Annotated in this window: 53 protein-coding genes (1 of these 53 running past the window's edge); 19 read left to right on the forward strand and 34 right to left on the reverse strand. The window is 44.3% G+C overall.

Annotated elements, in window-relative coordinates:
* Positions 1 to 277: 277 nt before the first annotated feature.
* From fusA to QO189_RS12425, 4 genes are all read right to left on the reverse strand, one after another.
* Positions 278 to 2,404, reverse strand: coding sequence for an elongation factor G (gene fusA, locus QO189_RS12410; RefSeq protein WP_201599905.1), 2,127 nt, complete (start codon positions 2,402 to 2,404; stop codon positions 278 to 280).
* Between the two features lie 351 nt (positions 2,405 to 2,755).
* Positions 2,756 to 3,229 (reverse strand): 30S ribosomal protein S7, encoded by a 474-nt coding sequence (rpsG, locus tag QO189_RS12415; RefSeq protein WP_057761735.1) that lies wholly within the window; start codon positions 3,227 to 3,229, stop codon positions 2,756 to 2,758.
* Between the two features lie 216 nt (positions 3,230 to 3,445).
* The gene (rpsL, locus tag QO189_RS12420; protein ID WP_011281154.1) at positions 3,446 to 3,820 is read right to left on the reverse strand and encodes a 30S ribosomal protein S12; all 375 of its coding nucleotides are present in this window, start codon (positions 3,818 to 3,820) and stop codon (positions 3,446 to 3,448) included.
* Positions 3,821 to 4,231: 411 nt separating this feature from the next.
* Entirely contained in the window at positions 4,232 to 5,320 is a 1,089-nt protein-coding gene (locus QO189_RS12425) for an EcsC family protein (RefSeq protein ID WP_371532952.1), read from the reverse strand.
* Positions 5,321 to 5,846: 526 nt separating this feature from the next.
* On the opposite strand from QO189_RS12425, the gene QO189_RS12430 reads away from it, so the two are divergent.
* Both QO189_RS12430 and QO189_RS12435 read left to right on the forward strand, forming a co-directional pair.
* Positions 5,847 to 7,082: a beta-ketoacyl-ACP synthase II gene (locus QO189_RS12430; protein WP_371532953.1), complete on the forward strand. Its 1,236-nt coding sequence runs from the start codon at positions 5,847 to 5,849 to the stop codon at positions 7,080 to 7,082.
* 3 nt (positions 7,083 to 7,085) lie between these two features.
* A complete protein-coding gene (locus tag QO189_RS12435; RefSeq protein ID WP_371532954.1) occupies positions 7,086 to 8,774 on the forward strand; it encodes an anthranilate synthase component I family protein in 1,689 nt (562 codons plus the stop codon).
* 114 nt (positions 8,775 to 8,888) lie between these two features.
* On the opposite strand, the gene hisC is transcribed toward QO189_RS12435, so the two are convergent.
* The 8 genes from hisC to QO189_RS12475 form a co-directional block, all read right to left on the reverse strand.
* A complete protein-coding gene (hisC, locus tag QO189_RS12440) occupies positions 8,889 to 10,022 on the reverse strand; it encodes a histidinol-phosphate transaminase (protein ID WP_371532955.1) in 1,134 nt (377 codons plus the stop codon).
* A 76-nt stretch (positions 10,023 to 10,098) separates the two neighbouring features.
* Positions 10,099 to 11,394: a histidinol dehydrogenase gene (gene hisD / locus QO189_RS12445; RefSeq protein ID WP_371532956.1), complete on the reverse strand. Its 1,296-nt coding sequence runs from the start codon at positions 11,392 to 11,394 to the stop codon at positions 10,099 to 10,101.
* Positions 11,395 to 11,645: 251 nt separating this feature from the next.
* Positions 11,646 to 12,338 (reverse strand): ATP phosphoribosyltransferase, encoded by a 693-nt coding sequence (gene hisG, locus QO189_RS12450; RefSeq protein WP_071002912.1) that lies wholly within the window; start codon positions 12,336 to 12,338, stop codon positions 11,646 to 11,648.
* A 96-nt stretch (positions 12,339 to 12,434) separates the two neighbouring features.
* Positions 12,435 to 13,703, reverse strand: a complete 1,269-nt coding sequence (gene murA / locus QO189_RS12455; protein WP_371532957.1) for a UDP-N-acetylglucosamine 1-carboxyvinyltransferase — start codon at positions 13,701 to 13,703, stop codon at positions 12,435 to 12,437.
* Between the two features lie 111 nt (positions 13,704 to 13,814).
* Positions 13,815 to 14,066: a BolA family protein gene (locus QO189_RS12460; protein ID WP_371532958.1), complete on the reverse strand. Its 252-nt coding sequence runs from the start codon at positions 14,064 to 14,066 to the stop codon at positions 13,815 to 13,817.
* A gap of 164 nt (positions 14,067 to 14,230) precedes the next feature.
* Positions 14,231 to 15,223, reverse strand: a complete 993-nt coding sequence (locus tag QO189_RS12465) for an alpha/beta hydrolase (RefSeq protein WP_371532959.1) — start codon at positions 15,221 to 15,223, stop codon at positions 14,231 to 14,233.
* A 335-nt stretch (positions 15,224 to 15,558) separates the two neighbouring features.
* Entirely contained in the window at positions 15,559 to 16,359 is an 801-nt protein-coding gene (locus QO189_RS12470) for a BON domain-containing protein (protein WP_371532960.1), read from the reverse strand.
* Positions 16,360 to 16,561: 202 nt separating this feature from the next.
* Positions 16,562 to 17,023, reverse strand: a complete 462-nt coding sequence (locus QO189_RS12475) for a YraN family protein (RefSeq protein ID WP_371532961.1) — start codon at positions 17,021 to 17,023, stop codon at positions 16,562 to 16,564.
* Between the two features lie 155 nt (positions 17,024 to 17,178).
* Between QO189_RS12475 and rsmI the strand changes: the two genes are divergently transcribed.
* Both rsmI and QO189_RS12485 read left to right on the forward strand, forming a co-directional pair.
* Positions 17,179 to 18,135, forward strand: a complete 957-nt coding sequence (rsmI, locus tag QO189_RS12480) for a 16S rRNA (cytidine(1402)-2'-O)-methyltransferase (protein WP_371532962.1) — start codon at positions 17,179 to 17,181, stop codon at positions 18,133 to 18,135.
* A gap of 54 nt (positions 18,136 to 18,189) precedes the next feature.
* Positions 18,190 to 19,209: an adenosine kinase gene (locus tag QO189_RS12485; protein ID WP_371532963.1), complete on the forward strand. Its 1,020-nt coding sequence runs from the start codon at positions 18,190 to 18,192 to the stop codon at positions 19,207 to 19,209.
* 115 nt (positions 19,210 to 19,324) lie between these two features.
* On the opposite strand, the gene QO189_RS12490 is transcribed toward QO189_RS12485, so the two are convergent.
* Both QO189_RS12490 and nfuA read right to left on the reverse strand, forming a co-directional pair.
* Positions 19,325 to 20,635 (reverse strand): O-acetylhomoserine aminocarboxypropyltransferase/cysteine synthase family protein, encoded by a 1,311-nt coding sequence (locus QO189_RS12490; protein WP_371532964.1) that lies wholly within the window; start codon positions 20,633 to 20,635, stop codon positions 19,325 to 19,327.
* 200 nt (positions 20,636 to 20,835) lie between these two features.
* Positions 20,836 to 21,498, reverse strand: coding sequence for a Fe-S biogenesis protein NfuA (gene nfuA / locus QO189_RS12495; protein WP_201599931.1), 663 nt, complete (start codon positions 21,496 to 21,498; stop codon positions 20,836 to 20,838).
* 488 nt (positions 21,499 to 21,986) lie between these two features.
* Between nfuA and QO189_RS12500 the strand changes: the two genes are divergently transcribed.
* The 3 genes from QO189_RS12500 (at position 21,987) to QO189_RS12510 (ending at position 25,453) form a co-directional block, all read left to right on the forward strand.
* Positions 21,987 to 23,054 (forward strand): bifunctional nicotinamide-nucleotide adenylyltransferase/Nudix hydroxylase, encoded by a 1,068-nt coding sequence (locus QO189_RS12500; protein WP_371532965.1) that lies wholly within the window; start codon positions 21,987 to 21,989, stop codon positions 23,052 to 23,054.
* Between the two features lie 165 nt (positions 23,055 to 23,219).
* A complete protein-coding gene (locus QO189_RS12505; protein ID WP_371532966.1) occupies positions 23,220 to 24,617 on the forward strand; it encodes a nicotinate phosphoribosyltransferase in 1,398 nt (465 codons plus the stop codon).
* The gene (locus tag QO189_RS12510) at positions 24,611 to 25,453 is read left to right on the forward strand and encodes an SGNH/GDSL hydrolase family protein (RefSeq protein ID WP_371532967.1); all 843 of its coding nucleotides are present in this window, start codon (positions 24,611 to 24,613) and stop codon (positions 25,451 to 25,453) included. Before QO189_RS12505 ends, QO189_RS12510 begins: the two co-directional genes overlap by 7 nt.
* 96 nt (positions 25,454 to 25,549) lie before the next feature.
* Here the strand turns inward: QO189_RS12510 and QO189_RS12515 are convergent, their stop codons facing one another.
* Positions 25,550 to 25,828 carry a type B 50S ribosomal protein L31 gene (locus QO189_RS12515; protein ID WP_114701843.1) on the reverse strand — a complete coding sequence of 93 codons (279 nt, stop codon included), beginning with the start codon at positions 25,826 to 25,828 and terminating at the stop codon, positions 25,550 to 25,552.
* 492 nt (positions 25,829 to 26,320) lie between these two features.
* Here QO189_RS12515 and QO189_RS12520 point away from each other — a divergent pair, with 492 nt between their 5' ends.
* Positions 26,321 to 26,926, forward strand: coding sequence for a YceI family protein (locus QO189_RS12520; protein ID WP_371532968.1), 606 nt, complete (start codon positions 26,321 to 26,323; stop codon positions 26,924 to 26,926).
* A gap of 96 nt (positions 26,927 to 27,022) precedes the next feature.
* Here QO189_RS12520 and QO189_RS12525 read toward each other — a convergent pair whose 3' ends face one another.
* Positions 27,023 to 27,457: a hypothetical protein gene (locus tag QO189_RS12525; RefSeq protein WP_201599949.1), complete on the reverse strand. Its 435-nt coding sequence runs from the start codon at positions 27,455 to 27,457 to the stop codon at positions 27,023 to 27,025.
* A 510-nt stretch (positions 27,458 to 27,967) separates the two neighbouring features.
* Between QO189_RS12525 and QO189_RS12530 the strand changes: the two genes are divergently transcribed.
* On the forward strand, positions 27,968 to 29,596 hold the full coding sequence (locus QO189_RS12530) for an FAD-dependent oxidoreductase (RefSeq protein ID WP_371532969.1): 1,629 nt from the start codon (positions 27,968 to 27,970) through the stop codon (positions 29,594 to 29,596).
* 137 nt (positions 29,597 to 29,733) lie between these two features.
* Here the strand turns inward: QO189_RS12530 and QO189_RS12535 are convergent, their stop codons facing one another.
* Positions 29,734 to 30,417 (reverse strand): TIGR00730 family Rossman fold protein, encoded by a 684-nt coding sequence (locus QO189_RS12535; RefSeq protein ID WP_371532970.1) that lies wholly within the window; start codon positions 30,415 to 30,417, stop codon positions 29,734 to 29,736.
* A gap of 304 nt (positions 30,418 to 30,721) precedes the next feature.
* On the opposite strand from QO189_RS12535, the gene QO189_RS12540 reads away from it, so the two are divergent.
* Positions 30,722 to 31,687 carry an alpha/beta fold hydrolase gene (locus QO189_RS12540; protein WP_371532971.1) on the forward strand — a complete coding sequence of 322 codons (966 nt, stop codon included), beginning with the start codon at positions 30,722 to 30,724 and terminating at the stop codon, positions 31,685 to 31,687.
* Between the two features lie 85 nt (positions 31,688 to 31,772).
* On the opposite strand, the gene QO189_RS12545 is transcribed toward QO189_RS12540, so the two are convergent.
* Positions 31,773 to 32,501, reverse strand: coding sequence for a putative quorum-sensing-regulated virulence factor (locus QO189_RS12545; RefSeq protein WP_371532972.1), 729 nt, complete (start codon positions 32,499 to 32,501; stop codon positions 31,773 to 31,775).
* 196 nt (positions 32,502 to 32,697) lie between these two features.
* Between QO189_RS12545 and QO189_RS12550 the strand changes: the two genes are divergently transcribed.
* On the forward strand, positions 32,698 to 33,288 hold the full coding sequence (locus tag QO189_RS12550; protein ID WP_371532973.1) for a M23 family metallopeptidase: 591 nt from the start codon (positions 32,698 to 32,700) through the stop codon (positions 33,286 to 33,288).
* Positions 33,289 to 33,356: 68 nt separating this feature from the next.
* On the opposite strand, the gene phoR is transcribed toward QO189_RS12550, so the two are convergent.
* From phoR to dtd, 3 genes are all read right to left on the reverse strand, one after another.
* Positions 33,357 to 34,472 carry a phosphate regulon sensor histidine kinase PhoR gene (gene phoR, locus QO189_RS12555; RefSeq protein WP_371532974.1) on the reverse strand — a complete coding sequence of 372 codons (1,116 nt, stop codon included), beginning with the start codon at positions 34,470 to 34,472 and terminating at the stop codon, positions 33,357 to 33,359.
* 91 nt (positions 34,473 to 34,563) lie between these two features.
* Positions 34,564 to 35,268, reverse strand: coding sequence for a phosphate regulon transcriptional regulator PhoB (phoB, locus tag QO189_RS12560; protein WP_058025125.1), 705 nt, complete (start codon positions 35,266 to 35,268; stop codon positions 34,564 to 34,566).
* 112 nt (positions 35,269 to 35,380) lie between these two features.
* On the reverse strand, positions 35,381 to 35,833 hold the full coding sequence (dtd, locus tag QO189_RS12565) for a D-aminoacyl-tRNA deacylase (RefSeq protein WP_371532975.1): 453 nt from the start codon (positions 35,831 to 35,833) through the stop codon (positions 35,381 to 35,383).
* A 129-nt stretch (positions 35,834 to 35,962) separates the two neighbouring features.
* Between dtd and asd the strand changes: the two genes are divergently transcribed.
* Complete coding sequence (gene asd / locus QO189_RS12570) at positions 35,963 to 36,799, forward strand: archaetidylserine decarboxylase (RefSeq protein ID WP_371532976.1); 837 nt, start codon at positions 35,963 to 35,965, stop codon at positions 36,797 to 36,799.
* Between the two features lie 94 nt (positions 36,800 to 36,893).
* Here asd and QO189_RS12575 read toward each other — a convergent pair whose 3' ends face one another.
* From QO189_RS12575 to fadB, 4 genes are all read right to left on the reverse strand, one after another.
* Positions 36,894 to 37,523: an HD family hydrolase gene (locus QO189_RS12575; RefSeq protein ID WP_371532977.1), complete on the reverse strand. Its 630-nt coding sequence runs from the start codon at positions 37,521 to 37,523 to the stop codon at positions 36,894 to 36,896.
* 130 nt (positions 37,524 to 37,653) lie between these two features.
* Positions 37,654 to 38,229, reverse strand: coding sequence for an isochorismatase family protein (locus tag QO189_RS12580; RefSeq protein ID WP_371532978.1), 576 nt, complete (start codon positions 38,227 to 38,229; stop codon positions 37,654 to 37,656).
* A 285-nt stretch (positions 38,230 to 38,514) separates the two neighbouring features.
* Positions 38,515 to 39,687 (reverse strand): acetyl-CoA C-acyltransferase FadA, encoded by a 1,173-nt coding sequence (gene fadA, locus QO189_RS12585; RefSeq protein ID WP_371532979.1) that lies wholly within the window; start codon positions 39,685 to 39,687, stop codon positions 38,515 to 38,517.
* A 231-nt stretch (positions 39,688 to 39,918) separates the two neighbouring features.
* The gene (gene fadB, locus QO189_RS12590) at positions 39,919 to 42,078 is read right to left on the reverse strand and encodes a fatty acid oxidation complex subunit alpha FadB (RefSeq protein ID WP_371532980.1); all 2,160 of its coding nucleotides are present in this window, start codon (positions 42,076 to 42,078) and stop codon (positions 39,919 to 39,921) included.
* Positions 42,079 to 42,872: 794 nt separating this feature from the next.
* On the opposite strand from fadB, the gene QO189_RS12595 reads away from it, so the two are divergent.
* Both QO189_RS12595 and QO189_RS12600 read left to right on the forward strand, forming a co-directional pair.
* Positions 42,873 to 43,934, forward strand: coding sequence for a polyprenyl synthetase family protein (locus tag QO189_RS12595; protein ID WP_371532981.1), 1,062 nt, complete (start codon positions 42,873 to 42,875; stop codon positions 43,932 to 43,934).
* Between the two features lie 42 nt (positions 43,935 to 43,976).
* Complete coding sequence (locus QO189_RS12600) at positions 43,977 to 44,795, forward strand: DUF72 domain-containing protein (protein WP_371532982.1); 819 nt, start codon at positions 43,977 to 43,979, stop codon at positions 44,793 to 44,795.
* 144 nt (positions 44,796 to 44,939) lie between these two features.
* Here the strand turns inward: QO189_RS12600 and QO189_RS12605 are convergent, their stop codons facing one another.
* Complete coding sequence (locus tag QO189_RS12605) at positions 44,940 to 45,344, reverse strand: Imm7 family immunity protein (protein ID WP_371532983.1); 405 nt, start codon at positions 45,342 to 45,344, stop codon at positions 44,940 to 44,942.
* Between the two features lie 51 nt (positions 45,345 to 45,395).
* On the opposite strand from QO189_RS12605, the gene QO189_RS12610 reads away from it, so the two are divergent.
* From QO189_RS12610 to QO189_RS12620, 3 genes are all read left to right on the forward strand, one after another.
* The gene (locus QO189_RS12610; protein ID WP_371532984.1) at positions 45,396 to 46,217 is read left to right on the forward strand and encodes a hypothetical protein; all 822 of its coding nucleotides are present in this window, start codon (positions 45,396 to 45,398) and stop codon (positions 46,215 to 46,217) included.
* A 124-nt stretch (positions 46,218 to 46,341) separates the two neighbouring features.
* Positions 46,342 to 47,496, forward strand: a complete 1,155-nt coding sequence (locus tag QO189_RS12615) for a metal-dependent hydrolase (protein WP_371532985.1) — start codon at positions 46,342 to 46,344, stop codon at positions 47,494 to 47,496.
* Positions 47,497 to 47,682: 186 nt separating this feature from the next.
* Positions 47,683 to 48,492 carry an HNH endonuclease gene (locus QO189_RS12620; RefSeq protein WP_371532986.1) on the forward strand — a complete coding sequence of 270 codons (810 nt, stop codon included), beginning with the start codon at positions 47,683 to 47,685 and terminating at the stop codon, positions 48,490 to 48,492.
* An 89-nt stretch (positions 48,493 to 48,581) separates the two neighbouring features.
* On the opposite strand, the gene QO189_RS12625 is transcribed toward QO189_RS12620, so the two are convergent.
* From QO189_RS12625 to QO189_RS12635, 3 genes are all read right to left on the reverse strand, one after another.
* Positions 48,582 to 48,980, reverse strand: coding sequence for a hypothetical protein (locus tag QO189_RS12625; protein ID WP_371532987.1), 399 nt, complete (start codon positions 48,978 to 48,980; stop codon positions 48,582 to 48,584).
* Between the two features lie 37 nt (positions 48,981 to 49,017).
* Positions 49,018 to 49,605, reverse strand: coding sequence for a GNAT family N-acetyltransferase (locus tag QO189_RS12630; protein ID WP_371532988.1), 588 nt, complete (start codon positions 49,603 to 49,605; stop codon positions 49,018 to 49,020).
* Between the two features lie 189 nt (positions 49,606 to 49,794).
* A complete protein-coding gene (locus tag QO189_RS12635) occupies positions 49,795 to 50,424 on the reverse strand; it encodes a superoxide dismutase (RefSeq protein WP_371532989.1) in 630 nt (209 codons plus the stop codon).
* Positions 50,425 to 50,953: 529 nt separating this feature from the next.
* On the opposite strand from QO189_RS12635, the gene rdgB reads away from it, so the two are divergent.
* Both rdgB and tig read left to right on the forward strand, forming a co-directional pair.
* Positions 50,954 to 51,607, forward strand: coding sequence for an RdgB/HAM1 family non-canonical purine NTP pyrophosphatase (rdgB, locus tag QO189_RS12640; protein ID WP_371532990.1), 654 nt, complete (start codon positions 50,954 to 50,956; stop codon positions 51,605 to 51,607).
* Between the two features lie 412 nt (positions 51,608 to 52,019).
* Entirely contained in the window at positions 52,020 to 53,363 is a 1,344-nt protein-coding gene (gene tig / locus QO189_RS12645; protein ID WP_371532991.1) for a trigger factor, read from the forward strand.
* A gap of 155 nt (positions 53,364 to 53,518) precedes the next feature.
* Here tig and QO189_RS12650 read toward each other — a convergent pair whose 3' ends face one another.
* From QO189_RS12650 to ureC, 5 genes are all read right to left on the reverse strand, one after another.
* Positions 53,519 to 54,256: a HupE/UreJ family protein gene (locus QO189_RS12650; RefSeq protein WP_371532992.1), complete on the reverse strand. Its 738-nt coding sequence runs from the start codon at positions 54,254 to 54,256 to the stop codon at positions 53,519 to 53,521.
* 49 nt (positions 54,257 to 54,305) lie between these two features.
* Positions 54,306 to 54,995 (reverse strand): urease accessory protein UreG, encoded by a 690-nt coding sequence (ureG, locus tag QO189_RS12655; protein ID WP_371532993.1) that lies wholly within the window; start codon positions 54,993 to 54,995, stop codon positions 54,306 to 54,308.
* Between the two features lie 57 nt (positions 54,996 to 55,052).
* Positions 55,053 to 55,847, reverse strand: coding sequence for an urease accessory protein UreF (locus tag QO189_RS12660; RefSeq protein WP_371532994.1), 795 nt, complete (start codon positions 55,845 to 55,847; stop codon positions 55,053 to 55,055).
* Entirely contained in the window at positions 55,837 to 56,472 is a 636-nt protein-coding gene (gene ureE / locus QO189_RS12665) for an urease accessory protein UreE (RefSeq protein WP_371532995.1), read from the reverse strand. The genes QO189_RS12660 and ureE overlap by 11 nt, the downstream gene beginning before the upstream one ends.
* 184 nt (positions 56,473 to 56,656) lie before the next feature.
* Positions 56,657 to 57,671: the 3' portion of an urease subunit alpha gene (gene ureC / locus QO189_RS12670; RefSeq protein ID WP_371532996.1), read on the reverse strand. It continues 1,169 nt past the right edge of the window; only the last 1,015 of its 2,184 coding nucleotides appear in the window; its start codon lies beyond the right edge, outside the window; it ends in the stop codon at positions 56,657 to 56,659.

A 57,671-nucleotide genomic window follows, 5' to 3' on the forward strand; every position in this document is an offset into this window, starting at 1 on the left:
GATTGTACCGACGTTGACGTGTGGCTTGCTACGTTCAAACTTGGCCTTTGCCATGGGTATTTCCTCTTTTTTTTGGTTCCAAGGCTTAATTCATATAAATATGACAATTAAGACAATCTTGGTCACCTTAAGATAATTGTTAAAAGGTCGCACATACTAATGTGCAGATATTATAAGAAAATTGCGACCAATAACAAGTCTTTTAACAAGTTATTGGCCTATTCTTTAGTGACAATACACAGAGATACTCTATATTGTCACCTTCAGTAAGTTTTATTTACTCGTCATCATCTTTAGAGTTGAACTTAGAGATGATTTCAGCAGCAACTGATTTTGGAATTTCAGCGTACTTTTGGAATTCCATTGAGTAAGTTGCACGGCCTTGTGACATAGAGCGCATTTGAGTGGCATAACCAAACATTTCCGCTAATGGTACTTCAGCACGAATCTGTTTAGTACCGCCAGGTAGATCTTCCATACCCTGTACCAAACCACGACGACGGTTAAGATCGCCCATGATATCGCCCATGTAGTCTTCAGGTGTTTCAACTTCTACTTTCATTACTGGCTCAAGTAGTGCTGGGTCAGCGGCTAAGAAACCTTTTCTGAAGGCCATAGAACCTGCCATTTTGAACGACAATTCATCAGAATCGACGTCATGGTAAGAACCATCATACAAGGTGGCTTTTACGCCAACGACTGGGTAGCCAGCAAGTACGCCGTTTTTCATGCGCTCTTGGATACCTTTATCAACAGCACCGTGGAATTCTTTTGGTACCGTACCACCAACAACTTCTTCAGCGAATTCGTATTCAGTGTCGCCAGCTGGATCAAGTGGCTCAAGACGTAGCCAAACGTGACCAAACTTACCACGACCACCAGTCTGACGTACAAATTTGCCTTCTTGTTCAACCGTGTTACGAATCGTCTCACGATAAGCAACCTGCGGCGCACCGATGTTTGCTTCAACGTTGAATTCACGCTTCATACGATCAACAAGAATCTCTAGATGTAGCTCACCCATACCACTGATGATTGTCTGACCAGATTCTTCGTCAGTGTGTACACGGAACGATGGATCTTCTTTTGCCAAACGGCCAAGAGCGATCGACATTTTTTCTTGGTCAGCTTTAGTCTTTGGCTCAACTGCTAGAGAGATAACTGGATCTGGGAACTCCATACGCTCAAGAGTGATCACGTTGTCTTCGTCACATAGTGTATCACCAGTAGTAACATCTTTCATGCCAACTAAAGCTGCGATATCACCAGTACGAATTTCTGCAAGCTCTTCTTGAGAGTTTGCCATCATCTGTACGATACGGCCAACACGCTCACGCTTCATTTTAACTGGGTTATAAACGCTGCTACCCTGCTTCATGACACCAGAATAAACACGTACGAAGGTTAGGTTACCAACGAACTTGTCGTTCATGATTTTGAACGCTAGTGCTGAGAAAGGTGCTTCATCTGATGCTTCACGGCTGCCTTCGCTTTCGTCTTTGTCATCAAGAATACCTTTAATAGCAGGTACGTCGATTGGTGCTGGTAGATACTGGATAACCGCATCTAGCATCTTTTGTACACCTTTGTTTTTAAAGGCAGTACCACAAAGAAGTGGGATGATTTCATTATCGATAGTCAACTGACGAATAGCACTGTGTATCTGGTCTACAGTCAATTCACCGTTTTCTAGATATTCGTTCATCAACTCTTCGTTGGCTTCAGCAGCGCTTTCTACAAGATATTCGCGGTATTCTGCTGCTTTGTCTTGTAGTTCAGTTGGGATATCACGCTCATCATACTGCATACCTTGAGACGCTTCGTCCCAATAGATAGCTTTCATGGTCACTAGATCAACAACGCCTTCGAAGTCATCTTCTTTCCCAATTGGAATAACCAATGGTACTGGCTTGCCGCCAAGACGGGTTTTGATCTGTTCGATAACACGATAGAAATCAGCACCAACACGGTCCATTTTATTTACAAATGCAAGACGTGGTACTTTGTATTTGTTCGCCTGACGCCATACGGTCTCAGACTGTGGCTGAACGCCGCCTACTGCACAGTAAACCATGCAAGCGCCATCAAGTACACGCATAGAACGTTCAACTTCGATCGTGAAGTCAACGTGACCTGGGGTATCGATGATGTTAATACGGTGTTCGTCAAACTGTTTAGCCATACCTGACCAAAAACAAGTTGTTGCTGCTGAGGTAATAGTAATACCACGCTCTTGTTCTTGCTCCATCCAGTCCATAGTGGCTGCGCCATCATGTACTTCGCCAATTTTGTGGCTAACACCGGTATAGAATAAAACACGCTCAGTAGTGGTCGTTTTACCAGCATCGATGTGCGCTGAAATACCAATATTGCGATAGCGTTTTAGGGGAGTTTTACGAGCCATAGTGTTTTCCTAGGAAAAGTCGTGTATATAATAATGTATTGTGTCTCTACCTCATACTCTATGACAAAGCGTTCAGCTTCGTAATATTACTTACTGATTATTGAGCCTAATACGGACAAAAAAAGAGCAAATACTAAGAATAGTGTGGCATCAAATTTGGGATGTTCTCTAATGAAAGGATGAAAGTCATACTTGTTAAGAGAAACATCTGGATAGATGTCCGCCACCCCAGTCATTAATAAATAACATTTATATATGACCGAATGATGATGGCGGCAATCAATAGAATAAACAACAATGTAAGATTAATGAGTATGAGCCACTAATCTCAAGCTACTGTTAAAAAGTAGCTTAGAAACGGTAATGAGAGAATGCTTTGTTAGCATCTGCCATGCGGTGAACTTCGTCACGCTTTTTCATAGCAGCGCCTTTGCCATCAGCAGCATCATTCAATTCGCCAGCTAAACGCAAAGCCATTGATTTTTCAGAACGCTTAGCAGCAGCTTCAGCTAACCAACGCATAGCCAAGGCAGTACGACGGGAGGGGCGTACTTCCATTGGTACTTGATAGGTTGCACCGCCAACGCGGCGAGCTTTTACTTCTACCATTGGGCGTACGTTTTCAAGCACTTCTTCGAAGAAAGATACTGGATCTTCAACTTTACGCTTCTCACTTACTGTCTCAAGTGCACCGTAAACGATACGCTCAGCAGTAGATTTTTTACCATCACTCATTACATGGTTGATGAATTTTGCAACAGTTTGGCTACCAAATTTAGGATCCGGTAGGATCTCACGGGCAGCAACGACGCGACGTCTTGGCATAATAAATTTCCTTATCTTCAGGAGTGTCTAACATTCACAACATCGACTACTTATCATTAGGATATAGCAGTGAGTTATCAGTTAGCCTTACTGCATGGTGGTATGTTTTAAGAGCAAATCACAGATATATTTATATAAAAGTGATATTACTACTGACACCGAACCCATGCACAGTTATTGGGTAGTGCAAAAAGCTTTGTTAATAACGTTTAGTTATTAAACTTTAGGCTTCTTAGCACCGTACTTAGAGCGACCTTGCTTACGGTCTTTAACGCCTGCGCAATCTAATGCACCGCGAACAGTGTGATAACGTACACCTGGTAAATCTTTTACACGACCACCACGGATTAGAACAACACTGTGCTCTTGTAGGTTATGACCTTCACCGCCGATGTAGCTTGATACTTCATAGCCTGAAGTCAAACGTACACGACATACTTTACGCATGGCAGAGTTAGGTTTTTTTGGCGTGGTAGTATATACACGAGTACATACACCGCGACGCTGTGGGCACGCTTCCAACGCAGGAACTTTTGACTTTTCCTTGATGGTTTTGCGACCTTTACGAATCAATTGGTTAGTTGTTGCCATAAGGCATCCTTCTCCCGTTTGGTATAAAACAAAAAAATGGGCCAATGCACCATCTATCTGGCAATAATTGCAGATTTCTGGGCACCCATTTTTAGGACAGTGTATTATAAAGAGTTGTTGCTGCTATTTCAACCACTTATGAATGGTTTCGCTTTACAACATTTGATAGATATGCATTCAGCCTCACATTATATCACTTTATCGTTTTTTCGCCGAAAAATAGCGTCATAAATAAAGTAAACAAGGCAAGCTCAAGCACCATTAAGAAAAGATATTCGAATAGAAATGCTGCTTGATAGTAACTAAGTGGTGGTATTTATCCTGATTTCAAGTCACTCTACTCAATCAGACCAAGATAAATACCATTGTGCTTATTAATATACGTAGCCAAGCGAATAAGTAGTATGTCTATTACTTGGCTTTTTTATCAGACGTTTGCTTGTCTAAGTCTTTTTTGCTGCTGGTGTCTTCTGTATCGCTATTTTCTTCTGTCTTTTCTGTGTCTTTCTGCGCATCGTTATTGCTGGATTTTTTTACTTCAGCCTCGCTACTACTGTCATCAGTAATGGCACGATTGGCAAGTTTTGCCTCTGGCGCGAAAGTCGCTTGAGCAACGCCAATCACTTCATCAATCAACTGACTGTTGTAATGTACGCCGATGGCTACTGCTGTAACGGGAATGAAACGGCGAACCCATAATAGGTTGATTTTGTCCAAATCAATTCCTACTTGGCTAGCAATACTGTCTATTTGCTCAGCATAGTAGTTTACGTTTTGATTTTTTAGACCTAAGTTCTTGAGCTCACTATGCAACCCACGGCTCTGAGCATTATCAAGCAAACCTTTACCGATACCCATACCTGCTAGCAATGCTTGTTTTTCTTGCATTTTGCTTAGGTCTGCATTCGAGAGCAATTCGTATGCCATTTTCACACCTTGTTTACCCGTTAGCGGCTTATTGTATATAGCTGCAATTTGGTAGACAGTACGTAGAGATACCAATAATAACCATAAAGTATCAGCCAGTAGACCTGGTAGACCTGCTAGACCTGTCAGGCCACCCATTGCTGCAAGTGCACGGTTTTGGTTAGCAATATCGGTTGCAAGTGCATAACGCTCTTCATCATCTAAAGTAGCAATATTGGCAAAGCGATGCTCGTTCGGTAAGTCTAATTGACTCCAGTTTGATGCAAGTTTTGCAACTTGAGCAAACGCGCTATCAACGGTGGATTGAAAAAAGCTATTTGGCACGACTTTTTTGGCATATTTACCATAAGTAGCAAAACGTGGACCCAATAATTGCTGCGTAGCCTTTAAGGTTTGCTCACGAAATAAGTCTTGTTGATAGTCCTCATCGCCTAGATCTACCGCTTTATATTGACGCGGCTTGCCTGTTTTGGCGTTCATGCTATCAATCATGGAGCCTACGCGCTCTAGGTTATTACGTGTGAAAGAGCCAATAGTATTGATACTTTTTGAAAGAGTACTACGCTTTGCCATCGTGATGTCCTTAGTATGATGATTGGTTTTATTCTAGTATTAGTAATCTTAAGCAATTATTTTAGTCAATCGCTATAGTCTTTGTCAGTGCGAACAATGTTATCACTGTCACAAATTTTGTATCTAAAAGTATAACTTAATTTTTGTCCGACTTAACCATAGCCTTTAGGTTACCCACATTGTCTTTCATAAATAGACAAGCGATTGCTTGAACAAAAGAGCTTCATAGCCACTTACTTTCTCATTACCTTGTAGCGATAGAGGCTATTTCGCCATTATTTTACACTTGTCCAAAGATTTTCAACGCTTGATACGTTATCATGTGCCGTAAGTTAGAGCATAATTGTACACTGAATTGATATCGTCTTTAATAGGCTGTAGTTACCTTAATTCATGCTATCGTTATCTACATAGACTATTTTTTCACTATAATGCTCAAATTCATTCATCGTTAAACCTCATATATAGATTTACAACGATTATTGCCTGTCAATAGCGGCAAATCGTTACTTACAAGGAATAGAATATGCGTCGCGTCGTTATCACTGGAGCAGGGATTGTCTCTTGTATCGGACATGATTTAGCCACGGTCACTACTGCTCTTAAAGAAGGAAAGTCTGGTATTACGTTTAATGATTCTTATGCTGAGCACGAGTTTAAATCACACGTGAGCGGTAGTATTAATCAATCAGAACTGGATACTAGTGGTATCGATCGTAAGCTCAAACGCTTTTTTAGTGATGCCAGTCTGTACGCTTATGTCAGTGCACTAAACGCCATTGAGCATTCAGGACTGTCACTTGACACCATCAATAACAATCCACGCGTGGGCGTCGTCGCAAGCTCGGGCGGTGCGTCAACAGAAAACATCGTGAACGCTGTAGATGCTATGCGTGAAAAAGGTCTACGCGGTGTCGGTGCGATGGCTGTACCTAAAACCATGGGCAGCTCAGTATCAGCAGCCCTAGCCACTGGTCTAAAAATCCAAGGTGTCTCCTACTCGCTTGCCTCTGCTTGCGCGACCTCGACTCATTGTATCGGTCATGCCGCTGAGCTTATCCAACTGGGGAAAGCCGATGTGATATTGGCTGGTGGTAGTGAAGCTGAGCATTGGACACAGTCTTGTATGTTTGATGCGATGGGTGCAGTGAGTACTCAATATAACGACACGCCAACACTCGCTTCAAGAGCTTATGACAAAGATCGCGATGGTTTTGTGATTGCTGCTGGTGGCGCAATGGTTGTGGTTGAAAGCTTAGAGCACGCACAAGCACGTGGCGCCAATATCTTGGCTGAAATCGTGGGTTATGGTGCTACCTCTGATGGTGCTGAGATGGTTGCGCCAAGTGGTGAAGGCGCTGTACGCTGTATGCAACAGGCCTTAGCTGAAGCTGGCCTAGAAAGCGTTGATTATATCAATAGCCATGGTACCAGCACACCATTGGGTGATATCACAGAACTCAAAGCGATTGCCAAAGTTTTTGATAACGATGTCAGCAAAGTACCGGCTATCAGCTCAACCAAATCAATGACAGGTCATAGCTTAGGCGCTGTTGGTGCGCAAGAGCTGATTTACTGCTTACTTATGCTACAAGATGGCTTTATTGCCCCAAGCATCAACGTTGACAACCTAGATCCTGCAGCTGAAGGTTTCGATATCGTCACCCAAATGCGCGAATCCAATCTTGAAACTTTGATGAGCAATAGCTTTGGCTTTGGTGGTACTAATGCCACGTTAATCATCAAAAAATTCGACGCTTAAACCATGGTCGCACCAAATCAAATGATAACTGAGCAGACAGATTCTGACCCATCGCCAGCTAGTAAATCTAGCTGGCGTTTTGGTGATGTGTCAGCTGCTGAATTAATGCCACAGCTAAGACGCCATTTACTCAATCAAGATGATGCAGCAAATTGGCAATTGGCTTGGTTAAATAATGATGGACGACCAGTGATTGGCTTACTGCCTAAAGTCAGCTGGTCGGTTTATGCTACTGATCAAAAACCTTCTAAAGATTCAGTCAATAATTATAGAGTGGTTAAAAACTGCCGTGATAACTGCTCTACTCATAGCAAACCTATCACGACAGCCTATATGAGTTATCTAGAATGGCAAAATGAGCTTATTGCTTACAGCAAAGCTTATGATACCGATAGTAATAGCTCAAACAACATAGATTCGAAAAGCACAAAACCCAATTATCATCATGGTCTAGTTGGTTTTATCGGTTACGATATCGCTGCTTATGAGTTAAGTCCTGCAGACAGAATCAAATTGGCGAATCAACCTTGTGCCTCGTTAGGGCATTACGATATCTATCTAACACCTGCTGCAGATACTGATACCGGTTGGGAGCTAAAAAGCATTCAAACCAATAGTAGCTCTGATGAAGCTGTCGGCAATAAGGCAAAAAATGAGTTGGTAACTGATCTGACATCCTACCTAGATGAACTGGATAAAAAGCTATCTAACAAATATCTTAATCAAGCACAATCTAAGAGCACATCACATACTAGACCTATCGTCCTAACGGCACGATGGAGCAAGCGTGATTATCAGCAAGCATTTGATCGTACCCAAGACTATCTACAGCAAGGCGATTGCTATCAAATTAACCTGACGCAAAAGTGGTCTGGCTATCTGCCATATAAAAACGATGCGACTCAACCAACTTCAGCACTTATCGACTATCTCCCTTCACTGAATCACAATACGCAAGCACCTTTCGCAGGCTATTTGAGTGTTAATGGCGCGAGCGTTGAGCACGTTGATGCCCTTAACCACAGTTTTGAGTTATTAAGCTGCTCCCCTGAGCTGTTTTTTACTTTTACCAAAGATAATGCTACTAATAAACACCATATCCTGACCAAGCCAATCAAAGGCACTATGCCTCGTGGCTCCACTGATAAGCAAGATGAATCGTATAAGCAACAACTGGTCGATAGCGAAAAAGACCGTGCCGAAAATGTCATGATTGTGGATTTACTACGCAATGATTTGGGTAAATATGCCAAAATCGGTAGCGTAAAAGTACCGCAACTGTTTGCGATTGAAAGCTTTAGTAACGTTCATCATATGGTCAGCACTATTACTGCTGAGCTAAAATCTGATACTCACCCATTGGCTGTACTGTTTGGTAGTTTGCCTGCTGGCTCTATCACTGGCACACCAAAAAAACGAGCCGTCGAAATCATTGCCGAACTCGAATCCACACCGCGCGGTGCTTATTGTGGCACTATGGGTTATATGAACTTTGATGGCAGTGGTCAATGGAATGTGTTGATTCGCACGCTACAAGCGAATGCGTTATCACATGATGAATTCGTCAAGGAAAGACAGATCAATCTATGGGCGGGTGGCGGTATTACGGTCGCGTCTGATTGTAATGCTGAATATCAAGAGTGCTTAGATAAGGTAGGTAATCTACTGGCAGTGTTGGCGAAAAAAGTATAAACGACTGAAATACTATTTTGCGCTGGCCTCTAAAAAGAAAAGCCTGCTTAACATTGCGTTAGCAGGCTTTTTTAGTACTTATCGATAGCATCTACTACACAAGCAGGTAAACCATTAATCAGCCGTCATGCTAGTCTCTGTATGCAGCTCTTTTAGCGCATTAATCAAACGCTCATGCTGATCTGAGGTACCAACAGTAATACGCAAATACTCATTAATACGCGGCTTATCAAAATGGCGAACGATAATCCCTTGATCGCGCAATATACTCGCCACAGCACTTGCATTACCATCTTTTGGACGCGCAAAGATAAAGTTGGCATGCGAGGGCAATACTTTATAGCCTAGCGCCGTCAACTCTGAGGTCAATGACGTACGCAAATCGATGACCTGTTGACGAGTTTGCTCAAAATAATCCACATCTAGCACACTTGCCGTTGCACCAGCTTGCGCTAACTTATCCAGTGGGTAGCTATTAAAGCTATTTTTCATACGCGTCAATGCTTCAATCAACGAAGCACTACCAAAGGCCATCCCAACACGTAAACCAGCAAGTGACCGTGATTTTGAAAAGGTCTGCGTCACGATAACGTTGTCACATTCATTGATCAAGCTGACCGCTGAGACTTGCGCGTCTGTACTGTCTGCATCAGTCTGAGCAAAATCAATGTATGCCTCGTCAATTACAATCACGGCATTAGAATGCTCGCTTGCTAGCTTACGGATATCAGCAAGTGATAAGAGCAAACCTGTTGGCGCATTCGGATTGGCAATAATGATACCGCTACAAGGCTGGCGATAAGCATCAGGATCGATACTAAAATCGTCTTCTAGCGGAATCTTGACGAGATGCACACCAAAAGTCTGCGCGTAGACAGGATAAAAGCTGTAGCCAATATCGGGGGATAAAAGCGGACGCTCTTTTAGGAAAAAACTGGCAAATATAAGCGCCAATACTTCATCTGAGCCATTACCGACAAACACTTGGCTGACATCAAGGTCATATGCTTGTGCCAGTGCAGCACGTAGGTCGTTGGATTCAGGTGCCGGATATAAACGCAGCTCTTGCGCTTGCTGAGTGAGTACCTTAGCGATTGCCTCCCCTACTTTTGGTGAGGGCGGAAATGGGTTTTCATTGGTGTTCAGTTTGCATAAATTGTCGTGCTGTGGCTGTTCACCCGGCACATAAGGTGACAAATTGCGTGCTTTAGATGACCAAAGTCTGGTATCTATCTTTGACTCACTCATAAATTATCCTACTAATTAGCCATACAGACTATTAAAAATATCTATCAAAAGTAACACCGAAGACGCTCAAAATATTTTACTGATAACGATAACGGGCTGAGCGCGCATGGGCCTCTAGGTCCTCACGTTGCGCTAAAATATCCGCCGTCTCAGCCAATGGCTTGCTACCGGATTCACTGCAATAAATAATTGATGATTTCTTCTGAAAGTCATAAACACCTAACGGTGAAGAAAAGCGCGCAGTACCGGATGTTGGTAGCACATGGTTTGGACCTGCACAGTAATCCCCAATGGCCTCAGGCGTGTGGCGACCCATAAAGATAGCACCCGCATGACGAATATCATTTAATAGTGCGTCAGGATTATCAACGGACAACTCCAAATGCTCAGGAGCAATACGATTGATAAGCGCCATACCTTCGCTACGATCTTTTACCAGTATCAGTGCACCACGGTTTTGTAGCGAATCGCGTGCGATATCTGCTTTTGGTAGCTCAGCGAGTGCTCTTTCTATCTCTAACGCAACTTCTTTTAGCTGCTCTTCACTGGTCGTCACAAAGATAGCTTGAGCGATACGGTCGTGCTCTGCTTGCGACAACAAATCCATCGCGAGCCAATCAGCTCGATCTTGCGCTTCACCCTCTGCATATACCAACACTTCTGAGGGGCCTGCAATCATATCAATGCCGACTTGTCCAAATACTGCGCGTTTGGCTGCCGCGACATACTTATTACCCGGCCCTGTGATTTTGTCCACGGCTGGAATAGTCTCAGTGCCATAGGCTAAAGCTGCTACCGCCTGCGCGCCGCCAATGGTAAAGACACGGTCAACTTGAGCCAAATGTGCTGCTGCTAATACCAAAGGATTGAGCACCCCTTTTGGCGCTGGTACGACCATGATTACTTCAGCGACGCCAGCCACTTTGGCAGGAATAGCATTCATCAGTACTGATGATGGATAAGATGCCAAGCCACCCGGCACATAAATGCCAACGCGATCAAGTGGTGTGACTTTTTGACCTAAGCGATTGCCTAGCTCATCTTCATATTGCCACGTTTCTTGTACTTGGCGCTCATGAAAGGTCTGTACCCGAGTAGCTGCTGTGGTCAACGCCGTCTTTACATTCTGATCCAGATTGGCAAATGCATCGGCAAGTGCTTCTTTAGACAGCTCTAACTCTTGCATCGTTGTCGCTGGATGCTGATCGAATTGCTGAGTCAATGTCAATACGACGCTATCGCCATCCGCACGTACTTGTGCGATTATATCGTCAACGGTATGTAATAATTCAGCATCATTGACGGTTTCAAAGGCAAGCAGTTGTGTCAATTGATTATCAAAATCGGCATCTTGGGTACTTAACTGGCGCATGACCTAATCCTATATCTGAGCATAAAATACTGCTGAAAATAAACGGCGTGAATATAGCTGAAGTATGCTTATTATTCACAAATATGGCGACTTAGTCGCTGTCTTCTTGTCTAAATTTTACGGTGATTTTATTTTTTCGTAAGCTAAGACAATAAAACCAGTTTAGCACGCTATATCACTCATAGCCTGCTAAACTGGTTTAAAAATTCGCATCATCATGCTTTATATTACCAATGATTGACACCGGTTTACTAGGCATTGGCAATACTGTTTTTAAAGCTGTCTAAAATGGGTTCTAGTAACGCAAATTTGCGCTTATAGCTGACTTGATTGACGATAAGACGTGATGACACATCACAAATATGATCGCGCGCTTCAAGCCCATTCGCGCGTAGAGTATTACCCGTATCAACCACATCGACAATCAAATCGCCCAAGCCGACCAATGGCGCAAGCTCCATTGAACCATAAAGCTTGATAACATCAACTTGCTGACCTTGGCTCGCAAAATAAGCGCGCGCTACATTGACATATTTGGTCGCGATACGCAGACGACGATTGGGCAGTGGTGCATCTTTTACGCCAGCAGTCATCAATTTGCATTGAGCAATTTTTAAATCAAGCAATTCATACACGTGGTTCGCGCCATGCTCAAGCAGAACATCTTTCCCCGCTACACCAAAGTCAGCCGCACCGTGTTCGACATAGGTCGGTACGTCGCTCGCACGCAAGATTAATACACGTACATTTGGGTTTGATGTTGGAAAAATAAGTTTGCGCGAGGCTTCAGGGTCTTCTAAAAGATCAACACCCGCTGCACGTAGCAGTGGCATCGTCTCTTCTAAAATACGGCCTTTTGATAACGCCAAGGTTAGACCTGAAAACGCATCGTTTACTTCGTTTAGTAGACCGTCGGCTGGTGCAGGTTTGCTTGTCTCAGTCATAATGACATCATGTCCATGTGCAGTTAGTTTCCCCATTTAAGGGAAGTTTTAATGTATAACGTAATTCATATATAAACTACGGTTGACCTATCAATACTAATTGTTGGTATTGACACGTTGGATATTAACACCAAGGCTACGCAGCTTTTCTTCGACATGCTCATAACCACGGTCAATATGATAAATGCGGTCAATCAAGCTCTCGCCTTCTGCCGTTGCAGCAGCCATTACGAGTGACATAGAGGCGCGTAAATCTGTTGCCATAACAGGTGCCGCCGTAAAGTTCTCGACGCCTCTGATTACCGCAGTATGACCATCCACTTGGATAGACGCACCCAAGCGATTAAGCTCAGGCACATGCATATAGCGGTTTTCAAAAATATTTTCGATAATGGTGCTCGTTCCATCAGCCAGACAGCAAATCGCCATCAACTGAGCTTGCATGTCCGTTGGAAAACCTGGATGTGGCTGAGTGCGAATATCTACTGGCTTTGGACGCCCTTTCATTTGCGCGCGAATCCAGTCATCACCTGTCGTAATTACCGCACCCATCGCTTCAAACTTCTCAAGTACTGGATACAATAAAGATGCCGTGGTGTTTTTGGTCAGCACATCACCTTGAGTCATCAAGGCACCAGCGAGATACGAGCCTGTCTCAATACGATCCGGTACCACTGAATACTCACAACCGTGTAGACGTTCTACCCCTTCAATGGTCATGGTAGAAGTACCGATACCGCTGATTTTGGCACCCATCGCAACTAACATATTGGCTAAATCGACTACTTCTGGCTCTAATGCACAGTTAGCCAAAACTGTCGTGCCTTTAGCCAATGCTGCTGCCATGATGACGTTTTCCGTACCACCAACTGTCACCATATCAAATGAGAAGTGGCAGCCAATCAGCTTACCGCCTTTAGGCGCTTGCGCTTTCACGTAACCATTCTCTACGCTGATTACCGCACCCATCGCTTCAAACGCTTTTAGATGCTGATCAACAGGACGTGAACCAATCGCACAGCCACCAGGTAGTGACACTTCAGCTTCGCCAAAACGTGCCAATAACGGACCTAATACCAAAATTGATGCGCGCATGGTTTTTACCAAATCGTACGGCGCATAAAAATTATCGATACTTTTTGTATCGCAAGTGACCGTATCGCCCTGCTTTTGGATATCAATCCCCATGCCACCGATCAATTCAATCAATGTACGCACGTCTTTTAGCGACGGTACATTGTGCAATGTCGTTGGGGTCTCGGCCAGTATCATAGCGGCAAGTAATGGCAAAGCGGCATTTTTGGCGCCTGAAATAGTAACTTCCCCTGCGATACGACTACTACCAGTGATTAAAAATTGATCCATAAGGGTGACAACCTAGCGATGAGTATAAAAAATGATGAAAACCAGGTAGATAGAATTCATCTATTGATATGACGAATTCCATATTATCTGGTCGTGTAGAAAGCTATTTAATTAGCCTTTTGATTGAGCGTCCCATTCAGCAGGCGTTAGCGCTTGAATATTGAGGGCATGAATATCGCCACTCGCAATCTTATCATTGACTAGCGCATAAATGGCTTGCTGACGTTGAACGGCTCGTTTACCTTCAAAGCTTGCATCAACCACGCGCACATCAAACTTATTACCTTGATTGGCAGCTTGGATAAAAGCGTCTGGGAAGTGAGTCTGTAAAATTGCGATCAAATCGTCAGCGTTCATGCTCATAGAATAGTCTGCCTTAAAGTTTAGAATAGGGTATAGATTTAAAGTGATGACATTATAACAAGAGTTTGCATATCTTACAGTACTGTCTTACCCAAGTGTATTTGAGGACTGAGACAATATGAAACATCAAGCCATTCTCAGCCACTCATACGGAGAGGGATAAGCTATTTAAGCGTTTTATCCAAGTACGTTAACACTTGCGCGCGTACGTCATTGACCCAGCGTAGCGGCGGTGCCATTGCTCCAATGCTGGTTGCGTGACTCGCGCCTTCAATCTCACCAGTTTCAACGGTGACGCCTGCTTTTTTGAATGCTTCTGTCATTTTGATTGCGTTTGTCGGATGTACGACTTTGTCTTTCTCTGCTGTTAATAACAAGTACGGTGGCTGTGCACCCTTAATCTGACGATCGGGCATCACTTGATCAGGCGTCGCATCTGGAGCAAAGGCTGTCGCACTATCGAATTTACGGAAGTCGTAGCTATAAGGCCCTGCAATACCAATGACGGTTGCAACGTCTGTTGGCTTAATGCCATAAGGCGCCAAAAAGTCTTCATTTGATACTGCGGCAACGGCATTGAACGCGCCAGCAGAGTGGCCCATGACAGCGACACGCGATGGATCAGCATGTAAGCTGGTCGCATTCTCAATACTCCAAGCAATCGCTTGCGCGGCATCTTCGACATAATCGGGATAGACGTGCTCAGGTGCTTTGCGATAATTAATCACTGCGGTGACATAGCCTGCCTGCGCTAAGCTTTGACCGACAAAAGCATACTGCTCTTTATTGCCGCTCTCCCATGAGCCGCCATGAACAAATACCACCATTGGGTAACTGCTATTGATAGCGCTTTGGGCTTTCATTGCTTGCGCCAAGGGCTTTGGATAGTAAATATCCAAATCTTGCAAAGGCTCATCACCGTATAAGATGTCTTTACTCACCCCTACACCGCCACTAGAAGTAATACCATTGACGATAGCGAGTGGTGATAATGCCTGTGCACTTTGCGTCGCGAGTGCAATACTACCTAACGCCAGCACCGCAGCGCCTGTGAATCTCAGCGTGCGTACTTTTTTACCAGTGTAAGAGCCGATGCTATTCATAGCATCTCTATTAATGTCTTCACTCTGTTGTATACGGTTTTTTGAATCCTTCATTGCCAGTATCCTATTATATTTATTAATCAATAATGAGTAGCGTTATAGCAGCTATGCTGTTTCGTTAATTGGTCAACGATATACTTTCACTTGAAAACATAAGTGACCAATATGCTGCTTGTGCTACTTTTCACTATTGATATAGTACTCACTGGCTGAGGATTTCTCGTGCTTTTACTGTTATATCTATTTAGGCTTATTGTGATTAATATCAAAAAAAGCTACTAGCATCCTATGATGTGACTGGTATCACATATAGCTAAGTAGCCATTATATAGGCTCTTATTTATCGTCAGTCATCGCTTAGTAGACTCAGCTTGGTAGACTCAGTAATTTTACTGATTTTGATAAAGGTCGATATATGGGCTTGATGATGGTTGCGCCGTAGTAGCCTCTTCTTCCGTTATTACTATCGGCGTTGCCGTACTGACAGCGGTATCTTGGACAGTGGGTGCGACCGCCGGATTGGCTAGATTGTTCTCGTACATAATATCATCATCGTTTATCTTTACACCTCTATCGTCGACAACTGTCGTCAGCAGTACCAGCTCGGTCACCCCAACAGTGCTGTTCGCCACATCAATCAGGTTGCTTTGTTGGGTGGGTGTCATGCGACCCATTATATAGACCACGCCATTGTTGGTGACTGCTTTGATCTGCGAGGTTTTGACGCCATCGCTGGCGGCTATTTTTGCCAATAGTTTTGAGGTGATATAACCATCATGAACGGTTGAGCTATAGCCTTTTGAGGCACTCACTTCCATCTCGTTGTAGACGCGGCGCACATCTGGCATAGAGCTGACGACCTTTTCTACTTCTGCTTTGAGCGCTTCAGACGGTACTTCCCCTGTGAGCAACACTTCGCTATTGAAGCTATCGATACCCATACGACTGGTCTGCTGCAAGTCTTCTTTTAACCCATACACGTTGATTTTGGCAGTATGCTCGATACTACGATCCAGTAGACGCTGCGGAATGGTGCGCTCAGTCATTGGCACACCGTAAGTTCCTTCTGTACTGTTGGTCAGATAGTTGGTGGCACAGCCTGTACTGACCACACAAGCAGCAAGCATAATGCCCGTCGTAATAGAGCGTGATGAACCAAAAATAGCAGTGCGCAAATGCATCCGTGTCATTATTTACCTCTTAGAGCATGGTGGTGACGGTGTTATAAATTCAATGAATTGAGTCAATTTTCATCTAGCAGTGATAAGACAAATTTCGTTAACAGCTACTTTACTTAATTTTGGCCAGCAGCGGTTAGGTTTTTGGTAACGAGTATTGCGCGCTAGATTCAGTCAGGCGCGCGAGTCATCCAGTATTGACGTTATATATTTACTACCATGCACTGGCTACAAAGGCGCCTTTAAGCCATTCCGGCTCATCGTTCAACGGATTCTCTTTTGAGCTGAGCTTACCTGCCGTATTATAAGCAATGACATCAAAGCGGCAGTCATGACGAGCGTACTCAGGATGCTGATGCAAAAAATACTGCGCTGCTTTAATCACTTTGCGTTGCTTGCTTGTCGTCACGCTGAGTGCTGCATCGCCATAAACCGACCGCTTGCGTTGACGAACTTCGATAAATACTAGCGTTGACCATGCAGGTCCTGCTTCCATCATGACCAGATCTAGCTCGCCTATTTTTGGCTGTTGCCAGTTTTGCGCCACCAACCGCAACCCTTGTACTTGTAAATACTCACATGCCTGCTGTTCAAACTGACTACCTTGGCGTTGTTTCGGTGAGGTTAAGCTCAAGGGTTTGTGATTCGCCATAAGGTTAATTCGTCTGCTTAACATTTAAGAATTATCATAGCACAACATGCTAAACTAGCCACTTCTGCGCGTTATGCTCTCCAAATTTATCGATTTCTTCACTCACTATTTGACTGAAAAATCATAGATAACGACTGAATATAATAGCGCACTATTATTGTTAATAACCCGAGGTTTTCATGTCTACCCCTACTGCAATGCCAGCTTGTCTCTATATCGTTGCCACGCCGATTGGCAACTTGACCGACATGACACCACACGCGATTGATGTCTTAAAACAGGTCGCGATCATTGCCTGTGAAGACACTCGCACTTCAGGTAAGCTGTTGTCGCATTTTGGTATTGATACCAAAGGCAGCAAAACGGATGAAGCAAAAAGCTCAGAGACCCGTCATGCCACAAGTAGTGTAGAAGATGATGAGACCAAAACGAAGCAAAAAGGCCATAATAAGCTATGGGCTTATCACGAACACAATAGCGCTATTCAAACGCCTAAAATCATTGAAATGATTGAGCAAGGTCATTCGGTTGCCTTGATTAGTGACGCTGGTACGCCCCTGGTCAGTGACCCAGGTTATCAATTGGTACAGGCCGCGCATGAGGCAGGCGTGCCCGTATCACCTATCGTTGGGGCTTCTGCTGCTATTGGCGCATTGTCAGTGGCAGGGTTGCCATCAGATCGATTTAGCTTTATTGGTTTTTTACCAGCCAAAACTCACGGCCGTCAGAAACAACTGAACGATTTGATCGCACGTACCGAAACTCTGATATTTTATGAAGCGCCGCATCGCATCGTATCTAGCCTAGAAGATATGGCGACGATATTTGGTGCAGACCGTGCAGTGACTTTTTGCCGGGAATTGACCAAAACGTTTGAAACGGTACATAAGAGCACCCTTGGCGAGTTGGTCGAGTTTGTGAAAGCAGACGACAATCAGCAACGCGGTGAGATCGTCGTGGTCGTCGCTGGTGTCGGTGTAGCAAAGGATACTGACGACATCAGTACTCATGATAAATTGCTACAGCGTTTGTTAGAAGATTTATCGGTCAAAAAAGCAGCCGCACTGGCCTCTGATATCACTGGTGTAAAAAAGAATGCACTTTATCAGCGTCTACTAGAGTTACAAGCTGACTAGTTTTTAACTATAAAAAAGATAACTGTTTATAAATTAATTGAAGAGAGGTAAGCAATGTACGATGTAATGGCGATAGGTAATGCGTTGGTTGATCACGAATATGTGCTGTCAGATGCTGCGCTAGAAGAGACCGAGCTGACCAAAGGTAATATGACACTAGCAGAGTTTGAGGAGCAGCAGCAACTACTGGCTTACTTTAAGTTGGCTGAGATTGAGCCATCAAAACAAGCCGGCGGTGGCTCAGCAGCCAATACGATGTTTGCCTTTGCCAGCCTCGGCGGCAAGCCGTTTTATGCTTGCCGCGTCGGTGATGACGATCAAGGGGCGTTTTACCTCAGAGACTTGCACGAAGCAGGCGTCGCAACCTCAGACAAATCTATCCATGAAGGCGGTGTGACCGGCTCCTGCGTGGTCGCTATCACCGAAGATGGCGAGCGTACCATGCAGACCTATCTTGGCACCTCAAGCGAAATCGCAGCTGACAATGTTGATTTTGATGCGTTGACGCAAGCAGACTGGCTATATTTAGAAGGCTATTTGGCTATGTCTGAAAGCATCCAACCAGCAATGACGCAACTGCGCCAACAAGCCGGGATTCATAATGCAAAAATCGCCGTGAGTTTTGCGGATCCTGCTGTAGTGAAATTTGCCAAAGATGGCCTACTTAATATGCTCGGCAATAAAGTCGCCGTGATATTCTGTAATAGCGAAGAAGCCAAGCTATTCACCGATAAAAAACAAGTCAAAGCCGCTGCCCGTGCCCTGCTTGAGCATTGCCAAACAGCGGTCGTCACTGATGGTGCCAACGGCGCGGTCATTGCCCACAAACCTGATGACGAGTCGGAGATTGAAGTTTATGACGTGGCAACGCCAGCAGTAACCAGTGTCATCGATACCAACGGCGCAGGTGATAACTACGCGGGCGCCTTCTTATATGCGCTATCGCAGCATTATAGCTTGCCAGAGTGTGGACGTCTTGCCAGCGAAATATCGTCACAAGTCATCCAGCAGTTTGGACCACGTCTTGCCTCGCAGGATTACCGAGATATCGCTCAGCGTGTCCTATCTGCTTAGATGCTGAATATGTATATTTAACGCAAACAAAAAGCCCATATCAGGTCGACATGGGCTTTTTTGTTTATGGATTATAATCACTCAAATAATTTTGCCAAATGAGCATTCTTTTATATTAAGCAGTAGCTAATGCTTGCGCAAGATCGGCTTTGATATCTTCAATATGCTCGATACCAATCGATAAACGCACCATATCTTCACTAACGCCTGCCTGCTCAAGCTCTTGCCCGTTTAACTGACGATGAGTGGTCGAGGCAGGATGACAGGCCAGTGACTTGGCATCGCCGATATTCACCAAGCGCGTAATCAGCTGTAGCGCATCGATAAAGCGCGACCCTGCCTCCAAGCCGCCTTTTACCCCAAAGGTCAAAATAGCAGAAGGCGTGCCTTTCATATATTTTTTGGCAAGCTCATGCTCAGGATGGTCAGACAGGCCTGCATATTTTACCCAAGCGACCTTGTCATGGTCACGTAAGTATTCTGCAACCGCTTGTGCGTTCTGTACATGACGCTCCATCCGTAGGCTCAGCGTCTGCATCCCCTGTAAAATACTAAAAGCATTGAGCGGACTAAGAGCAGCACCCGTATTGCGTAATGGTGCAACACGAGCACGCGCGATAAAGGCAGGCGCGCCCACGTCTTTGACAAAATTCACCCCATGATAACTGGCATCTGGCGTGTTCAGTAATGGAAAACGCTCAGGATAATCGCCCCACGCAAACGTACCGCTATCGACAATCGCACCACCAATCGACGTCCCTGTACCGCTCATATACTTGGTCAATGAATGAACCACAATGTCCGCACCAAACTCAAACGGACGGCATAACGCAGGCGTGGCAACGGTATTGTCAATCACGACAGGCACACCATACTCATGAACAATATCACTGAGCGCCTGAATATCTACGATATTACCTAGTGGGTTACCGATACTTTCGGCAAAGACCATCTTAGTCTTGTCATCGATTAGATCACGAATGGCTTCTGGGTTTTTATGATCAAAAAAGCGCACCTCGATGCCTTGACGCGGCAATGCATGGGCAAACAAATTGTAAGTACCACCATATAGCGTTGATACGGCGACGATATTGTCACCTGCTTCACAAATGGTCTGAATCGCATAAGTGATGGCAGCCATACCAGAGGCGACCGCAAGCGCACCGATACCGCCTTCAAGCGCAGCAACGCGCTCTTCTAGTACCGCATTGGTCGGATTCATAATACGCGTATAGATATTGCCCGCGACCTTTAGATCAAACAGATCAGCACCATGCTGAGTATTATCAAACGCATAGGAGCTGGTATGGTAGATAGGCACAGCGACGGATTTGGTGGTCGGCTCCACGCTATAGCCAGCATGAATTGCCAAGGTCTCAAGACGCTGGTTGTTCTTTAATTCTTGGGCTGCTTGTTCATCACTCATCGTACATTCCTTTGTATGGATTAAATGTATTGATCAAAAATTACCGATTAGAGTTAGCGTTTAAAAACTATCTCAAAAACCTGTCTGCTAAATCATAGCAATAAAAAAAGCTGAGTTCATCATAACTCAGCTTTTTTATGAATAAAACCATCTATTGTTGACAGCTTAATGCTTGATTGTCATAATCGGTCAATAATGGCTTATTTGTAGTACGCATTTTCTGTGCGCGTATGGTCGGTATCATCAACCACTTGCGTCAGCTCTGGTATTTGCTGCTTAAGCTGTACTTCAACGCCTTGACGTAGCGTCATATCAACGGCTGAACAGCCTTGGCAACCACCGCCGAATTTTAAGACCGCAGTCAGACCGATGCCTTCTTCATCAATCAATTCAAGCAACTGTACGTCACCGCCATGCGCGGCCAATCCAGGATTAATTTCTGACTGTAAGACGTAGTTAATACGCTCTTCGACACTGGCGTCAGCGCCCACTTTCGGTACTTTAGAGTTTGGCGCGCGAAACGTTAGCTGACCACCAAAACGATCTTTATTGTAATCGATGACCGCATCTTCTAGATAAGGTACCGATGCTGCTTCGATAAAGGCCGAAAAGTCATCATAAGTAAAACGCAAATCAGCGCTGTCTTCTTCGCCCGGCTGGTTATAAGCCATGCAGCACTCTGCGCGCGGCGTGCCTGGATGCTCAACGAAGATACGCACACCAATACCATCAGTGTCTTGCTTGGCTAACAAATCTGCCAAATAGCCCTGTGCCGACTCAGTGATGGTGATATTGCTTTTTGCTTCAACTTGCTCAGTATCTAATGCTGACTCATAGTCAGCGGCTTGATTTTGCTCAGTCATAATATTTCCTATGCATTGTGACACAAGCGCAATATCTATTACGGCTACTGTGTCGTGAATTTGAATTTTTTAAAATTTTTACGGCTTATATCAGTTTGCAAGCCATCAGTGCTTGAGGTTTATTATTGTAATGCACCGGCAGCAATAGTCATAAAATTTAATCCGTCTATAATGGCCATTATACCTGAATCAAGGAGTAATTCCGACCGCGCTACTGTGAATTGAACCGTAACCGCTGCAAATGGTTGTCATTGGTTTTTTTAATGACATCCCTCAGCGGTGAATTAAATAAGGTTGGCATAATTATCGATAAACTAACCTCTATATAAAGACATCTGCATTATTTATCAAGCAGACTAAATGCAAATAATGCCTACTAAGGATACACCCCTAAATATCTTTCCACTTGTCAGAAAGTCACAGGCTGTGTCAGTATTAGCGTCATTAATTTTTTATCAATAAAAATAAGTTGTAGGAAATTGGCGTCTATGAGTGAATTATCAGAGCAAGCTTCAGATAAGCAAAACCCCGATCAGAAAAACAGTACACACTACCGTTATTTGGTTTTTATCGGGCGTTTCCAGCCATTTCATTGTGGGCACAAGGCAGTCATTGACGAAGCGCTCAAACGCTCTGATGAAGTGATTATGCTGATCGGCTCCGCCAATCTACCGCGCAGCTTACGTAATCCGTTTAGCGTCGCTGAACGCGCTGCGATGATTAAGGGCGCTTACTCAGCAGAAGACGCCGCTCGTATCCATTGCGTCGGTCTAGACGATGCACTATACAACGATACGCGCTGGCTACAATACGTCCAAGCAGGCGTCAAATCGGTCACCGGTGACTTGCAAACAGATATTGGTCTGATTGGTCATTCGAAAGACAGCTCATCATATTACTTATCGCTGTTCCCTAACTGGGCATCGGTGTCAGTACCTAATTATCATAATCTATCAGCCACGCCTATTCGCGACAGCTATCTGATGGGGGCGACGCCAACGCCTGAGCGTACGCCTGAGTCAACACGCAACGTCCTCGATGAATTCAAAAAAACGGACGATTATCATCAATTGCACGAAGAAGCAGACTTTATTGATAAATACAAAAGACAGTGGCAATCTGCCCCCTATCCGCCGACCTTTATGACGGCTGATGCGTTGATTGTACAGTCGGGGCACATCTTGCTAGTCGAGCGACGCAGTATGCCAGGACGCGGACTGTGGGCTTTGCCGGGTGGATTTTTAAATCCAAAAGAGACGCTATTTGATGCTTGTATTCGCGAGCTACGTGAAGAGACGCGCCTCAAAGTCCCTGAACCCGTACTGCGCGGCTCCTGCCACAGTCAGCATACCTTTGACGATCCGTATCGCTCAGCACGCGGACGCACTATTACCCAAGCGTTTTATTTTCAGCTAAAAAACGACCCAAAAGGGCTGCCAAAAGTAAAAGGCGGCGATGATGCGACCAAAGCATTTTGGTTACCATTGGCAGAGCTTGATGCCAAAATGATGTTTGAAGATCACTATGCAATTATTACCAAAATGGTTGGGTTGTAGTTTTTCGTTATTAGACGGATGAGCAGGTCATGGTCAAATCAACCCTCACTGATATCTACACAATGTATTTTTTAACTTTTTATACCAGTGCCGATAGACGGCACTCAACCGCCGCCACTGTTCTTTCAACGCAGCTGCGGCATCTCAAAGCAGAGGAGTTCTGTGATGTACACCAGTAATCTAAACAATTTAATCTTAAATAGTGACAGCTATAAAACCTCACATTGGGTGCAATATCCAAGTGGTAGTGAGTATCTGTCCAGCTACATTGAAGCGCGCAAAGGCGACTACGATGTGGTGTTCTTCGGCTTACAAGCCTTTATTAAAGAATACCTAAGCACCCCTATCACGCATCAAGATATCGACGAAGCCGAAAAAGTGGTTAAAGCGCATGGCTTGACCTTTAATCGTGCTGGCTGGAAGCACTTGATTGAAAAACACAACGGCTACCTGCCACTGCGTATCCAAGCAGTACCCGAAGGTAGGATCGTTCCGGTATCAAATGTGGTCTGCCAAGTTATCAACACTGATCCTGAGTTTTATTGGCTACCAAGTTATATCGAAACAGCGCTATTACGCGCAATTTGGTATCCATCGACGGTCGCTAGTGTCTCTCGCTATTGCAAAGAAATTATCCGTCAAGCGCTAGAAAAGTCAGCAGACAATACAGAGTCGCTGCCTTTTCGCTTACATGACTTTGGCGCGCGCGGTGCTTCGAGTCAGGAGACTGTTGCCCTTGGCAGCTTGGCGCATTTGGTCAACTTTGCTGGTACTGATTCAATGACAGCAATCATTGCGGCCAGTCGCTGGTATCAAATGGGTGATGACATGCCTGCGTTTTCTATCCCAGCGGCTGAACACAGTACGATGACGGCATGGGGACGTGATGGCGAAACCGCTGCTTTTCGCAATATGATTGAGCAGTTCGGCGGCGAAGATAAAGCTTTTTCAGTTGTGTCTGACAGTTACGACCTATGGAATGCGATCGACAATATCTGGGGCGATGCCCTAAAAGATGACGTCAAAAACATGGGCGGCACCTTGGTCATTCGACCAGACAGCGGCGAGCCGACTAAAGTCGTCCGTGAAGCGCTAGAGCGCTTGGCAGTGAAGTTTGGCACTACGGTAAACAGCAAAGGCTATAAAGTTCTACCTGACTACGTGCGAATCATCCAAGGCGATGGCATCAGCTCACAAAGCTTAAACAAAATTATTGAAGTGATTATCAAAGCAGGCTTTAGCATAGAAAACGTGACATTTGGTATGGGCGGTGGTTTATTGCAACAAGTCAACCGTGACACCATGAGCTGGGCGATGAAATCGAGCGCTATCTGTATCGATGGTATCTGGAAAGACATTTACAAAGACCCTATCACCAGCCGCTCAAAACGCTCGAAAAAAGGACGACTGGCACTGGTACAAGACGGCAGTGGTCAGATCAAAACCATAAAAGAGCAAGCATTGGGTGCACCATCAGACAACCTATTACGCGATGTCTATGTTGATGGTCAATTATTAATTGAGGACAGCCTCACGATTATTAGGGAACGTGCGGGATGGTAGATACCAATAAACTAACATCTATCGCGAAAGATGTATTATTTGCGCCTGTTTACCTTTATCAAGGACGCAAAATCAAGCGTGAAACCGTGCGTTTGCCGGAACCAAACGGCGAAAGACATGGTATGGTTGAGCTATCAAAAGCAGATGATAGACTCTCATCTAAAAGCCAAGAGACGCTCAATTTGATGGTTGTGGGTGACTCAGCAGCAGCTGGTGTCGGTAGCCAGACTCAGCAAGAAGCACTGGTTGGTAAGCTGATTCCGATATTGGAACAGAATGCCGTTATCCAATCGAATTTTGCACAGCTCAATTGGTCATTACAAGCGACGACTGGTCATACTAGCTTTGATATTTTGCGCAGATTATATGTCCTCCCTACTCCTGACCAACCTATCGATGTGATGCTGCTGAGCGTTGGGGTCAACGATACGACGTCCAACGTCTCTGTGCATCAATGGCAGCAGCAAATTGAAGATATCATTGATATTGCACAGCGTAAATTTGGCGTACGCGAATTAATCTTTTTAAGCTTACCACCGATGGCGCAAATGCCTGCGATTCCCTCCCCGCTCAATAATTTTGTTGGGGCAAAAGCCTCAATACTTGATGAGATATTGCAAAAAGTCTGCGCTGCTCATGATGGTGTCAACTATATGGCAACTGACTTTGCGCGCATGATATCAGAGCATGGCAATGGTCAGCCTATTGACATTGCCGTTATGTTCGCCAGTGATGGCTTTCATCCTAGCAGCCTCATGTACGGTTATTGGGCACAGCAGATCGTAGAGAACATGACCCAACTGTTAGACTCATCCGCCGCTCAGACGGATTGCTAAAAACACGCAAGTATTGATTTATCGACACAAAAAAACCGCTGAATAATCAGCGGTTTTTTATTGCTTAGCAAAATATATTTACACCATAAGTGTAAATTATTCAGCAGCGTCAGCAGCTTTTTTGCTACGGCCACCAAATGCACCAAAGCGTTTGTTGAAGCTTGCAACACGGCCTTCAGTAGAGGTTTTACGTTGCTCACCAGTATAGAATGGATGCGACGCACTTGAGATATCAAGTGGGTAGTATGGGTATTCTGTACCTTCGTATTCGCGAGTTGCTTTAGTCTTAACCGTTGAACGAGTCAAAAAGAACACGTCAGCGTTAGTGTCATGGAATAAAACTTCTTGGTAATTAGGATGGATATCTTTACGCATAATAAACTCTCTAGGTCCGATGTATGTATGGCAATTTGCATCAACATCATGAGCGATGTCTCAAACAAACGAAAACATACGTAACTGAGGCACTAAGGACATTATAAGTATGGCAACTGCGTCACTGGCTTATTCCAGCACAAAGCACCACTCTTCTGCTCACTTAGCCTTTCCCCAGCGGGAAAATTAAACCGCGATTTTAACGGTTTTTGTCACCCAACGCAAGCCACAGTTATGATAGATATATGTGATAAGTTGTCACTAAGAGGGAAATAGTGTTGAGATATACGAGTTAACCCAGTACAATATTTTGGTTAGTTAAATTAATCAATTATACAGATATCTGTAGTTAATCTAACGAGATTTAGCTTTTCTCTGTCATTTATCTATCGTACTTTTAGGCGATATGGCTAGTCAGTTTTCTACAAAAAAGATCGCACTATTTATTCATCGGTAAGCACAACTTCCCTAACACTAAATAAGGACTATTCAATGATAAACACTGCCATCAAAACCACTACTAAAGCACTATTAATCAGCTCAGCACTTGCTATCACGACTATGGCAAGCGCTGCCCTACCAACTCAGTGGCAACTAGACAATTCACATACTCGTGTCGGTTTCTCTGTTGAGCATATGGGGTTTTCTACGGTTATGGGACACTTTAGTGATGTCGACGGTACCGTTCAGTTTGACCTAAAAAACCCAAACCAAACCCAGCTTAACTTTGTCATTGATACAGACAGTATCGATACTGCTTGGGCAGCTCGTGACAAGCATCTAAAAACCGACGAGTTTTTCAATGTTGAGAAGTACCCTACCATGAGCTTTAAATCCACTCAGGTTAACTTTATCAATCCACAACAAGCAAAAGTAACTGGCTACTTTACGTTACTCGGTCAAACCAAACCATTAACACTCAACCTAACGCTAAAGAAAATCGATAACAGCCCTCTTACGAAAGAGCCTGTGATTGGTTTCCGCGCCACAGGTAATATCGATCGTACTGCTTATGGCATGGATGCGTACTCGCAAGGCGTTACCACCAATGTGCCTATTCAGATAGACGGCGAACTGGTAGAGAAAAAGTCAAAATAGACGTCATTCGCTATTAATCATTTTTACTAATAACAATAAAAAAGCAGCCTCCATAATAGGGCTGCTTTTTTTGTCTAACAATAGTGTTATAAGATACTATTTGGTTGGGATAACATGCCAAACGTCAAATTTGTCATCGCCATCTTTATCGCCCATTTTTGTATCATTAGCATAGAAGTATAATGGCTTACCGTTCATAGCCCATTGATACTTACCATCTTCACGCTTAAACGCCGCAAACTGACCAGAAGCTTTAGCATTGCTTGGTGCTTGGAAGATTGGCCATACAACTTGACACGCTGCGCCGCAATCTGACTTATTCATTGAATCTTTGTCATAAGTATAAAGCGTCATGTAATTGGTTGCATCAACCAACACACCATTTTTGCTAGCGACAGGGGCAGTGTTTTTATTGGTCGCTTGGACTTCGTGCGTGCCTGACATGTCATTTCCAACGACACTTTTTAGGGTCGTACAGCCCGTCAACGCTAATACGCCAGTTAGTGCAGATAACATCATGATATTTTTCATAGCCACTTCCTTGTCATTTTGATAATTGTAATAGTAAATTTTATAAGCCGTTTTTATTTTTTGGTGTGAAAACGATAAAAACAGAGCTTTAACCTCACTTGAGCGAAATAAATATAACACACAGTTTTTAGCGATGATGACCATCAATATACAAACTTACAAAAGTGGCTGAATTTTACAAAACGATTAAACACAAGCCTTTTTGGCTACAGAAAACTGACCTTATTTCCATTCTCCAGATGTTGCACTCGACCTCGCCTATTAGAAACTGCCTAAGACCATCTCGTTGACAAAACTCATGCATCTACTTACGTATTTGCCATCATATTGTCTGTAGTTCTTCGTAAAATGAACTTATAGAAATGAAGTATTACTACACAATGGAAAATACCTCTATTGTGGCTTATAAATAAATATTGAACTTAGCGGCCTTCGCACGCATATCAATAGTTACAAGATATTTAACGATTACACCGAGCATGGCCTGATGCAAATGCTACTAAGGATATAATGACGACAATGACTCAGTCTTCTAATAAAAATCACGCTCATTCTGTCAAACAAGATGATTCTTTTAAGGTGCTGTCTTATGGAGATTATCAAAACTCGCCCACCAAACGTCCTACTAAACGCGTCGGTATTTTGGGCGGCGGTACTGCAGGGTCAACGATTGCTATTCGCCTTGCGGCATTAGGGCTTGAGACTTACTTGTTTGAGAAGAAAAAATCACTCATTGATGGTCCACCAATGTGTCACTTGCATGCTGGCGGCAACTTGTACCGCGAGATACCTGATGAAGATTGTGTGGCGCTCCTCAAGCAATGTATTGATATATTACGCCTCTATCCTTATACCATCGATGTTCGTCCTACTGTATTTGCGGTGCCGACACGCGATGAAGGACTGCCTGAAGACTTGCTACCGCGTTTGGATATTTTGACAGAAGCTTATCAAGAGCTCATCGAGCAGGATGCCAACAATAAAGTACTTGGCGAGCCTGAAGATTACTATCAGCTCTATAGCCATGAGCAGTTGCTTGAGCTGTCTAAGCGTGAGCAAGTTGCGGTGCCAAGTACGGTTGATGAGTGGGTGATACCAGTAGCCAAATACTTAGACTTAAATAAAGTAAAATTTCCACTGATTGTCGTACAAGAATACGGCTGGAATATCTTTCGCTTGGCGGCTTCTGCGCAGTTAGCGCTTGAAGAATATGACCATGCCCATGTCTTTACTGACACCGCAGTGCAAAAAGTAGTCCCTGTGGATTGTGAAAACTGTACCAATGCTGATCACCATGTCACCAAATGGCGCATCGACTATCAGCAAGCAAACGACTCTCAAGCTGAATCTATCGAAGTTGATTATTTGGTTAATGCTTGCGGTTTTCGCACTGGTGTCATCGATGACATGGTCGGTGTTGAAGTCACACGCATGGTCGAGTTTAAATCATCTTATGTCACCCATTGGGGCGATGCAGGCGGGCAGATTCCAGAGATTATCGTCTACGGTCAGCGAGGTACGCCCGAAGGCATGGCACAGCTGACCCCCTATCCAGGCGGGTATTTTCAGATACATGGCATGAGTAAAGCCATTACTTTATTTGATGACGGTCTGGTCGCATCTAGCACAGACAGCGCTCAGCCCAAACTACCACAGCAGTACGTACACTATATCGAGGATGGCTGGGACAAAGCGCCGCTACAAGCGCGCAGCCAGCAAGCGATTGAATATGTGGCTGAGTTTGTACCGACATTCAATAGTGCGCGTACTGTCGGCAATGCTTTATATGGTGGGCAGCAAATTCCTGGAGAAGACGATACGTTGCGCGTGGCTGACGTAAGCTTGTATTCTAATATACGCTACGCTCGTGCAGAAAACGTCAAAGCATCTTCAACCTTGATCGCCGCTGATCAGATAGTGACTGAGCTGACGACGCTGGGATTGATACAAAACGATACACCAATGAATCGTAGCCGCTATGCACACGAATGGTCGTACCTGACACACAACGATGGTCTGGCTGTTGATAAGGTTGCACGTGTGCTCGCTGAGCAGCGTGGATTCCCAATAGCGATGGCAGATGTCAATCATAGTATTCGTGAAGCAGCACTGGATGATCTCTCACCCGCTGGTGTATAGCCGATATTAGTCATTTCTAGAGTTTACATTCAGTGTTATAAATATAAAACTGAATGTAAAAAAGGAGCGGACAACCGATATTTGGTTACCTGCTCCTTTTTTACGTGATTGCTTTTAATTACTTGACTTTATAAAGCTTAGCTGTTGCTACCAGCCATTTTTTCTGTATCTACATTATCATTGATGGTCACGACGGTCTGTAGCATCTCGATTGCCTCGTTGATGGTATTGCACACCACCAAACGATCTAAATCTTGCTGCTTCATAAACCCTTGCTCGGTGGTATATTTTAGATGCTCAATCATACGGTCATAAAAACCATTGATGTTTAGAATAATCATTGGCTTTTCGTGTTGATACAGCTGACGCCATGTGGCGATTTCCATAATTTCTTCTAGTGTGCCCAGTCCGCCCGGCAAGGTAATAAAGGCATCGGCGTACTCTGCCATAACGGTCTTACGCGTGTGCATAGTATCGGTCAAATGCAAGCGAGTCAGCTGCTCATGAGCGATTTCGTGCTTGAGCATAAAGGTTGGAATGACGCCGACCGCCTCAGCGCCGCCTTTGATGACCTCATCTGCGACCGCGCCCATGAGACCAATGCTAGCACCGCCATATACCAGTCCCATGCCATTATCTGCCAACGCACTGCCAAGCTCGCGTGCTGCCTGCTCATACACATTATTGTTGCCCAAGCGCGAACCGCAATATACGGCCACTAGCGGCATCGTTAGTGTTGATTTATCCACAGCTTTTTCTATATTGGTGATGTCTTTGCTCGTGATTACATCATAAGTATCATCGTTAATGTTCATTTGCATATAGTTTCCTTAATTTATCTATCATTTTTTATTGAGTGTTTGTTATTAGTAAAGGTCAAATACCACACGTTTCATTTATAGTGTTATGCACATCATTTATAGAATGAGTTCAACCAAGTTATACAAAACTTGAAAGTCATATTTGAGTACCTGTCTCGCTAGTATTTATCTTAACATAAGCAATGCTACCACATAGTCACAACGATTTATCACTACGCAACAACTACATTTTAAAGATGGGAATTGGTGACTCATCGCAGTTTAATAGTCACTGTCTACTCATAAAAAACATGAAGGTATCACGATGGATAATCACAACGCTGCTTCTGCCGTAGAGCATGCAGAAAGTATTATTAACAATCCTTTGATTAGTCCTAATATTGCTGATGGCGCAACTAATATCGACACATACTCGTTGAGTATCATGACCGATCGCAATCAGGCATTGGCAGCCACTGTCTATCGCCCTAAAGAGGGAACGACAACAGCGATCATGATCGCGCCCGCCACCGGTATCAAACGCCATTTTTACCATAGCTTTGCCCTATATTTAGCAGAGAGCGGCTTTGGCGTACTGACTTTTGATAATGAAGGGATTGGTGAGTCGCTTTCGACCAATCTGGCAAAGTGTGATGCTTCGCTGATAAGCTGGGGTCGCCATGATATGCCTGCCGTACTTGATACGCTGCAAGATGAGTTTCCCGAGGCGTCTTATCACCTTATCGGTCATAGCGCAGGCGGGCAGCTTATCGGTTTGATGCCAAACTATCAGGCGATTACGTCCGTATTCAATGTCGCGTGCTCTTCAGGCCGTATCAAAAACATGGGTATGCCTTATAAGCTCAAAGCCATGGGATTTATGGATGCGTTTATCCCATTCACCAATTTAACACTAGGCTATACGCCTTCAGACAAGATTGGCATGGGCGAGCCGCTACCGCGCGGTGTGGCTCGTCAATGGCGTGAATGGTGTAATGGCGCAGGCTATATCAAAACTGCTTTTGGTAAAAGTATACACACCCATTTTTACGATGCGCTCAGCATGCCAGCATTGTGGCTTGGCTTTAGCGATGATGATATTGCCAATAGCGAAAACATGGATGACATGATACGCGTATTTACGAACATGCCAGTCGAAAAGCGGTTTTTAAATCCTGAAGATTTGGGGTTAAATCATATCGGTCACATGCGCTACTTTAGCAGTAAAACCAATGCTAAAGCACCCGAGCTTTGGCAAATGGCAGTAGATTGGTTTAGTAAAGGTGAATAGCGTTGTTCATCCATTAGTATAAGAGGCCATAGCGACTGATATCATTTATTCGTATCAATACACAAAGTCGGTAAATGCGCTTTTATTACTCAGCATTGTTTGTTTTTTCTGCTTCTATACGCTTCTTTAGGGCAGAATACAGTGACGGCTGCATATTATGAATATTGCCTATCATCCATTTGACATAGTTGATAGGCACTTCTTTGATTGGCTTACCTTTATGCTTGCCAAATGGCATCTTGCTCACAGGCATCGCTTTATTTGAGATAGCATGTGCCGCTGCAAAATCGGTCGGCGCAATCTCTAAACGCTCGCAGCAGGCTTGATAAAGCAGATAACACATCCGTGCATCGCCAAGCGCGTCATGAGCGGCAATCGTCATTATGCTCGCCTCACCCTTACCCAATAATTGCTCGATGCACTTGGACTGTCCATAAGCATGCCACTCTGGAAAGGCAGCACGCGCGAGTCTCACAGTACAAATCAGCTTAGCAGAAGGACTGCCAATCACTCGCCAATCAAAGCGTACATTATGACCAATCAAATACTCTGGCAGCTCAAACTGATCCAACTCAAAACGCTCAAGACCAGCCACATCAGCATCAGTAATGCCATGCACCTTGATGACGACAGGTGATATAGAGCGGCCGCTATTGAAGTACTTCATCCACTCAAACCCAGTTGCCACGTTTATAGTCGCCACTTGAATCGGCCTCGGATCACGGCCTTGATCGGTTTCAGTATCGATGATAAGCGCCGTTTCAGCCATAGTAGCCGTATCTGTAATGTCAGCCGTGTTCAAAGCATCATTCATAAAAAGTTAACCATTCGTAGCACCATCATCGCTCAACCGAAGCGTTAAATAGATAAAGTTATATTCGCTGTGCTTGTATTTAACCACACCTGTATTTATGGGGATAAAAGTCATAGATAACAATGCTATACATACCTTAGCAGATAGGGCTTTTATAATATTAGCTCATATAACATCAAACAGATAAGAGACATCAATGCTAGCAGATGGAAAAAACCAACCACCGAAGCCTTCTTTTGTCAGTCGTGTACTCGGCGTACTGATTAAGGCGGTTGTATTGATAGGATTCTTATTTGTTTTTGATAAGCTGCTACCCAGCATTAGCGAGCAGACCCAATCATTTATGGTCGCCAAGTGGCAACAGCTGAGTCTGTTGCAGCAAGAACTGCCTGCAGAAAACAGTCTCCCCAGTCCACTGCCAGAGAAAAACCTGACAGACACTTGGGGTGCGGCACGCAGTCAAGGGCGCTCACATGAAGGCATCGATATCTTTGCAGAACGTGGCACGCCGATACAATCGACCACGCAGGGAATTGTGAGTAAGGTTGGTGAGAATAATTTGGGTGGGCGTGTGGTCGTCGTGGTAGGGCCTGGCGGTGCTGGTCATTATTATGCGCATCTAGAAGACTATGCCGATATTGCGCCCAATGATTGGGTCAATCAAGGCGATATTATCGGTTATGTGGGTGATAGCGGTAATGCAAAAGGGACACCGCCACATGTACATTACGGTATTTATATCAATGGCAGTGCCGTCAACCCTTATCCGCTGTTGCAAAAAGAGTAGGTATAATAAATTAGGCATGCTAAATAAATGCGCACGACGATTCTAAACAATATGGGGCAAGGCCTGTATTAGTTTGTCTCAGCCGACCTCACATATGCGGCTGGAAATACCACGCTAAATGTCGACCCCTCTCCCTCTACTGAGTCAATCTGCAACTGCGCCTCGTGCTGATGCAAAACGTGCTTCACGATAGCCAGCCCTAATCCTGTACCGCCTGTGGCACGACTACGCCCTTTATCAATACGATAAAAGCGCTCTGTCAAACGCGCAATATGCTCTGGTGCGATACCAAGCCCATCGTCCTCAACGGCAAAGCGGCACCCATCCGATGTCTGCGTCCAGCTGATGGTAATATTACCGCCTTTTGGCGTATATTTAATCGCATTGATGACCAGGTTGGACAAGGCGCTGATCAAGTACACCTCTGACCCATATAACCCGTCATAAGTATCTATGTGCAAATGAATGGTGTGCTTGTACGCTTGGTTGTATGCCTGTGCATCATCATAGATATTGGTGAGGAGTTTGGTCATATCGACATCATTAAACTCATGCGTCTCTTCGATTTCAATCTTTGAGAGCAGTAATAAGTCATTTACGATTCGATTCATACGGGCTGTTTGCTGGGTCATCAGCTCAAAACCGCGACGCCACTGCGGTGGCATATCTGGCTGATCAGAGAAGTTCTCCAAATAGCCCATCATCACTGTCAGTGGCGTGCGTAGCTCGTGCGAGACATTCGCCACAAAATCTTGGCGCATTTGCTCTAAATGCTGTACGCGGGTCACGTCATAAATAAACAATAGCTTCTCGTCACCAAAAGGCGTGAGCTCACATTTTAGATAACGGCTGGGATCTCGCCACGATTCTATATGGACACCATCGTTAGGTAGGGTGGTATTTTGATAATACTGGCGGAACTCAGGCACGGTGATAAAGTCAAACACACTTTGGCCTTTGTCAGCTGGCTGCAATGACAAGAGATCCTGCGCCGCCTGATTCCACCACTCTAACCCATCATCTTCGTTCAGTAAGATGACTGCATCTCGCAATGCTCGCAGCGCACTTCTGATTTTCTCCAGTTGCTCCGCCGCATTTTGGCTAGCGATTTGTGCTGGCGCATCTTGCTGGTCACTATTATAGTTATGGTCTTTTTTCTTTTTTGCTGGCGCTATCTTGTTCATTTCTTATCCTTACCACTATCCGCTATTTTATTTATTGTTATGGTGGCATTGTCCGTACAAGATCAAGTTATAAGAATCAACTCATACAAGATTAGCTTGGCTCAATGAGACTAGAGAACCGATAGCCTGTACCGCGCACCGTTTGTATCAATGTATCACAATCATAAGGGCGCAATAGTTTACGTAGACGTTTGATGTGTACATCAATGGTTCGATCTTCAATATAAACGTTACCGCCCCAAACCTGATCGAGCAGCTGCGTTCTTGTGTAGGCGCGCTCTGGGTGACTCATAAAAAATGCTAACAAGCGATATTCTGTTGGGCCGACCTCGATGACTTTTCCTGCGGCTGTCACGCGCTGGCTTTTGGTATCGAGACTCAGCTGACCAATTTCGATAGGCTTGTCGCTACTCATCGCGCTACTACGGCGCAATACCGCTTTGATTCTGGAAATCAGCTCACGCGTCGAAAAAGGCTTGGTCATATAATCATCTGCACCTGCGTCAAGGCCGTGAACCTTGCTGTCTTCTTCACTTTTGGCCGTCAGCATAATGACGGGTATCTCAGAGAGCATCTCATCACTTTTGAGCATACGACAAAAATCAACACCGCTCTTGTCTCCGGGCAACATCCAATCTAATAATATTAATGACGGTCTATGATCGACCACTTGTTGATGCGCTTCTGATACGTCAGCCGCTTGCAGGCTATCAAACCCAGCCATTTCTAGCGTCATCACAACCATTTCACGAATCGCAGGTTCATCTTCAACAATCAAAATTTTCTCATTATACATAGGACATTCTCGGTGTTAGCGGACAAAATCTAGCATATAAAAAGGCGATAAATACTCACCAGTCTCTATCTATTAAACGGATTAATTATGACAGCCTGATGACACTCTGGTGTCAGATCTCCAATAGAAAATTGAGTGGCCCATCATTGACGCTTTCGACCTGCATATCAGCGCCAAACTGACCAGTGGCTACATTTGAATACTGGGTTTTGGCATAGTCGATGAGTTGCTCAAACAACTCTTGAGCAGCATCAGGTACCATCGCACCACCAAAATCAGGGCGGCGACCTTTATCCGTTTTTGCCATCAGCGTAAATTGTGACACTAATAACAATCCACCATCAACTTGCTGGACGTTTTTATCCAGTTTACCAAATTTAGCAGGGTCGTCATCATTTTCAAAAATACGATAGGTCAAGATTTTGTCAATCATCCGCTGGGCGGCGGCGAAATCATCATCATGACCCAACCCAATATAGGCCAATACCCCATGATCAATTTTGCCAACACAATGCTCATCGATAGTGACGCTCGCACGGCTCACTCGTTGTATCAGTGCTTTCATTTACGACCTTCTTTATTTATAAATGGCTTACAGTTTATGGTCAGACAATAATACGCTGTCCATGATAAAATATGACCATTAACTTGCCTATGCAATAATGACATCACATCCTATTTTGGTAGCCTTATTATGAATGTATTTACCACCTTACAACAGCTGGTACCGCAGCAGCAACTCAGTAAAGTCGCTGGACGTTTGGCCGCCAGTCGTCATCCTTATGTCAAACGCACCTTTATCCGTGGTTTTGCCAAAGCTTATAACATCAGCTTAGATGAGTATGAGCGCCAGAGCCTCAACGCTTATGAGAGTTTTAATGACTTTTTTACCCGTGAGCTAAAAGAAGATGCTCGCACCATCGATACCACTGCAAACGGCATCGTAAGTCCTGCGGACGGTATCATCTCTCAGCTTGGACAAATTAAAGATCATAAAATGCTACAAGCCAAAGGTCGTCATTATGACGTTGGCCAATTGCTCGCTGATAGCGAAGATGGCAGTTATTTTGCCGATGGTAGCTTTGCGACAATCTATCTAGCACCTAGCAACTATCACCGTGTTCATATGCCATTTACTGGTACGCTGACCAAAACTCGCTACGTCCCTGGTACGCTGTTTTCGGTCAACAATACCACGGCAGCTAATGTGCCGGACTTGTTTGCGCGTAATGAGCGTTTGGTCTGCATGTTTGATACCAAATATGGCAAAGCGGCCGTTGTCATGGTAGGCGCTATGATTGTCGCTGGTATTGAGACTGTCGCGACGGGTAAGATTGCTCGCACGGATGATATACAAGAAGCGGATCACGATATGCAGTTTGCGGCAGGCGAAGAGCTTGGTCGTTTTTATTTAGGCTCAACGGCTATCGTAGTGTTGCCAAAAGCAGCAAAAGCTGACTGGCTAGATAGCATGAATGCCAATAGCGTGGTACAAATGGGCCAACTATTAGGAATGGCAAACGCTCAGTAACATGACTGTGTAAAAGTGCTCAAGAATATCAGCCCAGTGAAACATAGATCACAATGCTCAACTGGGCTTTTTTATGCCTAGCGTTTTTATAGATTTACGCGTCGATCAACCATCCTTGCTCGGTCGCATAGTCAATATTGTGTGAGAGCCAATCATGAATAGGAGGAAAGCTGTCTTTGATAAAAGCAAGCGCCGCCGCCACTTGCAAGCGCGTCACCTGAGATTCAATCCACGTTTTTCCTTCAGTATTGAGATTAAGCAAAAATGGCAATAAGCGATCAACCACTCTGAGCAGCTGAGTCTCTTTGCTACTACCCGTTTCTTGCTCCTCCCAAACCTCACTCAAAGCCGCGATGCCGTTACCACGCTCTGCTTGCAATCGGGCTATGCCAGCGCGTTCCTCAATATGTGCCTCGCTACGACTGTTTGCGAACAAAAACGTATCACCAGCGTCAATCTCACCCAAATCATGTACCAAGGCCATCTTTAGCAATTGTTCATGATTGACATCCAGCTCAAACAACTCAGCTATTGACCAGCACGCCATGGCTAAGTGCCAAGAATGTTCGGCAGAGTTTTCTCTGCGATCGGTCTCAGTCACGTAACTACGGCGATTTACGCGTTTGAGCGCATCTAGCTCTAGTAAGAAATGAGTGACATCCTCTATGTCGATAGTTGTAGCAGATTTTTGATCGGTCAATGACACAGGTGTATTTGAGGACATATTTCTCTCTAATTTTTTGATAATTTTACACATTACGGTGTGGCTAACAACAAAATAGCGCTGATGTTATCAAGCGCTATCTATTATAAGTAATTGGGTTAAATGACTCAGTACCTTATTATATAACCATCTACTTAATCAGATTAAGAATGGTTTTGAAGGCAGGGTCTTCACTGCTACGGCACAATTCAAACAAAATGGTTTCTACTGTCGAGATTATCCCACCTGCACGGCGAATGCGACGAATGGCTTGTTTTTTGTCGTATGGAAAACGCGAGCCAACAGCATCGCCAATAATGACCGGTTGCATGCCATTGTCTAGCAAATCAAGCGCAGTCTGTAGCACACAGACGTGCGCTTCAACCCCGATAAGCAATACGGTACTACGGTTTTGCTGCGCTAAATGATGCCATGTATCATTATTATCGCAGGCACTAAATGTGACTTTTTCAAAGCTCTTTGCATTGTCGCCCTCCAGCACATCACGAAGCTCTGGCAAGCTATCGCCCAATCCTTTTTTATACTGCTCGTTGAGCATGATGGGGATACCGAGCGCTTGCAGTCCTTTGATTATGGTCACTGTTTTTTTGACGATATTTTCGTGATCATAGATATGCGGCGTGAGGCGTTCTTGTACATCGATAATCATCGCTTGGGTGTTTTCACGAGCAATTCGGTAAGTACGATCAGTAATCATCGTAGACATAGTACACTCCTTGTACGGCTGATATTTATTATTAAAAGCTATTTTAAAATGACCATCATTAGAATTTTCATTAATAATAGTCTTAGCTCAGCTCACCCTTATTTAGGCACAGTTTCTTGAATGCGTCAATGGAGATAATTTTCATCAGTACGTGTATGCTCTTGACTACGCCAAGCATTAACTCGCTCATTATATTCACAAAAAACCCCCAGCCATCACGGCTAGGGGTCATTATTAGAGCGTTTTTAATCAACAAATGTTACAAACTGGCTACCGATTTTAAAATTAAACACGCTCAATAATAGTCGCGATACCTTGACCCAGACCGATACACATCGTCGCTAGACCGATTTCGGTATCTGACTGCTCCATTGCGTTTAGCAATGTTACTGTGATACGAGCGCCTGAGCATCCTAGTGGATGACCCAAAGCAATCGCGCCGCCGTTGATGTTGACGATGTCTTGCTTGTCGGTCAAGTTCAGTGCTTTTAGGACTGATAGGCCTTGTGCGGCAAAGGCTTCGTTTAACTCGATGGTTTGCATGTCATCGATGCTCATGCCAGCACGCTTCAAGGCTTTGTTGGTGGCTGGTACAGGACCATAACCCATGATCGCTGCGTCACAACCAGCAACGGCCATACTACGGATACGGGCACGTGGCTTGAGACCTAGATCTTTTGCTTTCTGCGCGCTCATCACTAGCATCGCTGATGCGCCGTCAGATAGTGCAGATGATGTTGCCGCTGTGACGGTACCGCCTTTTGGATCAAACGCTGGACGTAATTTTTGCATTTGCTCCATAGTCGCGTCTGGACGGATGACCTCATCCACGGTACATAACTGTAAGCGACCATCAGCATCATGACCTTCGATACCGATGATTTCATTGTCAAAACGACCTTCAGTGGTCGCTGCCCATGCACGGCGATGCGACTCAAGACCAAAAGCATCTTGCTCTTCACGAGTAATGCCATTCATGCGACCTAGCATCTCAGCGGTCAAACCCATCATGTTTGAGGCTTTTGCATAGTGCTTAGAGGCGGCAGGGTTTAGATCAATACCATGCATCATGCCGACGTGACCCATGTGCTCAACACCGCCAATGATAAACACATCACCTTGGTTAGTCATGATTTGTGCAGCCGCTGTATGTAGTGCCTGCATAGATGAGCCGCACAGACGGTTAACTGTTTGACCACCAGCAGTTTTTGGAATACCCGCCAAGAGGCCAATGTTACGACCGATGTTCATGCCTTGCTCTAGGGTCTGGTTAACACAGCCCCAGATAATATCTTCGATGTCATTGGTATCAAAGTCGTTACGTTCAACCAGTGCACGTACCAGTTCAGCGGATATGGTATCCGCACGTACATGACGGAACATACCGTTTTTGGTTTTACCCATTGCCGAGCGCACGCCATCTACGATGACCACATCTTTTGGACTTAAAGTTGTCATACTATCTTCCTTTTCAATTTTTATTGTCAGTGTAAACCGTTCACGTCAGCGCTATGATTTATTTATCTTACGTAACGCACGATATGTAATGCGCGTTAGCATTTAGTATCTTTTATCAGCGCTGCAATGAACCAGCTAAAACAGCACGTCTGTCATGAAAAAATAGTGATAAATCCATTGCTATCTTTGTTTTGACAGACGTACCACACTTATCCTAATACGGTATGTTCATTACTCAACTGAGTAAAAAGTCTCGCCTGCGGCTGCCATATCGCGAATCTTTTGCGGGGCTTCATAGGCTTTGCCAAGATGAGCGTATTTTTCACATAGTGCCAAGTAGTTATCTAGACCCATTTGGTCGACATAACGGCAAGGGCCGCCGCGGAATGGCGGGAAACCTACGCCCATAATCATCGCCATGTCGGCCTCGCTTGGCGTGCTCACGATGTTGTCTTCTAGGCAGCGAACGGTTTCGTTACAGAAAGCCAGCATAGTGCGGTCGATGATTGCTTGATCGTCGAATTCTTGCTTCTCACTATCAGTCGTGGTTTTTAGCAACTCGTAAGTGGCTTCATCGGCAACTTTCTTTGGCTTGCCGCGCTTATCAGTTTCATACTTGTAGAAACCTACGCCGTTTTTCTGACCGAGGCGCTCGTTCTCATATAGGTGCTGAATCGCACCTTTATAGTCTGGTTTCATACGATCTGGGAAACCATCCGCCATGACTTCTGCGCCATGTACACCTGTATCTAAACCGACCACGTCGATGAGATAAGCAGGGCCCATTGGCCAGCCGAATTTTTCCATGACTTTATCGACATGAGCAAAGTCAGCACCTTGCTTGAGCAATAAATCAAACGCGCCAAAGTATGGGAACAAGACACGGTTGACCAAGAAACCTGGGCAATCGTTAACCACAACTGGCACTTTGCCCATTTTAGAGGCTAGAGCAACGGTAGTCGCGATGGCTTCTTCAGAAGATTTTTCGCCGCGGATAACTTCGACCAGTGGCATTCGATGTACTGGGTTGAAGAAATGCATACCGACGAAGTTTTCTGGACGCTCAAGCGCCTCAGCAAGATAGGTAATAGAGATCGTCGAGGTGTTTGACGCTAGGATACAGTCGTCTTTTACTAGGCCTTCTACTTCTTTTAGAACCGCACGCTTCACATTTGGATTTTCTACGACCGCTTCGATAACGATATCAGTCTCGCTAAAGTCACCATAGTTCAAAGTAGGACGGATACGGCTTAAGGTTTCACCCATTTTCGCTGGGGTCATCTTCTTACGTTCAACCATTTTACCAAGCAGTTTGCTGGCTTCGCCCATGCCAAGGTCTAATTGCTCAGACTTGATATCTTTCATAATGATTGGCAAGCCTTTGCTGGCTGCCTGATACGCGATACCGCCACCCATGATACCAGCGCCTAGTACAGCCGCTTCATTGATATCATGTGCAAGCTTACTGTGTTTTTTGGCCAGTTTTTTGACCAGCTGATCATTTAAGAATAGACCAACCAAGCTCTCTGCTTGTGGCGTTTTAGCAGCTTTTGCAAAACCGGCGGCTTCAACTTCAATCGCTTCGTCACGTGATAGATTGACGTGTTTTTCGATCGCTTCGATAGCGAGGGCTGGTGCTGGGTACTGCTTGGGGTTGGCTTTGGCAAAGATCATACCTTTTGCGCTGTTGAACGCCATGGCTTGCTCAAGTTGGTTTAGCTTAACAGGAACCAGTTTTTCTTCGCGTTTTGCTTGCCAATCAAGCTCACCTGAGATACATTTTTTGACCAGATCAATGGCTGCATCTTGCAAGTCGTCAGCAGGAACGGTCGCATCAACCAAACCGAGTTTTAGCGCATCAAGTGGTTTTTTTGGTGTGCCAGTGGCGATAAGCTCAAGCGCATTATCGATACCAATGATACGCGTACTACGAACCGTACCACCAAAGCCTGGGAAGATACCTAGCTGAGTTTCTGGTAGACCGATGATCGCTTTGTCACTCATGACGCGGTATTCACACACCAAGGTCATTTCACAACCGCCGCCCATTGCCGCGCCATTGATGGCAGCCACTTTCGGGAATGGCAAATCTTCAAAACGATTGAAAGCGTCATTGACATGAACGACCCAATCTTTGATCTCGCTTTCTGATTTTTTGAAAGAAGCCACAAACTCTGTGATATCAGCACCAGCGATAAACACGCCTTTGCCTGAAGTGACGATAAGACCTTTGACGTCGTCTGCTTTTTCTAAAGCAGTCACGGCTTCACCAAACTGTTTATTGGTTTCGGCATCAAATTTGTTCACGCTCTCATTTTCGGCGTTGTAGTGCATGTTGGCGATGCCATCCTCTAGCATTGTCACCGTGATGCGATTTCCTTGATATACCATTTGAAACTCCTTTCTATATAACGAAAGCTACGTTTTGAATTAAAATAAATAGCCAGTTACTGTTAGTAAAATGGGTAATAGCACTGTGCGCCTGTGATGTCGTAAAGACAAACATATAGATGGCACACAAGTGAAGATGTCTTTATTATCCAGCGCTCATGATGTGATACGTATTTTGACGTCTCTTGTACCCCATCACACGGCGCTTCATTTATATGTTGCAAATACTGCTATTAAAATACTGACTGAGACATGGTCCAACACTGACAATTGATGACTGAATACGCTGAGTAAAAATCCATTACAGTCAACATCAGACCATTTTCACGTCAATTAGTGTAGGGGATTATGCCCCTAACTGTCACAAGCTAATGCCATACTCGCAAGTCACTCTTAAATCACCTGTAGGCATTTACCTTATGCGCAAAGTGTTTTAGTGAATACTTGTATACTGAGTTGCTATTTTGAATGTATTCCGTCTTGCTTTTATTCATGGTCCACCACCTCAAGGATGATAAACCGTTGGTGTAGCCCGATTAATACGACTTACTTAGCTTGCGCTTTTATCAGACCATATTCAACCAGTGAATGACATCAGCGATACGTAACCAAGACTTGTTGTAAGGTTACGATTGTACTGCCTCGTTTTTGAACAGATGACAGCCGTAAAATGCAAAAAACAAACGATTGATACGGTGTCTCACACGAGCAATATGGCCTATCATGCTACACTAATACCGTTTTTACCTTGTCCTTAATAAGTTTTCATTGTATCTCTGATAAATGGTTGGATTATGACGGTTTCCCTTACTTCTAGCGCTACCTCTTCTGGCTTTACCCCTTTTAACGCTGTCTCTTTTCAAAGCACTGAGCAATTTCATGGTGCTGTGCGCGCGCAACTGGCGCAAGACATCGAGGTCTTGTTTGCTTATGCCAAGCTGCCTAGTCCCCTGGTAGATGCCTGTCGTTATGTCATGACGGGTCAAGGTAAGTTGGTACGCCCATTGATGGTTGCCAGTGCTTTCGCCAGTATTAATAGCGGTAGTAGTAAACGTACAGACGAGCATAATGACGACATCGACACGCTCAATGCTGATCTAGACTCATTGCTAGAAAATGACTCGGACTATGATATGTCACGCCGCGCTGCATTGGCCGTAGAGCTGCTACACACTTATTCGTTAGTGCATGATGATTTGCCATGTATGGATGATGACGAGCTGCGCCGTGGTCAGCCGACTGCTCATATTGCCTTTGATGAAGCGACTGCGCTGCTGGCAGGGGATGTGTTGCAGACGCTAGCATTTGAAGTATTGACCGCAGAGATGCCATCCTTTGCGCCATTCGATGCAGATATCGCAAGTCAGCTATTGGCCATATTTGCCCCGCGCGCACGACGCATGGTGTCAGGTCAAATGCTAGATCTGAATGCCGAGGCCAGTGCTAGTATTGCACAAGCCGATTTAGAAGCCATTCACCGTGATAAAACAGGGGCACTGATCGAAGCGGCGATGCTCATGGGCGGCGTCTGTGCGGGCGCAACGGCACCACAACGTATGGCATTGGAAGAGTGCGCCCAACATATCGGCCTTGCCTTTCAAGTCCAAGACGATGTGCTAGACGTGACTATGACGACTGATGCTCTGGGTAAGCCTGCAGGTAGCGACGAGAAATTAGATAAATCTACCTATGTAAAGCTGATGGGCGTCGATGACGCAACCAGCTATGCGCAAACGCTATTTAACGATGGACGCGCGGCTATCAGTCGTGAGCTTAGCGACAATCAAGACAACATTGACAAAAATAATGACGCGCTACTGGCATTGATTGAATGGTTGTGGTCACGTAAGAAATAACTTAATAAGCGTCATTATTCCAAACAATAGCGAGTAGTCAACATGGACAGTTCCCCTACCCCGCGTATTTATCTTGGTACTGGTGGCTATAGCGATACCGATTTGCTCGGTACGCTGTACCCCACTGGCACCAAAAAGACTGACTTCCTACGTGAGTACGCCAAGCAATACGGCGCAGTGGAGATTAACAGCAGCTTTTATGCGCCGATTGGGCAAAAGGCATTTGCGGGCATGATTGATAAAGCCTATGTACAAGCGAACAGCGCGCTCAAATTTGCCGTCAAACTGCATCAAGACTTTACTCATGCACGAAAAGGGACGGCGGAGCACGCACAGGCATTTTTAAATGCCCTATCCCCGCTGGTGGACGCCGACGCCTTAGCACCGTTATTGCTCCAATTTCCGCACGGCTTTGACCGTACTCGCGAGCATCGTCTCTATCTGGCCAATCTCGTCAGTTGGTTTCAAGACTATCCACTCGCTATCGAGTTTCGTCATAACGGCTGGCATACCCCGCAAGTGGTCGGTAGCTTTGCACAGCAAGGTCTGATTTGGTGTAGTGTCGATTATCCCAAAGTCGGCGGGCTACCACCATCACGGCTGATATTCACTGAGCGTACTGGTTATTTGCGTATGCATGGCAATAACCTGAACTGGTGGGATGCGATGAGTGCTGCTGATCGTCATGATTATCGCTATAGCGAGGCGGAGATGCAGGATTGGGCGCAAGCGATTGCCAATCAGCGGCAGCACTTTGATACGCTCTATATTTTCTTTCAAAACACTGTCAATGCACATGCCTATTATAATATTGCGATGCTGCGAGAGGCGCTAGGTAAGTTTGGGTTTGAGGTGTTGTGAGTTGGTCAATGAGATACTTAATACGTAAGATAGATTTTAAGAACTCATAATTTTTTAAATATCAATTTATGTGAATAGGCTTGCTTATAGAAACCAAATTAAATTTATTATTTTTATAAATGATGCGAGCAATGCACTCTACCTTCACTCTTCTACTTCTGGATTATAAGGGGATAGAAATGTATCTAGTTCAAAGCTGATTTTTCCTTTCTTTAATACTATAACTTGAAAGTGATTATCCAAGCCATTTTTATCTTCGTCATCATAAAAATGTAATAAACCATATGAGCCCTTAGATTCTGTGGCAATCCAATCTAGAAGCTGCAGCAATTCAACCCAAGAAAATGATTTATGATTGTCCATTCCTGCAATCATAAGTTTATAATCACCATTCGTGATCTTCATCTGACAAATTTCAGTTTTTCTATTATAGTTAATATTGCCAACAAGTACTTTAAGGATTTTCCAAATACTCTCTAACTTCTCTTCTGATTCATCCCGTTCGTTGAAAGACTCTCTAATAACGAACCATCCTTGATATTCTAACATCGTAAAACCTTATATTTTAAAATGATGCGCATAGCGCCATCTAGGACTAAAATGATCAATTTGACCCGTCTAATTCGCTTATTTCAATGTGGCAAAAAACAAAATGATCCTGTTTTTTCTGCAGATTCGATAATGAAAAATGATGAAAGACCCAGTAACAAAGTAACAAGCGTCGAATTACTGCAAACGATGCAATGGTCAAAACTATGCTGGAATGAAAGTTGGGAAGAGGTAATAAAGCTAGACAGCTTACTACCAAAAGTAGGTCAAACATACCCTATAAAACTTGATGAGAATGAAGACTATGCAGAGGAAGGACATGCATACCTGTTATGGTTACCGCCTCACTCAGAGCTTAATGGGTGGTGGGACAAACGACCATCTGAAATTCTCAAATCCTACGTCTTAGAAGGTACTTTATCTAATGCCGTCTCAAATTATGAAAAACGCGAGTATTTTTTTGATTTTCAGGTTATAAGCCGCAAAAGGCTGGTTGATTATTTTGCTAGCATCCATGACATACAGAATGTCTATGTACCTTATATTATAAAATATAAAGGTAATTTGGCATCAGCTTGGGAAAATGCTCAGGATCTTTCAAAATTCAAAGTAGGAAACTACTTGTATCTACATGGGGTCAAATCAGAATCCAGCTTAGAAGCGATATTTTCTTTTAAAGAAGACCGCTTTTGCCTGCATTATTCAGCAATCCTACATCATCCTGCTGACTATGAAACTGTTGTTACAAGGTATTATTTGGATAGCCAAGAGCAGAAGTTATTTAGCAAATTGATAGAAAAAGCGAATGAAATAACCGATAACTCAATAGACTCACTAGAAGATAGTGAAGTACACGGTGCTGAATACTGGTAGGCAATCATCAGCGCCAGTATTTTGACATTCTTTGACCCGATAGCCATCCACACCACTTATCCAGTAGAATTCTTTTGCTGCATTAATATCATCATCAATTACCTTGGGATCACCATCACTGCATATGGACTCACTCAGTCAAATCGTCTTAGGTGCGAGCGTCCAAGGGGCAGCACTTGGCAAATATCAGGGTCGCAAAGCCTACCTATACGGGGCGATACTGGGTACGCTGCCTGATTTGGATGTACTGATTAGTTACCCCGACCCTATCAGCGACATGACCTACCATCGCAGCTTTAGTCATTCCTTATTTGTCCTGACCGCAGTAGGTATCATAGGCGCGTGGATGCTTAGTCGCTATCACCACTGGCGTGATATGCCGCTACCTTATTCAACGCGGCGCTTAGCACTCGCCATGACGTTGGTTTTGACTACCCATCCTATCTTGGACAGCTTTACCGTATATGGCACACAGTTGTTTTGGCCATTGCAAGATCCTTTGCAGATAACCCCCATCAGTATTGCCTCCGTCTTTATTATTGATCCACTCTATACCCTGCCATTACTTGTAGCGGTGACTGTGGGACTTATTAAAGGGTGCAAACTTGCGGTATTCAAAGCAAGGCTGCTGATCAACTGTCAACGCCTTGCCGTTTGGATGCTGCTGCTCAGTAGTAGCTATTTACTGCTCGGCTTAGGACTAAAGTACCACGCCCAATCCAAAGCTGAGCAAACTTTGGCAGCGGCTGATATCAATACGACGCGCATCAAAACCATGCCTGTCCTACCGACGATACTCATGTGGCGTACCGTTGCCGAAGACAATCAACATAGACTGATTGAATTAAGAGGTAGCATTTTAGATAGCCGCTTGCCTGAATATCGCTACCTGACGCAGTACGACAATGCGCAGACGCTACGCGCAAACCTGCCAGTGCAAAGCCGACCCTATGCCCAGCGTCTTGATTGGTTCTCTGGTAACTGGACAGGGTATCGCGTCCAAATACTACCCGCCACTTCTACTAGCGGTGCAGCCGAACAACTGGTCGTTGATGATTTGCGTATGATGGCAGGTGACACGGCTTTTTTTAGTTTTGTATTGGCGGAGAAAGCCAATCAACATGCGCAATGGCAAGCCATTACACCGATAGACGCATCTGTAATTAAAGTAGACAACGAGCCTACGCCGTCACGTTTTGAGCTGATTCGGCAAGGCTTTAAAAGGGTGTTTGATGAGTCGATAGTAGATGGGGATAGTGGCTGGATTTTAGCTGAATAGAGTGGTCATCGGTAACGCCATATATTGAATGTTCAAAACACTGTCAATGCGCATGTTTATTATAATATTGCAATGCTACGAGAGTCATTGGGTCAGTTTGAGTTTGAGATGCTTTGATAGATAAAATTAAGCTATTTGTATAAAAGTTATACTATTGTTAAATTTAAAATATAAGGAAATAATAGAGTGTATACGGTAATAACTGAAAATGATGAATCTGCTTGGGCTGATGAAACCGGTATCCTTTATCACTTTCCCAAAAGATATTTAAAATATCTGGAGCCAGGCACTAATATTATTTACTACAAGGGATTCCTCAAAAACAAATCTTTCTCGAAAAAAAGACTATCTGATGCTCCTCACTATTTCGCTATTGCTAAAATCGGCAAGACCTATCCAGACAAAGAAAGTATTAAAAATGACTTCTTTGCTACTATTACTGATTTTATACCCTTCAGAGAAGCAGTTTTAGCGAAAGATGATTCGAGTTACCTAGAAACAATTCCTGAGTCGAGAAAATCCAATTATTGGCGCGATGGAGTAAGAGCTATCGACGCAGAAACTTACCATCTTATTATCTCGAAAGTCAGTTCTAATAAAGTTTCAGAGCAAAAGAAGGCTTATATTTCAGATAAAACTATAGAAAACTATCAGGATTCGCTTGAATCTTTAAGTGAAGGCAAGAAATCAAAACGCTATATAACTACATACGAAAGAAACTCTAAATATAGAAAGCAAGCGATTGCCATTCACGGTAACTCTTGTTCTGCTTGTGGATTTAATTTTGGAGATTTTTATGGAGAATATGCTGAAGGATTTATCCATATCCATCATATAGTTCCTGTATCAGAATTTGAAATGCCTAAAAAGATAGATCCAGAAACTGACCTCATTCCCCTTTGTGCAAACTGTCATTCTGTAGTTCACAGAAAAAGAGATGAGACACTATCAATTACTGAATTAAAATACTTGATAGCCAATAGCAGCAAGCCTTAAATTAGTAGACAGTAACCAATACGTTTAACATCCTAAAAAACTCAAAAAGGACACCCATCGTGTCCTTTTTTCACATCACCCCACGTCCATCACACAGACGCAGACACCGCCTTCATATACCAGCTCGCACTAACAAACAGCAGCACCGCCAGCACCGCGCCAAATATTTCTGCCGTAAATAGCATCTGCCCCATCGGCGCGACCGAGTGAGGGAAGATATTAGTAATGCCTGCCACATACACCACAAAAAACTCCACCGCGAGCAATAACAGTATCTTGCCGCGCATCGCATGACCGTCAATCCCTGTAAACAGCTGCCATACGCTGAGCAGTCCAAGGGTCATCAAAAACACATTAAATAATGTCATTACCATGGGTGAATAATCAGGAAACGCCTGCATCCCTACCAAGTTGCTAAATATCACAAAGCACAAATTGATGACCAAGAATGTCAATATGGCAAGTACTGCGATTCGTGCTTTATTCACCGTGCCCTCGTTTTATTTTCATGGTTGATAATGCGCATTATAGCGCTGGTGGGATTATTTTTACCAATACCAATGAGCTTACAGCATCACGCTTTGCCTGCCATTCCTTTTTTAAGATGGCATATTGCAAGGTATCTTCATATTTTGGCGTGCCGTCTGCATTTTTGATAAACGAGATAAATTCCACAAAGTGCCCTTCTTTACGCATACCCAAGCGCTCGCACAGCTTTTGTGAGGCAACATTGTCCACTTCGACATAGGCATAGACGCGTCTGGCATCGTCTTTATCAAACAAATAATCAATGAACGCCTGCGCACTCTCGCTGGCGTAGCCTTTGCCATGAAACTGCTCATTAAAGTTCCAACCGACAGAATAAGTGTCTGGCTCTTCTTTGACATAGAATATCTCGCCAATCACTTTGCCCGTCTCATTCAGACACACGGCAAGATAGTCGCCCTCGTCTTTTTGTCGTTTGGCGATTTTTGCTACGGATGTATCTATTGAGGTGACTTTATCGCCTGCAAAGCAGCTGGGTATGGGGCTGGACAGATACTCGAGCAGGTCGGCAGCATCGTCGGCGATAAAGGGGCGCAGGTTTAGGTGCGGTGTTTGTAAGGTTATCATTATATTGTCTCGTTATTATGGTCTTATTATTTGTCTAGGTCATGCTTTATCAAAGTCAGAAAAGTAACTATAGGGCATCGCTATCTTAGCGTGATATTTTTATTGTCCTATCAGTTTTTATCAAAATACGCACCAAAAAAAAGGACACCTCACGGCGTCCTTTTTTCAAATCAAATACTTGGTTGAATATTACGCTTCAACACCAGCATCTTGACCTTTATATTTTGCGTTTGCATAGTCCCAGTTAACGAGCTTGTCTAGGAACGTGTCAACATAGTCAGGACGACGGTTACGGTAATCTACATAGTACGCGTGTTCCCATACATCACAAGTCAATACCGCGACTTGGTCATGTGCAAGTGGGGTGTCAGCGTTAGCAGTTTTGGCGATTGATAGTTTGCCACCGACTTTGTCAGCGACCAGCCATGCCCAACCTGAACCGAACTGAGTCAATGCTGCATTTTTGAACTCTTCACGGAACTTGTCATAGCTACCGAAATCTTCTTCGATTTTTGCTTTTAGATCGCCAGTAGGTTCGCCGCCGCCGTTCGTTGGCGTCATGCAGTTCCAATAGAACGTGTGGTTCCATACTTGGGCTGCTTGGTTGAACATACCTTGCTTGCTGTCATCTTTAGCAGTGGCTGTGATGATTTCTGGCAATGTTTTGTCTTCTAGACCAGAACCTGGCAACATGTCTTTTAGCTTGTTTACATAAGCAGCATGGTGCTTGTCATGATGATACTCTAGCGTTTCGGCACTGATGTGCGGCTCTAGCGCGTCTTTTGCATATGGTAGATCTGGCAGTGTAATGTTTGACATAATTATTTTATCCTTGCTTATTTGGCCACTCATACTACTGTCTCTCTGAAAACAGGCAAACCTAAAAATAGATACGCCTTATGAATAGAAACACTTAGTATCGAGCTAAATTGGCTGAGTTTATTGTTTGAAGTGAATGTTATCGCTTAATACACGTTATTGCGTAACACAGTATCACGTATTATTATGAATCCAAAATTAACCTAGCTGTTATTCTTAGTCCACGAGTCAAGTCTTTGACTGCATAGACCTTTATTAACTTAATATTCACAAGCTATAAGATATATTTCACTGTAGCTTGGTATCTATTATAGCAACAGCAACCAATAATATCAGTTACCAAATGTTATAGCTCGTACATTCTGCATCGTCATTGGTTATTTATTCAACGACGACCTTTTGCCTCGTCAAACCCTATGGCATCAGTACTAACATCGTTATCGAGGTCGACCTATATAGCATCTATAAAAATACCAAAAGTTAAAGCTCGGCTAATTTATTCATCTTTTTTATATAACGGAACGACCTTATGAGCACTACCGATACTGCACAACTCGCTACCCAATCAACCTCTAATAACCAGTGGATGCTCGCCAGCAACAATAAAGGCAAATTGGCTGAGTTTAAACGGCTATTTGCCGAAGCGAATTTGGACGTGACGATTGTCCCGCAAGGTCAGCTCGATATCGACGATGCGATAGAAGATGGGTTGAGCTTTGTAGAAAATGCCATTATCAAAGCGCGTCATGCGAGCCGTATCAGCGGACTGCCTGCGATTGCTGATGATTCAGGACTCTGTGTACCTATATTAGGTAACGCACCCGGCATCTACTCGGCGCGCTATGCTGGCGAACACGGTAACGATGGCAAAAACAACGCCAAACTCATTGCTGACTTGCAGCCTATTCGTACTGCGCACGCTAACGAGCCTATTAAAGGGTTATTCGTTTGCGTATTGGCGATGGTGCGTCATGCAGATGACCCGCTACCGATTATCGCTCAAGGTTTATGGCATGGCGAAATCTTGGATACGCTGCATGGTGACGGTGGTTTTGGCTATGATCCATTGTTTTGGTTGCCTGAGTTGCAAGCCAGTGCGGCAAGCCTAAGCGCTGCTGATAAAAACAGCATCAGTCATCGTGGTCAGGCGATTCAGCAGTTATTGGCGCAGTTGCCTTTATAGGCTCTCTTGAAAAATAAGTGCGCTTGTAATAGCAAAAAACCTCAGAAACCCTGCCGTCAAAGAGATAATTTTTACTTTAATAAGCAGATAGATTATACTGTTCTACTTTTAAAATTTTGTTGAAATCCGTTATTTGGCTGTATAATTCACCAAAAAGCGTTATTATGCGGTGCATTAACGGTTTATGATTGATATTTGATAGCACTAACAACTTGGGCAAATTTGCCTTTTGGTATCAGCGGCGATTGCTACTGGTGCTGATTTTGAAGTTGTAGCATTATCACTATCCCCTATTTATTCCAACGGCAGCCGTCGTACATGCCCGTAATTTGAGGCACGGTTTGTCTATTACCATTTAACCCTAAGTACTACTCAATCAAACGTACTATTTAATCTTAAAGGTGTAATTAACATGGCTACAGATTTACAAGTCACAACCAACAAGCTATCTAATAAAGAAACTCAGCTAACGGTTAAAGTTCCTGTTGAAAAAATTCAAAACAAAGTTGAAGGCCGTATTCGCCAAGTAGCGAAAACTGCCAAGATTGACGGTTTCCGTAAAGGTAACGTCCCTATGTCACACATCCGCTCTCAGTACGGTGCTGGCATTCAACAAGAAGTTATCAACGATGTGATCCGTGATACGGTTTTTGAAGCGATCAAATCTGAAGACATCCGCGCGGTTGGCATGCCTAACATCGACGACGTAAAACTTGAAGACGATTTCTTGGTGTATCAAGCCACTGTTGAAATCTTCCCAGAAGTTGACGTACAAGGTATCGATGAGATCGAAGTTGAGCGTCACACTGCACAAGTGAGTGAAGAAGACGTTGACACCATGATCGAAAACCTACAAAAGCAACGTGAAGAATTCGTTGAGAAAAAAGGCATGGCGGCGAAAGACAACCAAGTGACTTTTGACTTCGAAGGCTCTATCGACGGCGAAAAATTCGAAGGCGGCTCTGCTGAAGACTTCAAATTGGTTATCGGTAGCAACCAAATGATCCCAGGTTTTGAAGCGGGTATCAAAGGCATGAAAGCTGGCGAAGAAAAAGTCATCGACGTCACTTTCCCAGAAGATTACCAAGCTGAGAACCTAGCTGGTAAAGAAGCTCAGTTCAAAATCAATGTAAAATTGGTTGAAAAATCTAAGTTACCTGAAATCAATGAAGAGTTCCTTGAGCTATTCGGCGTAAAAGAAGGCGGCGTTGAGAAACTAAAAGAAGACGTACGCAAAAACATGGAACGCGAAATCAAAAACGCTGCGCGTAGCCAAGTGAAGCAAGCGACTTTTGACGCATTGCTAGAAAAGAACGAGTTTGATGTACCAAACGCGATGCTAGAGCAAGAAATCGAGCGTCAACGCAACATGATGATGCAACGTTTTTCTCAGCAGTTCGGTGCGAATGCTGATAGCTTCGATAAAGACATGCTGCCAAATGAGCTATTTGAAGAGCAAGCGCTACGTGCTGCCCGTCTTGGCATCATCGTTGCCCGTGTTATCGACACTAAAGGTCTAGAAGTAGATCAAGAGCGTGTTGAAACCTTCATCAAAGAAGCCGCTGAAAACTACGAAGATCCAAGCGAGGTCATCGAGTACTACACCAATGACAAGCAGCAGCGCGCTAACATTGAGTCTGTTGTACTAGAAGACCAAGTAGTAGACTACTTGATCAGCCAAGGTAAAGTCACTGACAAAGAAGTCAGCTACCAAGACTTGCTAGCGGCTCAACAACAACAGCAGCAAGGCATGTAATTTAGACTGAGCGCTGTGTGGTGTTAAACCATAATACTTAAATAGCGCTCTTGTTCTACATCTCAAAAAATACGGCCCCGATCGATGATCGGGGCCGTATTTTTTTACGGAAGCTTGATAACCGCTTTATTTAGCAAATCATTATAGAGTTCACTTTATACAAAAGCAGGAACAAACACTGCACCCAGTCCGAGTACGACGAGCCCGCGCTGTAACCATAAATTATCACCTAGGCGCTGCTGCAGCTGCTGGCTGATCAACGTACCAATGGCATATAGCGCCAGCATCGTCACTAGCATCCCTGCATAAAATCCTAGCTGACCACTCACGCCAGCATTTGCTGGTACTTCCAGCGCATGTGCCAACCCATGAAAGACGGCCAAACCACCAAAACCAAACAATGACAACTGCTGAATACTTGGCGTACGTGCTACCTGCGTCTGTGCAGAGAATGCCTCTTGTCTGCTTTTTTGGCTCATTAAGACCATAGCCAATACAACCACCGATAATGATATAACGACTTCAATTAATCCAGATGATGCAGCAAATCCAACACCGCCCATCAAGACGCCAGCCGTGCCCAATACTGCACCTAACGACAACCCTGCCGTCAATGACATCATACCTAAGCGCTGCTTTTGTAGACCATAAAACAACATGCCCATACCGACTGCCAAAAACAGATGGTCAAGACCCGTCACTGGATGCATCAGTCCTGCTTGCAACGTACCTAAAAACGATGGCGCTTGCATAGTAGCCGAGTGAATATGACCCGAATGTGCCTGCGCCAATGACGGTAGCATTAGCGAGGTCATCATCACAGCCGAACCAGACACAATATGACGAGCTGAGAGTGCTGGTGAAAAGTGAGAGTTTTTTAAAGTTTTTATCATGCGATTTTTCCTTATTATTACTATTCTAATTGTCGATGTGGGCGACTAGCTAAGCCAGCATGCCATGTTCTTTAATAAAGGCGATAATCTCATTTAGACCGTCACCTGTTTTCATATTGCTAAATACAAAAGGTTTGTCGCCACGCATTTTTTTAGCATCGCGTTCCATCACTTCCAGCGAAGCACCAACCATTGGGGCAAGGTCGGTCTTATTGATAATTAATAAATCAGACTTGGTAATACCGGGGCCGCCCTTACGAGGTATCTTATCGCCTGCAGAGACATCAATGACGTATAAGGTCAAATCAGACAGCTCTGGGCTAAATGTCGCGGCTAGGTTATCACCACCTGACTCAATGATAATCAACTCCAACCCTTCAAAAGTCGCTTGTAGCTCAGCAATCGCAGTCAGATTAATAGAGGCATCTTCGCGGATAGCTGTATGCGGACAGCCGCCCGTTTCTACACCGCGGATACGTTCAGCAGGCATGGCATCATTGCGGGTCAAAAACTCTGAGTCTTCTTTGGTATAGATATCATTGGTCACAACGGCCATATTGACCGTATCGCGCAAGTTTTGGCAAAGACGCAAGGTCAAAGCTGTCTTGCCGCTGCCGACTGGCCCACCAATACCAAGGCGTAAGCACGATAAAGCAGAAGACGGTTTCTGGCTATCACTATCAGTTTGTATGTCTAATGCAGCGTGAGAGTTTTTTGATTTGAGCGGAGTTAGAGACATATTAATTTCCTAAAGCAGTTTGTATATTAATAAGTATAAATAGAAATAAAGATAAAATTATGAGCGGAACAACCGACTGTATTGCTCCTCGTGCATACTCGAAAGAATAGCCAAATTGGGCAAGTTATTAGAGATATTAAGTGATTCATAGAGGTCTTGGCATAGCTGTTGGTAGTCTGACTCTTCACTATTACCTACAGTATTGGCCATGTTTGTCGACATAACTAAGGCATCAAAGGCCTGTTGTACATCATCGCTTAGAGCATCAATCTCAGCCCCCAGATCACTTTGTAATTGCCATAAGATACGCTGACCCGCCATTTGCCCTAGCGGCACTGTCTTGACAGCAGCGAGCACCATATTCTCTAATTGAGCAAATCCATAGGTAGTCATCGACTGCGCTAGTGGCAGTTGCCAATGCTGAGCAATATGAGCAAATAGCGGCAAAAATCCATCTTCAGGTATCTCAGAAGGTATACCAAGACTCAATACTTCATTAAGCCAAGATACCATCGCCTGTGCCAACTGCTGCGACTCCAGTACAAACTCTTTACTCTCGAGACCAGCATGATAGTCATGTGCCAGATTTGCCGCTAGCGCTTCATGACCTTGGCTGAGCGCGCACATTATCAGCCCTAATACAGGCAGCTCATAGCCAATCACCGCAAGCGCTAGATAGTCTTGCATAAATGTAAGCGTACTGGCTTCATCAGAGACAACCCCTGACTCAATCGCTGACTCCACACCTTGCGAATAGGTATAGCTACCAATTGGCAAATTGCTCGATGCCAGCATCAGTAGCTGTCCAAGTTGGAGTGAATCAGTAGGCTGGACACTGGTATTAACCATCATTTGAACGACCTACAGGCGCATCATGATGACTATGGCTATGTTGATGTCCGTGGCTGTGGCTTTCATCATGGCTATGACTTTTCTTATGACTATGAGAGTCACTATGCGAGTGTGCATGGGAGTGAGAGTGACTATGCGAATGCTGGCCCGTTTGATAAGCACCCGTCTCAGGCTCAAATGGCACTGAGGTAGATTCAATATGCAAACCAAGGTTTTCTAACATTTGCGCAAGTACATGATCGTTTTCAAAATACAGCGCATAGCCTGCATTACCCTGATCAAAACTGTGGTCAAACATCAATGGCACATGACGGTTGCCCAAGTGATAAGCGCCCTTCATTAGTAGAAAGTCATCTGCAGCAGTCACCTTAGTCACGGCTTGTGGCTTGGCGATGACTTGCATCAGCTCCCCTGATTCATTGATAAGGACATCATCGCCTTTTAATACTCCTGTACGAGGCAAGTCAACACCAACTGCCTCACCTGAAACAGTGATGGCTCTAAAGCGCGAATGCTGACGGGTATCAAAATCCAATAGCAGGTAATCATCGGCTTGATACTGTTCTGCCAATTGTGCTTTTTGGGTATCGCTAAGCGTACTTAAACGGGTATTAAATATTTTCATTATTATTCTCTGGCTGTTGTTGCTCAAACTATTGGTCAATAGTATTGATGGTAAAAGTGTTGGGAATAAAGACACGATCTGGAATAAAGATACGATATCACTCAAGAAACCAACTGACCATTGGCATACATGGTTTATGGCTCACTGTCTGTCCTAGAGATCCTATAAACGTGCATCATAAGCTCTAAAATAAAAAATAACGCTGTGCCATCGGCAGTACATCAGCAGGCTCACAAGTGAGCGTCTTGCCATCAGCACGCACCTCGTAGGTCTCAGGATTGATGTCCATATCTGGGCAATAGCTGTTAAAGCGCATATCGCTTTTACGAATTTTACGGATGCCATGTACTGGCTGAATAACTTTGGTCAACCCAAGCTGCTTATCTACTTGTTTGTCGATCGCCGCTTGCGACATAAAGGTAATGCTAGTTTGGGCAACCGATTTTGGATATGTCGCAAACATAGGACGGTAATGTACAGGCTGAGGAGTAGGAATAGAGGCATTGATATCACCCATCGGTACCGCAGCGATGAGTCCACCTTTGATGATGCATTCAGGTTTTACCCCAAAAAACTTGGGCGACCATAGCACCATATCTGCCCATTTTCCCACTTCGATGGAGCCAACCATATCGCTAATACCATGAGTAACCGCAGGATTGATCGTATATTTTGCGATATAGCGTTTAATGCGGAAGTTATCGTTGTCCGCGCTTTGGTCATAGTCTGTCAGGGTAATGCGCTGCTCGTCATACTCTATTTGCGCTGTTGCATCTGGCGCTAGATGACCACGTTGAACTTTCATTTTGTGCGCGGTTTGCCAAGTGCGGATGACTACTTCACCCACTCGCCCCATCGCTTGTGAGTCACTACTCATCATAGAAATTGCGCCCAAATCATGCAAGATATCTTCTGCGGCGATGGTTTCTTGACGAATACGGCTTTCAGCAAAGGCCAAATCTTCAGCGATAGCAGGGCTCAGGTGATGACAAACCATTAGCATATCGAGATGCTCATCAATGGTATTGACGGTATAAGGGCGAGTTGGGTTGGTTGAGGATGGCAATACGTGAGACTCGCCAATGGCCTTTAGAATATCGGGCGCATGGCCACCACCTGCCCCTTCAGTATGAAAAGTATGGATACAGCGGTTTTTAAATGCACCTAGTGTGCTCTCAAGATAGCCACTTTCATTTAAA

Origin of the sequence: Psychrobacter sp. Arc29 (genome assembly GCF_041431175.1) — a bacterium.
In the GTDB taxonomy this organism is placed as follows: domain Bacteria; phylum Pseudomonadota; class Gammaproteobacteria; order Pseudomonadales; family Moraxellaceae; genus Psychrobacter.

Excerpts from the sequence above, each read along its gene's own strand:
- fusA (WP_201599905.1), bottom strand. The coding sequence starts at position 2,404 with ATGGCTCGTAAAACTCCCCTAAAACGCTATCGCAATATTGGTATTTCA.
- rpsG (WP_057761735.1), bottom strand. The coding sequence starts at position 3,229 with ATGCCAAGACGTCGCGTCGTTGCTGCCCGTGAGATCCTACCGGATCCT.
- rpsL (WP_011281154.1), bottom strand. The coding sequence starts at position 3,820 with ATGGCAACAACTAACCAATTGATTCGTAAAGGTCGCAAAACCATCAAG.
- QO189_RS12425 (WP_371532952.1), bottom strand. The coding sequence starts at position 5,320 with ATGGCAAAGCGTAGTACTCTTTCAAAAAGTATCAATACTATTGGCTCT.
- QO189_RS12430 (WP_371532953.1), top strand. The coding sequence starts at position 5,847 with ATGCGTCGCGTCGTTATCACTGGAGCAGGGATTGTCTCTTGTATCGGA.
- QO189_RS12435 (WP_371532954.1), top strand. The coding sequence starts at position 7,086 with ATGGTCGCACCAAATCAAATGATAACTGAGCAGACAGATTCTGACCCA.
- hisC (WP_371532955.1), bottom strand. The coding sequence starts at position 10,022 with ATGAGTGAGTCAAAGATAGATACCAGACTTTGGTCATCTAAAGCACGC.
- hisD (WP_371532956.1), bottom strand. The coding sequence starts at position 11,394 with ATGCGCCAGTTAAGTACCCAAGATGCCGATTTTGATAATCAATTGACA.
- hisG (WP_071002912.1), bottom strand. The coding sequence starts at position 12,338 with ATGACTGAGACAAGCAAACCTGCACCAGCCGACGGTCTACTAAACGAA.
- murA (WP_371532957.1), bottom strand. The coding sequence starts at position 13,703 with ATGGATCAATTTTTAATCACTGGTAGTAGTCGTATCGCAGGGGAAGTT.
- QO189_RS12460 (WP_371532958.1), bottom strand. The coding sequence starts at position 14,066 with ATGAGCATGAACGCTGACGATTTGATCGCAATTTTACAGACTCACTTC.
- QO189_RS12465 (WP_371532959.1), bottom strand. The coding sequence starts at position 15,223 with ATGAAGGATTCAAAAAACCGTATACAACAGAGTGAAGACATTAATAGA.
- QO189_RS12470 (WP_371532960.1), bottom strand. The coding sequence starts at position 16,359 with ATGACACGGATGCATTTGCGCACTGCTATTTTTGGTTCATCACGCTCT.
- QO189_RS12475 (WP_371532961.1), bottom strand. The coding sequence starts at position 17,023 with ATGTTAAGCAGACGAATTAACCTTATGGCGAATCACAAACCCTTGAGC.
- rsmI (WP_371532962.1), top strand. The coding sequence starts at position 17,179 with ATGTCTACCCCTACTGCAATGCCAGCTTGTCTCTATATCGTTGCCACG.
- QO189_RS12485 (WP_371532963.1), top strand. The coding sequence starts at position 18,190 with ATGTACGATGTAATGGCGATAGGTAATGCGTTGGTTGATCACGAATAT.
- QO189_RS12490 (WP_371532964.1), bottom strand. The coding sequence starts at position 20,635 with ATGAGTGATGAACAAGCAGCCCAAGAATTAAAGAACAACCAGCGTCTT.
- nfuA (WP_201599931.1), bottom strand. The coding sequence starts at position 21,498 with ATGACTGAGCAAAATCAAGCCGCTGACTATGAGTCAGCATTAGATACT.
- QO189_RS12500 (WP_371532965.1), top strand. The coding sequence starts at position 21,987 with ATGAGTGAATTATCAGAGCAAGCTTCAGATAAGCAAAACCCCGATCAG.
- QO189_RS12505 (WP_371532966.1), top strand. The coding sequence starts at position 23,220 with ATGTACACCAGTAATCTAAACAATTTAATCTTAAATAGTGACAGCTAT.
- QO189_RS12510 (WP_371532967.1), top strand. The coding sequence starts at position 24,611 with ATGGTAGATACCAATAAACTAACATCTATCGCGAAAGATGTATTATTT.
- QO189_RS12515 (WP_114701843.1), bottom strand. The coding sequence starts at position 25,828 with ATGCGTAAAGATATCCATCCTAATTACCAAGAAGTTTTATTCCATGAC.
- QO189_RS12520 (WP_371532968.1), top strand. The coding sequence starts at position 26,321 with ATGATAAACACTGCCATCAAAACCACTACTAAAGCACTATTAATCAGC.
- QO189_RS12525 (WP_201599949.1), bottom strand. The coding sequence starts at position 27,457 with ATGAAAAATATCATGATGTTATCTGCACTAACTGGCGTATTAGCGTTG.
- QO189_RS12530 (WP_371532969.1), top strand. The coding sequence starts at position 27,968 with ATGACGACAATGACTCAGTCTTCTAATAAAAATCACGCTCATTCTGTC.
- QO189_RS12535 (WP_371532970.1), bottom strand. The coding sequence starts at position 30,417 with ATGCAAATGAACATTAACGATGATACTTATGATGTAATCACGAGCAAA.
- QO189_RS12540 (WP_371532971.1), top strand. The coding sequence starts at position 30,722 with ATGGATAATCACAACGCTGCTTCTGCCGTAGAGCATGCAGAAAGTATT.
- QO189_RS12545 (WP_371532972.1), bottom strand. The coding sequence starts at position 32,501 with ATGAATGATGCTTTGAACACGGCTGACATTACAGATACGGCTACTATG.
- QO189_RS12550 (WP_371532973.1), top strand. The coding sequence starts at position 32,698 with ATGCTAGCAGATGGAAAAAACCAACCACCGAAGCCTTCTTTTGTCAGT.
- phoR (WP_371532974.1), bottom strand. The coding sequence starts at position 34,472 with ATGAACAAGATAGCGCCAGCAAAAAAGAAAAAAGACCATAACTATAAT.
- phoB (WP_058025125.1), bottom strand. The coding sequence starts at position 35,268 with ATGTATAATGAGAAAATTTTGATTGTTGAAGATGAACCTGCGATTCGT.
- dtd (WP_371532975.1), bottom strand. The coding sequence starts at position 35,833 with ATGAAAGCACTGATACAACGAGTGAGCCGTGCGAGCGTCACTATCGAT.
- asd (WP_371532976.1), top strand. The coding sequence starts at position 35,963 with ATGAATGTATTTACCACCTTACAACAGCTGGTACCGCAGCAGCAACTC.
- QO189_RS12575 (WP_371532977.1), bottom strand. The coding sequence starts at position 37,523 with ATGTCCTCAAATACACCTGTGTCATTGACCGATCAAAAATCTGCTACA.
- QO189_RS12580 (WP_371532978.1), bottom strand. The coding sequence starts at position 38,229 with ATGTCTACGATGATTACTGATCGTACTTACCGAATTGCTCGTGAAAAC.
- fadA (WP_371532979.1), bottom strand. The coding sequence starts at position 39,687 with ATGACAACTTTAAGTCCAAAAGATGTGGTCATCGTAGATGGCGTGCGC.
- fadB (WP_371532980.1), bottom strand. The coding sequence starts at position 42,078 with ATGGTATATCAAGGAAATCGCATCACGGTGACAATGCTAGAGGATGGC.
- QO189_RS12595 (WP_371532981.1), top strand. The coding sequence starts at position 42,873 with ATGACGGTTTCCCTTACTTCTAGCGCTACCTCTTCTGGCTTTACCCCT.
- QO189_RS12600 (WP_371532982.1), top strand. The coding sequence starts at position 43,977 with ATGGACAGTTCCCCTACCCCGCGTATTTATCTTGGTACTGGTGGCTAT.
- QO189_RS12605 (WP_371532983.1), bottom strand. The coding sequence starts at position 45,344 with ATGTTAGAATATCAAGGATGGTTCGTTATTAGAGAGTCTTTCAACGAA.
- QO189_RS12610 (WP_371532984.1), top strand. The coding sequence starts at position 45,396 with ATGATCAATTTGACCCGTCTAATTCGCTTATTTCAATGTGGCAAAAAA.
- QO189_RS12615 (WP_371532985.1), top strand. The coding sequence starts at position 46,342 with ATGGACTCACTCAGTCAAATCGTCTTAGGTGCGAGCGTCCAAGGGGCA.
- QO189_RS12630 (WP_371532988.1), bottom strand. The coding sequence starts at position 49,605 with ATGATAACCTTACAAACACCGCACCTAAACCTGCGCCCCTTTATCGCC.
- QO189_RS12635 (WP_371532989.1), bottom strand. The coding sequence starts at position 50,424 with ATGTCAAACATTACACTGCCAGATCTACCATATGCAAAAGACGCGCTA.
- rdgB (WP_371532990.1), top strand. The coding sequence starts at position 50,954 with ATGAGCACTACCGATACTGCACAACTCGCTACCCAATCAACCTCTAAT.
- tig (WP_371532991.1), top strand. The coding sequence starts at position 52,020 with ATGGCTACAGATTTACAAGTCACAACCAACAAGCTATCTAATAAAGAA.
- QO189_RS12650 (WP_371532992.1), bottom strand. The coding sequence starts at position 54,256 with ATGATAAAAACTTTAAAAAACTCTCACTTTTCACCAGCACTCTCAGCT.
- ureG (WP_371532993.1), bottom strand. The coding sequence starts at position 54,995 with ATGTCTCTAACTCCGCTCAAATCAAAAAACTCTCACGCTGCATTAGAC.
- QO189_RS12660 (WP_371532994.1), bottom strand. The coding sequence starts at position 55,847 with ATGATGGTTAATACCAGTGTCCAGCCTACTGATTCACTCCAACTTGGA.
- ureE (WP_371532995.1), bottom strand. The coding sequence starts at position 56,472 with ATGAAAATATTTAATACCCGTTTAAGTACGCTTAGCGATACCCAAAAA.